The organism is Sulfolobus sp. A20 (assembly GCF_001719125.1).
GTDB lineage: Archaea > Thermoproteota > Thermoprotei_A > Sulfolobales > Sulfolobaceae > Saccharolobus.
Genome location: NZ_CP017006.1, coordinates 1,032,941 through 1,090,611, shown reverse-complemented (window position 1 = coordinate 1,090,611; position 57,671 = coordinate 1,032,941). Strand labels below are relative to the sequence as shown.

Here is a 57,671-nt window from a genome sequence, read left to right as displayed (position 1 = left end):
CTCCGGGGAAATTATAAAGTCCTTTACCGAATCCTCTCTTCTTATATATTAATAACACTTGATTTCCTTTTTGGACTATAGAGATACAAGTTAACATCCTAACTCTAACTTATTAGTTTTAAGTTAAATAAAGTAGATAGCTGAATTTGATTTATCTCTGTAATGAATATATTTAATAGGGAATATTGTAAGATACTAATTGTGAATATTAAGACTTTAATGGTAGTAAATCCCCCGATTGTGAGCAGAGAAGACAAGTTAGGTATCGTGTTTAAGAAAATAAATGAGGGAGGAATAGGCAGGATTATTGTGGCTAACGAGAAAATAGAGGGGCTCTTAACTACCAGAGATCTTTTAGGTTTATCCTTAGAATATTGTGGAAACGTTTGTACTCAAGGAGATCTTTATAAGATGTCTACTATAAACGTTGCCGATAAGATGACAAATAATCCAGTAACGGTTTACGAAGATGAAGACATTTTTACTGCTATTAATACAATGGTAACAAGAAATTTTGGCTCATTACCAGTTGTTAATATCAATCAGAAGCCTGTAGGTATAGTTACTGAGAGAGAATTTTTGCTAGTTTATAAGGACCTTGATGAAAAGTTTCCAGTAAAGGCGTTTATGACAACAAAAGTTCAAACTATATACAAAGAGGTCAGATTAGAGCAGGCGGTTAAAGTGATGATTAAAAGAGGGTTCAGAAGGCTTCCCGTGGTAGATGATGATAATAAAGTTATTGGGATAATTACTGCTGTTAACGCATTGAAACAACTAGCTAAGGCTGTAGAAAAATTAGACCCAGATTATTTTTATGGAAAACCGGTTAAGGATATCATGACAAGAAATGTATACACAATAGACGAGATGATGTCTATCAATAAGGCTGCAATGGAAATGATTGTAAGAAGAATCGGCTCACTTCTGATACTAAATAACAATAATACAGTAAGAGGTATAGTGACTGAAAGAGATCTTTTAATAGCATTACATCATATTTTATTATTAGATAGATTAAAAAAGTTATCTTAACCTTAAATATAATATTTCAAATCATAAAAATTAATAAGATGCAGAAGATTATGTTGCGACAAATAAGAATATACATAAATACTTTAACTTATTATACTAACCCGCTATGAAAGAGGTTATATATTCTGAAAAAGCTCCTAAACCAATAGGTCCTTATTCACAAGCAGTTAAAGTTGGGGATACACTTTATATATCCGGTCAAATACCAATCGACCCAAAAACTAATGAGATAGTAGGAAAGAATATAGAGGAACAAACTACTCGTGTATTGGAAAACATTAAGTCAGTGTTAGAAAAATCTGGTTATACCTTAAATGACGTTGTCATGACTTTCGTATTTTTAAAAGATATGAAAGACTTTAGTAAGTTTAACGATATATATTCAAAATATTTTACAGAAAAACCGCCAGCTAGGGTAACCGTGGAAGTTTCAAGATTACCTAGGGATGCATTAATAGAAATTGCTTTAATAGCTCAAAAGACTTAGGAAAAAATCTTTTTCAATAGCTTTTCCGCATGTGCACAATTTAAGTCAAAGAGTTCATGATTTCCATGCTCTATACAGCTTACTTGAATAGGCTTACCTTCTAAAAAAACAATAGTTGCCTCATCGTCCTCTATTATCGTGTACGCTAATCCCTCGAAAACTTTCTTGAAGGTCTCTGTACCACTCATATATCTCACCTTTTTTGCCTTTTATTTTATATAACTGTTGTTAAACATTTATAAGCTTTTCTGTTTCTTGCTTCAAATTATTTATGTCTATGTTATATTCTTCAACCAGAATTTCTTCTAATCTTTTATTTATCTCTAACATTGAGATATCTCCTCTTAAACCACTAACTATAATATCCCTAAATTCTAAAGGAACGTAATCTAACCTTGGAGAGGCGTTGTGGAAATCATCTAGAACAGATCCTCTAATTTCCTTATTTCTGACGGCTTCCTCAATTTCATTTTCTAACCATTCTGGAAAAGGAAAGTTATTTGTCAAGGTCACATAAAGAGAAACGACAAAGGAATAAACGTCAAACATGACTTCAGCTTTATTTCCAAATCTCTGCAATGGATGGGCATAATAAGGTGTATAATGCATGACAGGAGTACCTATCTTAACCGAAGAACCGAGATCAGATAGTTTTGGAATTACCTCAGAGTTGATCAAAGAGTTTAATGCATCCTCTCCATATCTAGGTAGCTTCTTGTTAAACAGTATATTTGATGGTTTTATGTCACAATGAACGTATCCCTCCTTATGTATTTCCATTACTCCCTTTGCAACTTTTGAAAAAATGTACGCTACGACTTGAGGCCATTTAATAGAGTGTCTCAATGCCGAGTACTCTGGATCAACCAATATTGATCTTAAATCCCCACCTTCCATATACTCCATAACTATTGCAGGAGGCGAACTGAAATAATCTGTCCAATTCTCGTCCAAGAAGCTAGCAAAGACTTTTACTAGATACTCCGATCTTTTAGAGATTTCTTGCATTTTAGCAACCTCATATAACATCTCGATGAACGTGTAATCCTTCTTCATGACCTTCATAGCGTACTTTCTACCGTTTCTTTCAACTAGTAGGACATACCCCATTCCTCCGTTTCCAATCACTTGCTTAACCTCATAACCATACATAACGTAGCCCAACCAAACTGACGGATCGAATGGCTCTGGTACGAATAATCTATAAGCTCTTATTTTCATGCACGCGTCAATTATTCCCTCTCTGCACGCAAAGAGAAATTCTTTTTCGGCTTGAGAAGGAGCGTTAAGACCCTCAAATGCTAAGCCTTTTATATAAGCTAAACCAGCATTTCTCTTAACCTTCTCAGCTTTCTCGATAACCTCTAACGCTTTCTTATATTCTTGGTTCTCTATTAAAGCCCAAGCATACATTAGCATGTTGTTTAACGAAGGAACTCTCTTAACTGCTTCGTCAAAATACCTTATAGCTTCACTAAACTTTCTCTTATTTGCATAATACCATCCTAGTTCAATTAATGGAGCATCGTAAGTCGGTAACATCTTAACAGCTTCTAATAAAAGTTTTAGATTGTTTTCTTTTCTATACTCATCTATTATTTTGTTAATCTTTTCCCTAATCTTACTTTCTAACTCTCTATACTTCTCCTCGGAAAAGAAAGAATAGATTTTTAAAGCCTCTAAATCATACCCTAGTTTTTCCATACATTGGGCTACAGCTAACGAAACTTCCGGATCAGAAATCTTATATTCCCTAAAATATTTAATTGCTTCATTACATTTATCAGACTTCACAAGGGAAACGATAGCATGATTGATCACATTTATATCGTTCTTAAAATTCTCAAGGCTATAAAGGGCTATTCTAAAATCTTCTCTTACTGCATCAATAAGTTCATTTTTTGATCCTAGGAAAATTGGTCTCCCATAAAGAATAATATATGGAGAATCATACTTTGGATTTCTTATATTTCCGAAGTAAACGTACACATCGTTTCCACTCTCAAATATATAAATACCCAATTTTTCTACGTTTTTTCTTAGAATAGCATTTTGAAGCAATGTATCGTCAGTTATCTTATACACTTTGAAATCATTTAGTATCTTTACTTTACCTGCGTCATATACAATCCTATAACCTATAACACTTTCCTTAGTTTTTATCTTCCCATCAAAGGTTCTCACTAGATCGTCGATAATTAAATATCTATCATCATTTATCTGTAATACTAATTGCACATTAAGTTAGTTCATTGTCATATATGTTTTAAAGGCATAATCTAGTAATACTGAGCCCGCTTTTTAATAGTTAAAATCGTTCGAAAGGTCAATATTATCTATCCCTTGGTTTTTTAACCATTTCAAAAATTCGTCTTTTCTTTCCAACGCAAACTTGTACGCTAGTCTTGTAACATCGACTTCGCCTTTACCTACAACATTACCCCTTAACATATCGTCTACCAGATCTTCAAACTTATTGTAATTAAAGGCTATATTATCAATAACCATGATCTCGTTATTTATCTTAGTCTTTATCTCTTCGCTCACTGTCACTCTACTTGCTAGCACTCCCTTATCCTTTGGTTTATAAATATTATTATATAGGTAAATAATTTCATACTCCCTTATTCTCTTACTTTTGCTGTCCTTAAAATCTGGCAAATCTTCCGGTAACTTATTTAGGACCTCAACCAATCCATTATAGAGTCCCTTTATCCATCTAGCTCTCCACTCATTGCCGGATAACGGCTTATATTCTTTTAAATACCTCCACCTTTTCCACCAATTATCTAGTTCCTTGAATTCTAGAATATATGAGGGTCTCTTAATAGGAATATCTGAGTTCTCTAAATCTAATATGTCTATTTGAAATCCCCTATATATCATCATATCTGGTCGCAAGGTAGAGTACAGTCTCCACACTCTTTCCAGATCAGAACCATCTTCCCAAGCTATTGGTCTAGGAGCTTCAAGAAAGAAGCTAAATGCACTCGACAATCTTTGTAACACGACATTAGGGGGAATTATCCCTAGCTTTTGCTTTCCGCTTCTGTCAAAGTTCAGATATTTATGTTCGGGATATACGACGTTGAATCCATAATCCCCTAAAAGAAGTATTATTGACGAGAATCCCCATATTTGATATATAGACCTCATGTTGGAACTGAATGAACTATTTATAGCTTGTTTACCCTTAGTGATGAATTCTTCGACTGTAATCCTCCCCCTTAATAAATCATGGAAATAAATAAACAGTTTTTTGACTAAATGCCTATAAGGGTCTTTTATAAAGCTGGTCATTTCTCTACTAAATATCCAACCTTTCACATTCACTTTATCTTTCAATTCTTCTAATATTTTATTCATATTATTTATCCATTCTCTGGCTTCATATATCTTATTACCTATAACTTCTTTTACAAATTCATATTTCAAATCCTCTGTCCATTCAGGTATCTTGCTACCATATTTATCTAAGCCATAAACTTGTCTTAATTTGTCTTGTATCACAGTAATACCTTGTATAAGGTATTATTTAAGTATCAGATCTATACAAAAATTAATTTATGATTAAATAAATTCAATATTGCAATATTTTTAACTATATAAGTCAAAGATTCTTAATTCTCTCATAATCTTCTTCACTTAAATCCCAACCCATAGAACCTAGTATTTCATCTACATGTTTCTTGCTAGATGCTTTAGGTATAGGAATTGAACGTCTTTTAACGTAATTTAAGGCAACTTGAACAGGTGTCTTGCCATATTTTTTGCCAATCTCTTCTAAAATCTCATTATCCTTAACACTTCCTCTAGCCAAGGGCGAGTAGGCTATAACTTTTATATTATTTTTCTCGCAAAATGGTATAACATCTTTTTCAGCACTTTTATTATTAACGTTATATTCTATCTCGTTGGCCACTATCTCGTATTTTTTAGTTAAATGTATAGCTTGTTGAAGTAAATTAACGTCAAAATTACTAACTCCTATGCATCTAACTATACCATCATCGATTAATTTCTCCATAGCCCTTATAGTCTCCTCAAGGGGAACCGAGGAATTTGGCCAATGAATTAAATATAAGTCTATATATTTACTGTTTAATCTCCTTAAACTGTTCTTTGCCGACTTTATAACATCCTCATACATCAAATGATTAGGCCAGACCTTTGTGACAATTATTAAATCGTCCCTATTAAATCGCTTGATAGCCTCTCCTACTAGTTCTTCTGCGTGACCTCCACCATACATTTCTGCAGTATCTATCAAATTTATACCTCTACTAATTGCGTACTCTATTACCTCTACACTCTCCTTATCTCTGGAGTAATCTGGCGACCAAAAGCCTCCCCCCAACTTCCAAGTACCAAAACCTATCTGTGAAACTTCCTTTTCGCATATTTTCAATTATCTCACCTTATCCACAATAACTTGGATCACAACTATTTTATTCTCTCTTCTTAACTTGTCTAACCCTCTTAACAAGGCTGGTTTAATCTCTGATGGCTCCTCCACTAATTCATAATACCCGTGAAAAGCTTCAACAGTTTTGCCAATTTCAAATCTACTGAAGTCAGCTCCAGGATAGTATTTCTTAATCCTTGCTAATCCTTCTGGGAAGACCTCATTTACAGCTTCAGCAGAGGCTAACCAGCCAGCATTATCATAAATTACTACCATGACTGGATATCTATATCCAATGTAATAAAACGCCTCAGGAACTCCAAAAATGAAAGAACCATCCCCAGTAGTAACTATTACATCTTTATTAGTTGCCATCTTATAACCTACAGCTGCTCCTAAAGAGAAACCTAGATACCCTATTGATAAGTCGGCGAAATAAGAGCCGAATTCATTTAATCTGGCATATCTGGGATCAAATTGGTATTCATTAAAGATAGCTAAATCATATTCATGCGCGATCTCACCAATTTCATGAGATAAATATTTAGGATGTATTGGCTTTCTATCCATTAAGCTTTCAATCAATCTTCTCTTTTCCTCATCCTGCTTTGCTTTTAATTCCTTAATCACCTCAGCATTCTTAGGCCTAAGAGAAATATAGTCCAAGAAGTTATCTGGCGTAGACTGAATACAAAGATCACATCTAAATCCATAATAAGGAATATAGGAATATGAAGGCTCGACGTCTACTTTAATAATAGGTATGTCAAGATCAAGTTTTTTAGGAAAGTATGGCACTTCTGCCTCAATAACGAGGAGTAAATCTGCCCTCTTTAAGTCAAACTTATCTAAAGCCATGGCCCCGTTAGACGGATAATTTAATACCTCACCGACGTAATTCAAGATAGGAATGTTATATTTTTCAGCGAATCTCTTAAGTGATTCGAACCAGCTTTTTCTTCTACCTGCCCTCCAAGTTACTATTACCGGATTTTCTGCTTTTTCCAACATCTCCTTAGCTTTATTTAATTTATCTGCTGGCGGAGCTGGTTCATAATAGTCCATAGGGATCTTCTTAATTTCCTTTATCTCATCAACACTTACTTCCCTTGGGACTACGAGATAAACTGGACCTCTAGGTTCACTAAGCATTATCTGAAAAGCCCTAGAAACTACTATTGGTATTTGCTCTACTCTTCTCACCTCAAAATCATATTTAACGTACTGCCTAACTATCTCCCCTTGATCTCTAGCTTCTTGAGTCCAGTGTATCCTTAAATTTCTGCTTGCGGTATTACCCTTCTCCAAGTACGGACTTCTTCCAGCTATAACTAGGAGAGGGATTCTGGAGGTATAAGCGTTCATTATTCCTCCTAATGCATTTGCAGTTCCTGGCGTGGTATGAACTCCAACTACGCCTATCTTTCCCCCTAAGGAATAACCTATAGCAGCTGAAACTGCAGTGATCTCATGAGGGACAACTTCTAATTCCGGCAAGTTTGGGTCTTCAACTTTGGCTTCAATAAATGCAGGATAATCGGTTCCAGAGACTAAAAATATTCTATCTACTTTAAATTCTTTCAATAAAGATAAGAAAGCTTTACCACCATTCATATAACCTAATTGCCTTTCTGATATAAAACATTGTTTTTCATATAGGTTAAATTAATAGTTTTTAATATCTAATTATGTTATTTTTAAATTTTCGATCTTTATTCTTCTGACGTATGTCTTTTACAAATTAATGGAAAAACTCTTATATGTTATGTTCGAAAATTAAACTATGAACGAAATAATAAATGGCATCATAAAAGAGGATGAAAACTATTTAATGCAATCCTTCAAAAGATGGTACCCATTCGTCATAAGTCGTGGAAGTGGTGCTTTGGTATATGACGTCCAAGGAAAAGAGTATATTGATTTTAATGCTGGTATAGGAGTATTAGCCTTAGGGCATGCAAATGAAAAGATTATTAATGCAGTCAGCCAACAAATGCACAAGTTTTTCCATTATAGTTTAACTGATTTCTACTATGAATTAGCTATAAGAGTGGCTAAGAAATTGGTCTCATTTATGCCTTATCCTGCAAAGGTGTTTTACACTAACAGCGGTACAGAAAGTGTTGAAGCTGCTATAAAAATAGCTAGGGGGAATACTGGAAGGCAGTGGATCATAGGATTTATGAATTCATTCCACGGCAGAACAATGGGTTCCTTAGCATTTACATCTAGTAAATCCGTACAAAGAAAATCGTTTTCACCATTATTATCATCAACATATTTAATTCCCTATCCCGATAAGAGAAATCCTCTATGTAAAGAAGACTGTACTGATAATCTATTATCATTTATAGAGGATTGGCTGTTCAAAAAGATCGTAGATCCTAGCGAAATAGCTGCTTTTATTGCTGAACCAATACAAGGAGAGGGAGGAGTAATCGTACCGCCATATGATTTCTTTTATAAACTTAATAGTATTCTGAAAAAATATGGTATTTTGTTAATTCTTGATGAAGTTCAAACTGGTATTGGTAGAACCGGTAAAATGTTCGCTTTCGAACACTTTAACGTAACGCCTGATATGATTTGTATTGCAAAAGCTATTGGAGGTGGTATACCATTAGGTGCCGTAGTAGGTAGAAAAGAGGTGATGAATTTACCAGCTGGATCGCACGCTAATACTTTTGGAGGTAATCCATTAGCTCTAGCTGCTGCCGAGGTAGTATTAGATGAGGTACCCAGGTTATTGGACCACGTGAGTAGCTTAGGCAAAAAGATAGTAGAGGAGTTGAAAGATACTAGATCACCATACGTTTATGAGGTTAGGGGGTTAGGATTATTGATAGGAGTTGAGCTTAGAAAGGATAATAAACCTTATGTAGAAGGACTAGAAAAAGTACTTTATAATACCTTTTTAAGAGGAGTATTAGCTATAGGCGCTGGAGAATCAGTTGTTAGAATAGAACCTCCACTTATAATTCCGGAAGATTTAGCAATAAAAGGAACTAAAATAATGAAGGAGGAAATAGAAAAACTTTAACTTTTATCTATTATTATTACTATTTTTTATCAATAACTATCAGCAATATAGATATAGCAATTAGAACTATGTCTAGGTATAGCGAGATATATACGTAAGGATTAAACGGCAATCTCTTACCCACAAATAATGCTGGCCCTAACCTGGTTTCTGCCAATAGTGCCAAATCTATGGTATAAAAGGCTGTAATTAATGGATAAGCATATCTTAATCCAATTATCATAATTATTGCTGCTAATATGGCTAGTGAGGCAGTAAATCCAAAAAAGATATCGTATATCATCGTAGCATTAGGATTAGGCAAAACAGCATGTGTTAGCACTAGATGTACTCCAGCCCATAAGGCTGATAATATGGCACCTATCCACCTAACTGACAAATTTACTGCACTAATTTTCCCTTCTGCCATGATCTCACCTTTTTACAATTTCTCAATATTTTTATAAATTATAAAAATAGTTTTACCCAAATCAACCGTGTTATTGAAAAATAATCTAACTTACCCATTTGTTAAAACTCATCAAAAGAAATTTTTAAGTCTATGAGAGCTATGTTAGAGTATGATTATTACTTACCTTGCGGGAATTGAATCTCTGCTAGCAGGAACGACAATAGTTTTTGGAGGAGTAGTTGAAGGATATGGGTATGGATTATCTTTAGGTACTAATTGGCCATACACAAAGGACATGTTACAAGTAGCAGCTAAAAGAGATCCAGAGGCAATACATAGAATACTAGCCACATTAGTTGGAATACTCTCTTTAGCTATCCTAATCATCCATCCTTCTCTTATATCAATTATCGGGTTTGTCGCAGTAGTCTTCACTGCGTTATTAGGAATGGCTACACTATATGTATTGGCTGGAAAGTTACCTTCAATATTTCAAGGGTTTCACGATATAGCTGCATACACAACCTTTGTTACATACTTCTTATTAATGTTACAAGGTTTGAATATATTCAAGTTAAGTATTCTTTCATTCTTGATTGATGCAATAATACCACCACACTTTCTGTATTTCGTAATTTTCATGGGAGGAGTGGTAACTGGGACCAGAAGAATGAGGTTAAAAATAGGGAAGGTATGGGAAAAGAGTCAAGAAAGAAATATTTGGCTTCAAATAGCCTGGGTGATTCATGGAATAGCTGCACTAATATTTATTATTGCATTGGTATTACTTCATTATTGGCTTACTTTAGCATTTACAGCAATTGAACTGGTTGTAGGATTGTGGGTGTGGGACTCAAGTAATAGAAACTCTCTTAAGCCTGGGATATCTGTAGGCTTGCATCAACTATTCTCAATTCTCGTAGTAGTTGCTATAATATTGAATAGTATCAGTTGAGGTGCATTATATCACTTTTCATAGTGTTGTGATTTCATCACTTGATCTAGGGTTAAACCAACAGTTGATTCAGCAGACAAGTTATAATATTTTTTCATTAACTTTGATATTGAATCATATATTAACTCATAAACATGCGATCTATTAGATTCTAAGAGGGAGGATACGTAATTCCAAGGTTTTCCTTGAATTACTTTGGCTATCAGCACTAGCTCCTCTTCCCTTGATAAAGCCCAGTCCCTTTTAGAGTCCCAGAAATACTTAATTGCTAACATGTGTATCCCATCTGCAGAAGACTCATAAGGACTGATTCCTTGCAAAAATGATACTACTTTATCAATTAGAATGTCATTTATGTTAACAGTTTTGTTTGCTCTAGCTCCTGTCAAAAGTAATCTAGCAACTTCCGGATTAATATTAAAGTACACATCGTGGAGTGTATTTAGAAGTTTTTCCTTTAATATGTAAGCTGATATTTCTGTTATTTTCTTTGCTATATCACTTATAGGTTTCATAACCACAACGGGATAGTCCCCGAGTTTCTCATTTTTCTTAGGAGATATGTGAACTGGAACGAAACCATTTTTGATCCAGAAATTCAAAACTTTGGGATCAGACATAAATGAAGAACCTAACCAATCTATTCCCTTTTCTTTTGCCTCGTTGAAGATAATGTTAAGCATTTCACTCCCAAAGCCCTTATCTTGTAATTCTTGTAAAACAGCTATTCTAACTATTCTCCAACCTTTTAGTTTTCCAAAATCCCTTATTCTTACATGCTTTATTATTCTATCTGGAATTAGATCACCATCAAAAGTGCCACCCTTTAACGCCATGTCAATTAAGTTATCCGGCAGTTCGCCCTCTTCGGCTATCTGACAAGCCGCTATGTAAGAGTTATTATCAGAATACAATGCCTTGATTAAGTGATGGGCACCATCTAACATAATCATTAAATCATCAGGATTATTCCTATAGTGAGCTGTAACCATTATTCCGTATAGTGATCTTAATTTCTTATCATCGTCAATTAGCTCAGCCTTATCAATGTCTTCATAGTTAATTAGATTTATCTCTGATTTAGGCTCCTCTGGCTCAGCATCCAGTAATAAGGCATCATACAACCATTTCTCTATAGGATCACCTTCAGCATAACGTAATGGTTGCTCCATATTTACCCATTTTACCTTAATTCTCCTACTTTCGATTAACCTCCTTAAATACCTTAAGAAGGCTTTGCTCGATCCTTCATATCCGTGGACTGTGGTTACCAGAACTACTTTTCTCCACATCCTTAATGCTAAGTCTATGTAATTCACTCCAAGTGATGCTGCTTCATCTATAACTAATAAATCGCCCTCATCCTCTAAAGCAGCATCATGTGGGACATATTCTACCTTGAAATCACTACCTTTTATTATTTTTACGTGCCCCGTATCACTCATCTTAACCCAGACGTTTTCACCTAATCTCTCCATCGCATTTTTTACAAAGAGCATGACTTGAGATGCACTAACTATTGAAGGAGCAGTAACTACGATTTTCGCGTTTCTCTCTCTCTTACTCTTATACTTAGCTACTAAACTAGCAATTGATAAACCGGTCACAGAACTCTTTCCCCTTCCTCTTGGCGCGGTTAATACTAGAACCCTCCTTCCACCGCTAAGCATAAAAGAAAAAGATTCGATTACTCTATTCTCGTCTTCGCTTAATGACAATTCATGAATCTCTTTAGGCATTATAGGTTTTGATGGAACCTTCTTTTCTGGCTTAGGTTTAATATCACCAGAAAAGGGTCTTACTTCAAATTGATCACCAATAATCGTAAATATACCCTCATGCTCTTGCAATTTTTTCTTAAATCTTCTTTCATATATATCATATATTTTGTTATTTCTTATTATAGAAGATCTAAATACCATCTTGTCCTTTATAAGATTATCAGTATAGATAATTACCAGACCACCACCTCTCGCTAGATCCACAAGCCTACCTATATTAATTGGTTGGAAATTATCAACTGTATCAAGAATTACTAGGTCATAAGTGTTTCCTAGCTTATATTCGGCATTAGCGTAATCAATATCATCGAACTTTTGGAAATATCCCTTTATTTCCTTCATCCTATCCTTTGAGCCCTCAGCCCAAGGAACAAAACCATAAGCAACTGAAGGATCCTTTTTAAAGCTCAAAAATAGTTCTATAATTTTTTTCACTAAATCAAAATAATTACTTTTTTCTATATATACTAAGTTACGATAATACCTTGCTTCACCATCGATTAGGGATTTCTTCAATACCTCAAAGAACTGATCTTCATTAACCATAGCTTACAATTTATATTTCTTCTTTATAGCTTCTTCCATATCAATGCCCTTTAAATTCGCAATTGATAATGTCCAGGCTAAGACATCAGCTAACTCCTCTTGAATAGACTCAGTATTATCTGATAATAATGCTTCAGCTAGTTCTCCTACTTCTTCAACCAGCCAAGTAAATGTAGCATAAATTCCTCTTTCAGAATCCTTCGCATAATACATTTCCTTCATTTTATCTTGTATTTGCTTAAGTTCCAAGTCCTATTTCCCTCTTCATTAACTTAATTTCATCTTCAGAAAATAATATTCGTATCTTCATCTCTTCTTTAAAGGTATTATTAACGAAAAACACATCGATCATTCGAGAGTTTATTACGTTATTAATGAAATTCGAATCAACCATGTATTCTACAGTTAAAGGGTTTGAGGGATCATCCATAATGATATGTCTAAAAATTATTTCCCTACCTTTTCTATCTATCTCAAATAATACATCTACATTAGATGATCTAGGATAATCATTAGTCATACAGATAACGTCATTTATACAACAAGCCATGCAAACTCCATCCTCTAACTTATCTTTCACATCCTTAGGTATTTCCATAATACTGATAAGTATTTATGTTAAAATAATCTATTAAATAATTATGCCATCTGCTTCAGGAAAAAGAGTCGTGTCGTCGCAAAATTATGTGGCAAGTTATGTTGGAGCTAAGATATTAGAGAACGGAGGTAATGCATTCGATGCATCAATAGCAGTTAGTGCAGTTCTCTCGGTTGTAATGCCACACACTAGCGGGTTAGGGGGAGACGGATTTCTACTAGCTAAAACACCAGAGGGTATTATAGCTTATAACGCATCTGGTTGGGCATCAAAGGAACTTAGTGTAGAAAAAATTCCAGATTACAGAAGCCCTTTTACAGTAATGGTACCGGGATTAGTAGATCTATGGCAGTTTATCCATGAAAATTATGCTTCTAAACCTTTACAAGAGTTATTAAATCCAGCGATTTCTATAGCATCTAATGGATTTATGGTAGGGAGAAGTTTACATCACGCTATTGTAAGTTCGTTTAAATTGTCTGAGGATTGGCAGAAAGTTTATGGAAACAAGAGATTTAGTGACGAAATTAGGTTAAATAGAATGGCTCGAATATTGAAGCATATTTCCAGAGACCCTAGAGAATTTTATGATGGAAAAATAGCTGAAGATTTAGTTAAAGGATTAAGAGAAAGGGGAGTACCAGTAAGCTATGAAGATTTTAAAGAATTTCATGGAGAAAAGGTAACTCCTTTGAAGTCAACGTATAAAGGATATACCCTTTATGAATTACCTCCAAATAGTCAAGGATTAACAACGCTAGAATTGCTGAAAATGATAGAGTTAACTGATATTAATAAAATGCCATATAACGATATAGGAAGGATAAACGAGCACGTTAGATTAAGTGCTTTAGCTTATGAAGATAGAAACAAATATGTTGCTGATCCACGTTTTGCAAGCGTTCCAGTCGAAAAACTACTCTCAGAAAGCTACATATCAAATAAATTATCAGAATACGGAATTGAGGTTAAGGTAAGCTCTCACGGTGATACAACCTTCTTTACTGTAACTGACGGGGAGAACGAAGTTGGATTTATTCAAAGTTTATTCTATCCATTCGGTTCCGGTATCGTTGTAGAAGAAATACCTTTTAATAATAGAGGAGCAGGTTTTACTGAAGGAATTAACAAACCAGAGCCTAGAAAAAGGCCTTTACACACTCTTTCGGTATTACTAGCTGAGAACGATAATGAGAGATTAATAATAGGGTGTGCAGGTGGAGATTTAAGACCACAAATTCACGCAGAAGTATTAGAGTATTATGTGGACTATAAGATGGAGATTGACGAAGCCGTATATGCACCAAGGTTTATGTACTTAGGGAATAAGGTTATAGCAGAAAAAAGGCTTGGAATAACGGCAACTCAAACTGATTACTATTCTCCAGAAGTAGGTGTTGTTCAAGCATTAAAATATAAAAAAGGTAAGTATATTGGAGTAGCTGATATTAGAAGCGAAGGAGTAGCGCTACCTATCTAAATAGAGCCTCGCCATCACATCCGCTATATTTAAACGCCAACAATAATGCTCCATATTCTGGATCACGAGAAGATATAACTCCTTTTATGTTGTTATTATCTAAATATTCTTTGAATAGATTATAATAGATTTCAGAATTAAACATCCCTCCCTTTAGATATATTCTGCTCACACCAATCTTTACGGCCATTTGAATTGAATAAGATGCTAATTCGTATGCAGCAGTCTTTAAAATATTATATGCAACTTGATCTCCCTCCTTAGCAGCTTCACTCACTGCAGTAGCTAACGAGGCAATTTCTTTTACTTTATGACCTTCATGGTATGCCCATTTAATTAAATCATCCAGAGAATTTATTTCTAGAAGGCCCATTATTTTATCAGCCAAAATAGTCTTAGGAATTCTCGCGTCTAACATTTTTCCTAAAGCCCTTAAGGCTTCTCTTCCTATCCAATAAGCTGAACCTTCATCGGCTATTAACCAACCTAATCCCCCATATCTAAATCTTTCCTTACCGTTAAACCCTACTATTACGCTACCAGTTCCTGCTATCGTAATAACGCCTGGATCACCTCTAGTCTCAGCATAAAGTGCGACAAAACCGTCATGATCCACATAAGTCGAATTAGATACATTTCTTAATGCCTCGCTCATTATATCATAATCATACTTAGAATCTATACCAGCTAATCCTATATAAGCTACATCTGGTTTCATGCCTTTAGTAGCAGACATTATAGCTTTTCTGATGTTTTTCACAGCCTCCTCCACACCTACGTTATGGAAGTTACCGGGGCCTCCTAATCCTTTGCCTATTAAATTTCCGCTGCAAGTATACGCTATAGCTGATGTTTTGGTTCCTCCTCCGTCCACTCCAACAAGTATCATACAAAATTATATTATGTCATTAGAGCAATTTAAATGAATAGTTTAAAGAATCTAAGTAACTCTTGGGATCTCCAACGTTTAACCAAGTTTCACTTTCTTTCATTTCTAACGCATAAACTTCTCTATTATCCAAAATCAAGTTTTTTATACCATAAGTCAATTCTAATTCCCTATTTTCCTCGACTTTAACTCTTTTTAAGGCGTCAAATATCGATGGTTTAAATATGTAAACAGCTACTAATCCCAGGTTAGATTTAGGAAATTGAGGTTTTTCCTCTGCATCAGTCACCTTATACATTTTATGATTATCATAATAGCCCTTGTCAACAACTTCGACTACTCCATATCTCTTAGGATTTTGAACTCGCCTTACTAGAAGTAAGGCATCTGGAGATATTTCTTCATATAAAGATTTTAAGGAATCATAGCCTTTAGTTAGAACTCCGTCATCGGCATGAACAAAAAATGGTTCGTTTCCGGAAAAGTCTTCTGCCCTTAATACGGCATCTCCAAATCCTTTTGGAGTTTCTTGAAAAACGAATGTCGGAGTCCTTTCAAATAGATATTGCATTAATAACATGCCATTCTTGCCTACTACTATACAGAATTTTTCTATTCCTATGTTCTTTAGTGAATCAAGTATTAGATCTATGATCGGTCTGGTAACTTTACCCCCATTTTCCGTCACAAAAAGCGGTAACAATGCTTTAGGAAGAAAAGTAGTAATATGCTTCATTCTGCTTCCTCTACCCGCAGAAGTAATTATTGCCTTTCTTAACATGTTATAGTTATTGAATAAAGCATGAGTAATAAATTTAATGAATAGATATTCTTAATCCTCTTCTTCATTTTCTTCCTCTATCATACTAAAGATCTCAGCTAACAAAAATCCAATAATTATCCATGTCATAAAGACATAAACCTCAATTGGCGAAGCTTGTTCCATAGAGTATATAAGGATAAAGAAGCTAAATACTGAGGCGATTAAACCTATACTAATTTGCAATTTTCTCTTATTTATCTTCTTTAAAGATATTCTGACTAGTGAAAAGTTAGAAGACAAGTGTACGAATAAGCTTGATAACACAGCTATTGCTCCAAGTATTTCAAAAGCTAGAAAAGGAGCTTTAACAATATACAGCATCAACGCAGTCAACATTATATACAGAATTGAAGATAAGGCAACAGCTCGTGTTGGACCTTTATGATTTTCAAATTTACTAAGAAACTTAGGTAAAAATCCTACTGAGGACATTGCAAAAATTGTTCTAGATGTTGCCGTTAGAAAGGCTAACGCACCTAATATACCATCATTGATTGACGCAAAGAGAACAAACACTAGTGTCACAATACCCAACCTATCTTTTATTAGGTTTAGTATATCTATCTTTGTGACATTGGATATAAGATGGAAATATACTAAATGGTCACCAATTGCGTATACGTCAAAGGCAGCTAGAAGACCACCTAATAAGATAACGGTTATGATAGCTCTACTTATAGTTTTTCTTGCATTCTTAGCCTCACCAGATATTGGAGTAATAGAACCGTAACCTGTAGGAATGGAAGAGCCGAATAGAATAGCGAAGGCTAACTTACTAAAATTTATATGCACAGAGAAAGGATTATAAAAGTAAAAGTGCGTGGATTGAATAAACAAAAAAGCTAAAGTAGTCATTACTGCAATTTCGAGAGACGCTGCAACTATTGCATATTTAGTACTTACCCTAATGCCTAATATAGCAAATATGGAGGTTATTCCTACTATACCTAATCCTACAATCCATGGACTTATTCCCAGTACATGGTAAATTACATATGTTGCACCTAAAATGTATGCCACACCATATGTCAGTGAATAAAATACGTACAACCATCCAGTCTCGAAGCCTAGCCTCTTGGTGAGTGAATAAAAGGCGTATGTATAATATCCCCCTTCTTTTGTGAATCTCTTAGAAAGCTCATATACTACGAGACCATTTATTAAGACTAATAAAGTACCTAGTATAATAGCTATAGGACCAAATAAGCCAGCATATAAGAAAGCTGCTAGACCATATGTTAATATGCTTAAAAATGGAGATTGTCCACCCATTGAGAGGAACACGATATCAAGGAAGCTTAAATGCCTCTCTGGTTCTCGCGTTTTTTGTTGCTCATTAATTGATGGTTTAGACATTCGAAGAATAGATTAATCTGTTCAGTATTTAAACTCTCTTTGAATTTACAGTAAAAAATTACTTAAGAATATTTATCTTTTGAACTAATTTAAATAATGACATCACTACATACACGTCAACTACCGGCATGAAATCTGTGACATAGAAACTAAATAATGTGTGATTTCCTAAGAAATAAACTATTACAAAGCCTATCCACTCAGTCCATGCCCACATTGTGGTGACTATTAGTTTTATGTCCTTAAAAATAAAAGCAATGGGAGTAGTAATTATCCATAATATTAATACGTATGGGTTTGTACTAGCATATAAGTTATAACCTAAATAGAATGGATGTATATCAAGAAACCAGTCCCATGGTGTAGATATCTGGGAAGTTGCAGTCAATGTAATATGTCCATTAGTTACGTCCCAAATTGCTCTATGTATTACTGTAGCATCTAACCAAGAGGTTACACCACCATAATATGCTATCAGCGGTATAGAGAATAATACATAAATAAATATGGGTAAACCCAAGCCATAAATTGCTCTTCTCTTAATACTGTTAGTCAATTCACCTAGATAAAATAAGAAGGGGAAAATTAATACATAAGCAGGTTCTTTTGATAACATAGCTAAAGCCAAAGTAATAGATGACAAGAGTATATTCCCCCTTAAAAGAAAATATAATGATAATATTCCAAAGAAAGATACATATATGTCCAAGAGACCTATACCATGAAGTACCCAAAAGTTAGGATCTAACGCTATAAGTAAAGCTGATAACAACCCTGCTATATTACCTAAATATCCATTACCAACTATCTTCTTAGACAAGAAAAACGCAACTAGTATAGTTAAATCGCCTAAAATCCAACTTGGTAATCTCCATGCTACTGGATTATAGCCCAATAGATATATAAATACAGCCATGATATATTTAGCTAAAGGCGGATGTTCCGGATTCAAATAAGTTTGAATATTTTGCTCATTAGGATACCCAATAGTCGACATAGGTGGAGGTGTAACATGAAACACATATTTTAAAAGGTTGTAAGCAGCTGTAGGATACCAAACCTCGTCTCCGATATATCCATTGATTGGTGCAAACGTAATCACTGTCTCATAAGTATAAACTATTAATAAGCTAATTAGGGCAATGTAAAAGAAATAATCAATCCACTTATTATTAAATTGCATAAAAAACGATTTATTTAAAGGTTTTTAAAACTTCTCCAACATCAGCGTTTTCATGTACAATTTTTGAAATTGCCTTTGCTAGTCTATCTGGCTCCTTGGCTTGCCATAAATTACGTCCAACGGTAACTCCTTTTGCTCCAGCTTGTAAAGCATCCCTTAGCATTTGCAAAAATTCTTCATCATTACTAGTCTTAGGTCCTCCTCTTATTAATATTGGAGCAAAGGCGACGTTAACAACCTCTTTAAACATCTCCTTATTACCAGTGTAATCAACCTTCAAAATGTCCGCACCTATTTCAGATGCTAGCCTAGTTACATATTTCACTAACTCGTTATCTTTCACGGAGTCTTGATTTCCTTTATTCACAAATAATGGTTCTATGATGAACGGAATTCCGTAATCATTAGCCTCTCTTCTCACTGACGCTAAAGCCTCTAAATTATACCCCTCAACCCTATCATCACCATATCCTACTACTAAGTAAGTTACTACGGCATCTGCCCCAACATTTATAGCGTCCTTAAGTCTGTATATTAACGAGTAATAACCAGAGTCATACTCCTTATACTTCTGTCTCCAAACATTTGCAGTATCCAGTCTAGCAATTAACATAGGTGAACTCCTTGAGAAGAAGTTCTCCTTCACCAACTTCACCATAGCTGGAGTCATTTGTAACGCATCTGGACCATTTTTGGCAATCTTACTAACTACCTCGACAGGGTTTTCTATGCCCTTTAGGGGACCCATTACTAATCCATGATCTAAGGCTACTACAAAAGCCCTACCTTTCTCGAATAGCTTATTTATGCGGATTTCTAACCCACTCACACCTATCACTTATAATATCTTTGCTTAAATTCTCTTATAATTAACGTAAATAACTGCTTACCATAAGGATTTAAAATAACATTGAAAGAAGAAAACACGATTATCCAAATTATAGAATATTCTATCATTTGCAAGAAGGTAATTGGCTTAAATCTCATGGATATAGGAAGAGAAATGAACGATAAGAGTAAGGGAATTAAGAACTCTTTTAGTGGAAATGAGAATTTGTATATCCTTGATGACAACTTAAAGGACGTAAAAAGCATTACGAGAGAGTTGATGAGTAATCCTATAGTCATTAACATAGCTACTATGTATGAAGGATAAGAAGAGAAGAGATATATCAATAATGAAGATGCTCCTAACCCAACTAGAGAGAAAACTAGGTTATTCCTAGTTAAGCTAAATACATAACCCTTAAACTCGTTTTGTGAGTTAGGGGAAAGAGTGGGATCAGCCATTGTAATTGCTTGATAAAAAATCCCATATAAACCCCTTAGATAATTAGAGAAAGTTAAAACGTATAATGCAAATATGGCTTGTATATAATCTGGTCTTAGCTTAAATAACAAACCGTAACCATCTAAATAAATTAGGGTTAAGAATAAACTACCAATTATAGAGTATAATTTAATAGAGACGGGGATAAGCGAGGGGTCCTTATCTTCTGCTAGCTTTGCCATTAACCCAGTATATGAGGCTTGTGTCCATATCTGAATATTACTTACAATTATGGCTGACTCAAAATATGCAACCACTAGATCAGAATTGGTAATCCCCAAAGCTATCCATACAATAGATGCTTCTAAAATATATTGAAGATAATTAGCTATGTAGACCAACGACTTACGAACTGCTGCTTTAGCTATATTAAAATCTAACTTAAGATTAGCCCTAATGAAAAAGATATTGAAAAGTATTTGAGCGATATAGCCTATATCGTACGCTAGTATTACAGCAAGAATTGAAAGATTAAGAACAAACATAAAAAACAAACCGAAGATAAGTCGTAAAGCTTGAAATACTACTGCAGATATCCCTACTATTTTTGGAGTTCTACCTTGAGCTATAGCGTTAGTTACTTTTAGCAGATAAGTAAGTACTATTAACGAGATCGCTGAGTAAAAATACAATGGAATGTCAAGCTTAGTTAAAGATACATAGTATGGTACTAATAAAGCAAAAATTATACCAGAGAGGGCTCCAGACAGTAAGTTTACTATAACGATTCCACCCACGTCTTTTTTCTCCGCAGAGTATCTCGAAGTTATCAAAGAAAACAGATCCGCAGGAATTGTAAAATAACCAACAGTAAAAACGTACAGAGTCTGCCAAGTAGCGAAATATGTCGTGCCGTAAGGTGGGTTAGATAGGTATCTAGCTACGAGAAACGTGAATATGAAAGATAATGGAGCGACGGAAATTCTAAATAAAACGTTATATAATCCGATCCTTGTCACTCCTTCTCTTCTCTTTCCCCTTTCCAAAATATTCACCTACAAAATAGAAAATATCGTATCTTATCTTCGATCTCAGCCTTACTATATTTATTATTTATGCTTACATTTATCTCCTTAAAAGAGGTTGAAGATACAAAGGGTAAATTAAGGCATTCCTCCTCCTTTGTCATGATCTCAATTATAATTTCACTTATACTAATTTTTCGATTTTGAGCTATCCTTCTGAGAATTTCGTACCATTCTCTGACAATCTTTATTTTGACCATATTACTTTAAATTATTTCGGTAATTAGGTATAAAGTTTAACCTTCAATCATATCATCTATGGCTCTCGCCACGTCCCTTATAGAAATTATACCTTTTAGATTCCCTTGATCATCTACCACTGGTAAATGTCTTATATTGTACGATCTCATTAAACTTAATGCTCCAGTAATAGGTGAGTCTTGCCTAACCATAATCAAATTAGTTGTCATAATTTCTTCTGCCCTAGCTGACAAATCTTTTCCATTACCTATTGCTTTTACTATATCTCTCTCAGTTATAATCCCAACAGGCTTATCTCTATCAACAACAATTACTGATCCAATATTATTTTTAGTCATTATTATAGCAATCTCTTTAAGACTTGTATTTCTATCTACTGTCAAAACTTGGGTTTTCATGTAATCACTTACTAATTCTTCTTTCATCATATTCATTATTATGTGGAAAACTAATTTAAACCCTAGCTATGAATACTATCATATGAATCTAGCTGTAGTAAAATTAAGAGTAAATATGATATTGGCTACAATTGGAATCTTATTACTTGGATTTGCCCTAGCATTAGCTGTAGCTGACTATGCGTTTGGTGCAACATTTGGCTTAGGGTTAATAATTTCAATATTGATTTTCCTTTTCTTCTTTGATATAATTCAGTGGCTTTTTGGACCTTATTTAATAAACTGGGCTTACAGAACAGTAGAAGTAAGTCCTAATGATCCAGTATATGGTTGGCTATATAATCTTGTAGCAGAAGTTGCGAGATATAATGGTTTCAAAGAAGTTCCTAAAGTTTATATAGCTGATGTGCCTTTCCCTAATGCATTTGCATATGGTAGTCCTATAGCTGGAAAGAGAATAGCATTTACTTTACCTATCTTGAAATTACTTAATAAAGAGGAGTTAAAAGCAGTAGCTGGACATGAGATTGGACATTTGAAGCATAGAGATGTTGAACTACTCATGGCTGTTGGATTAATACCTTCATTAATATATTATTTGGGATGGTGGCTGTTCTGGGGTGGATTATTTAGCGGTGGAGGAAATGGAAGAAATAACGGGGGACTTATATTCTTAGTAGGAATAGCGATGATGGCAGTCAGTTTTGTGTTCCAACTATTCGTATTATTCCTTAACAGAATGAGAGAGGCATATGCTGATGTTAATTCTGCGTTAACAGTTCCGGGAGGGAAAGAGAACTTACAGTTAGCCTTAGCTAAATTAACCTTATCCATGGATCCAGAAGCATTAGATAAATTCAAGAAAAGAAATACTACCAACCAATTAACGAGTATGCTGTTCTTCACTAATGGGATTGAAGAAGTTCCTGCATGGAATGCTAGGGAACTAGTAGAAATATGGAAAAATAGTAAAGTGCCATGGTATGCTGATATATTAATGGATCATCCTCATCCAGCTAAAAGAATTCAACTATTAGAAAAGATAAATAAGTAAATATTTTTATTGTGTAACAAAACATCTTTTTAGGAAATTTATATTATATATTATTCAAATTCTATTGTGGCTGGAGGTTTAGATGTTACATCGTATAACACTTCTTTTACTTCTGGAAACTTATTCACAATTTCCTCAGCTATTCTATCTAATATCGGAATCGGTATTTTTGCGTAGTCTGCGGTCATGAAGTCTTCAGTTAAAACTGCTCTAATTCCTATAGAATATTTTCCCACTTGTTTCTCCCTTACTCTGCATAACACGTGAGTTACGTCGTATTTTTGAAGCTTATCGATTATCTCCTTAATATTTGTTATATCCTTACAGCTAAGCTTAATTATATTACCGTAGGATCTTACATCTCCCTTTACTCCAGTAGCTTTTACGAGATATTTATAAACATTAAGTCCGTTTAACGTAGTATCAACTCCATCGCTCTCAAAAATCACCGCAAAGTATTGCGAATAGCCAAAGCTGTTTAAGTAACTCTCGACGATCTCGTTAGCTTCTCTAACAATGGATAGCTTCTCCTTAGTAAACTTCCCAACTGTTCTTACTAGTAAACCGGGACCAGGGAACGGTTGCCTTTCAGAAATTTCCCTTGGCAATTTTAAGTATCTAGCTAATTCCCTAACCTCATTTTTGTATAAGTCCGCCAATGGTTCAATTACCGTAAATCCCCAAGTTTTCTCTGTATTTATTCCTATCTGAACTAAAACATTGTGCTGAGTTTTAATTCCTCCTTGAGTTTCAACCCAATCTGCGGCTATTGTTCCTTGCATTAGGAGCTTTGCATCATATTTTCTCATAAGAGAAGAAATAGTTGAATAAAATAAATCTCTAAACTTCCTCCTCTTCTCCTCAGCATCTGAAGTGCCTTCAAGAGATGATATAAATTTATCGCTTTCATCAATTACTTCCAAATTTGGTAAAACATCTTTCAGATAATTTTTAACCCTCTTAGCTTCATCTTTTCTTAAGAACCCGGTATCTATCAAAACCGGTACTATTCTTTCTCCTAAAATTCTATAGCCTAATACTGCTGCCGTAGTGCTATCTACTCCACCACTTACAGCGGCTAGGACTTTCTCGTTACCTACTTTCTCTTTTAGTTGAGGCGATATTTCCTCGATGAATGAAGAAGGATCAAACATTTTAACTTATTTTCTATGCTATGCCTTATAAATCTCCATTATCTCATCTAAATGTAAATACTTGTTTAATAAAGTCTCTATTAAAGATACTTGACTTTGAATTTCTTGATTCATAGATGATGAATAAACTTCAATATCCGACAATTCCTTTAATAACTTCTTTCCTCCCTCCGAGAACAAGCTACCATGAATACTAAGTCCAATGAAATTATTATTATAAGCGCCATCAAATACACTTACTTTCATATTATTTCTCGAAACTATTTCTATTATCGGTTTCTCATCTTGATACCTAATTATCCCTCTCCTAATTTCATAGCCTTCTATTTCACCAAAATTAGAAATAGCTTTAGTCATAGAAACAATTTTCCTTTTATCATAATATACATTAAAATCAAATATACCTAAGCCATTATACTCCGATGGCTTGCCAGACTCTATTCCATAGGGATCAAGAATTTTTCTACCTAAAATCTGAAATCCGCCACATATACCTAAAACTCTCTTATTCTTGATATAATCAATAAATCCTTTACTAACTAACCAATTTAAAGACTCTAACGTGTTTCTACTACCGGGTAATATTACAAGATCAGCCTTTACAATTTCTTTTGGTTTCTTAGCGAAGTACACGTGAGCATTAGATTTCTTAAAAGCGTAGAATTCATTAAAGTTACTCATATAAGGATAAGCTATGATAGCAACTTCCTTATCCCCATCACCTATATCATATATATTCATAGAATCCTCTGGCATAATTGGACTTTCTTCAAGATATGGAATATAACCTAGATACTTCATTCCAGTCTTCTCCTCGAGCCACTTTATCGCATCAAAAAGAAATCTTTCATCTCCTCTGAATTTGTTAATTATGAAACCTTTTAGATTACTTCTTATAGAATCTGGCAACATCATAAATGTTCCATAAGCCGAGGAGAATGCCCCACCTCTATCAATGTCTAAAACTAATATAGCGGGAATCTTTAGCTCTTTCATAACCTTTATTGCCGTAATATCTTTATGTATGAAATTAGGTTCCCCTAACCCTCCAGCCGCTTCAATAACTAAATCATTTCTTTTTAAATATTCTGATATTTTTAACCAAAGCTTATTGTTAGCTAAGTCATAATACTCCTCGCCTTTCATTATACCCAAGGATTCTCCCATATATACTACTTCTATGCCGTTTCCCATTGGTTTCAAAAGTATTGGATTCATGAATCTTTCTGGAGTGATACGACTACCAATAGCCTGATATGCTTGAATAAATGCAATTTCTCCTCCATCATGCGTAGATATACTATTTAATGACATGTTCTGTACTTTTAATGGCTTAGAATTCAAGATTTTTACTAAACCCGCTGTAATAAAGGATTTACCAGAATCACTCATTGTCGACGCTACTATTATTGACACAAATCATATCACATATTTTAGTAAATAAACTTATGATTAGATATGAGCAAGATGGGAATCGTTGGACAGATTGCCTTCTTCTCGTCGTTACCAATAAGATCCAATGTTAGCATAGAAGACATAGCAAAATATTCATTTCTAGCTCCAATAATAGTGGGTCCCATATTAGCCATAATTGAGTTCTCATCTTACACATTACTACATTTCATACTAGGTACAATAGCTGGAATCTTACTAATAGGTATCATTGAGCTATTAAGGGGATTTAATCATCTGGATGGTCTGTTAGATTTGGGAGATGCACTAATGGTAAAGGGTGACAGAGAACGTAAGATAAAAGCGTTAAAGGACGTTCAAATCGGCTCTGGTGGTATAGGATTACTGGTAGTATATTTATCATTTCAGACCGTTGCTATGCTGAAGTTAGAAGGATACTCAATAATGACATTACTCAACATAGTCTCAGCAGATATTATATCCAGAAGTTTTAGTTTATTTGTTCTAGCTTCTATAGAGCCAATGAACGAGAGTAATCTAGGTAAACTATTTAATCAATATCTAAAAAATAAAATTGCTTTCTTGCTCATAGAAATTGTACCATTTATCTCTTTATATAACGTTATAATGTTCTTGATATTATATATTATATTCCATAAAATTTGTAAATCGTTAGGAGGATCCTCAGGAGATATCGCGGGAGCAGCAATAACTATATCTTTCTCCATTTTTCTTTTAGTTAATGAGGTTACTCATTTAAATTACTCAGTTCTGTCCATGTTATTATAAATGCTCCTAATACTGTTACTCGCGATACTATGGGATTTGCTTTTGTCAGAACCCCCTATATATATTCATCCAGTAGTATGGACGGGAAAAATATCAGAGAAATTGATAAGGCCTTATAAAGGTCATATATATGGAATTTTTATATGGATAGTATCAGTATTTCCGGTCTTATTTATTTTCAGTATATTACCTATAATGCTCAATATCAATATTTATATCAAGATAATTATACTAATTTTCTCCCTTAAAACTACTTTTTCAATACGGATGTTATATAGTATCGTAAACAAAGGCTCAAAACTAGATGAAAGCTCTAGATTTTACGCCCAACAGATAGTTAGAAGGGACTTAAGTAATAGCGATAAAAATCATATAGCCTCAGCGCTAATTGAGTCATTATTTGAGAGTATGGTAGACGGTATTACTTCCCCAATTTTTTGGTATTTATTTCTAGGTTTATCGGGTGCTATGCTACAGAGATTAGCCAACACGATGGATAGCATGGTCGGATATAAAACTAAAGAACTAATCAAGGAGGGTTGGTTCTCAGCTAAGGTTGATACAATATTAAATTATATCCCAGCTAGGCTTACTGCTTTATTTATGCTACTTGCTGGCTTCTTTTTAGGACTTAACGTTAAACAAGGAATGAAATCCTTAAAAAAAGCTAAGATGGAAAGTATCAATGCTAAATATCCCATAGCGATCGCCGCTGGACTATTAAACGTTTCCTTAGAGAAAATTGGAAGTTATAGGGTAGGATTTGGTGAATTACCAACTGAAAAAGATGTAATTATGGCATTAAAACTATTCAAACTTACACTAGTGTTATTCTTTTCGGTAATTTTAGTCGTAGATTATTACCTTTATGGACTTACCCTCTTTAGCAACCCTTACGGCCTCATTAAATTCATCTAAGGGAAAACGATGTGTTATAAGACTATTAACATCAATAGATTTAGAGGCGATTACTTTCAGCGCCTCATTAGTATCTTCCTCTACAGCAGCATTGCTAGAAATTACTGATATCTCATTATTCAGTAGGTCGCTTATATCGTAATTTAAAGTAGTTCCCTTATACGGTACTCCAAATAGTAACACCCTACCTCCCTTTCTTGTAGCATAAAGTCCAGATAATATTGCAGATGGTGAACCTGAGGCAATAATACTTATATCCGCCCCCCTTCCATCGGTCAATTTTTTTACTTCATCTACTACATTCATTTTCTTTGAATTTATAGAGTGATCTACTTGGGGAATTTTACTGGCGTATTCTACTCTGAACTCACTTATATCTGAGATAATTACAGTACCTGCCTTGTTAACTTTTGCCATCATTGCATGAAGTAATCCCATTGGTCCGGAACCTACTATGAAAACTGAATCACCCTCCATAATCTTCACTCTTTTTTGCGCTCTAATTACTGTAGCTAAGGGTTCTATAAACGAAGCTTCTTCAAAGGTTACGTTATCTGGGAGTTTAAGTACTCCACCTCTTTTCACGTTCCAACTTGGAACTCTAAAATACTCGGAAAATCCACCAGGGTCTAAGTTAGTCTTTCGATAATATGGACACATTGTTGGGCTACCTTTCTTACAATAATAGCACTCGTAACAAGGTACATGATGATGAGCGAATACTCTATCCCCTACCTTAAGCCAATCTACGGTAGATTCTTTTATAATCCCAGCCGGTTCATGTCCAATAATAGGCTGAGAAGCAGTGTATTGCCCACAAATCTTCTCTATATCCGTACCACACAAGCCACATGCCTTCATCTCTACTAAGATATCACCTTCTTGAAGTTTAGGTATAGGTAACTCTTTTATTACTGCCCTACCATTCTCCAATACGACACTTTTCACAATGAATCATTAAAGCCCAAATATTAAAGCTTAAAAGAATAGTTATATGGTAATACTTACCTTATTAATTATATGGAAATAATTATTACTTTCATTATAGTCTCTCTGGTTATTTTACTTCAACTCGTAGTAGTACCAGCAATAATACTTAAAAGAGCTAAGAAATTCTCTCAATTTTACAAATATCCAGTATATCTATTGAACTCTGATGAAATAAACGCTTTCTCTATATTTTCCATATGGGGAAAATTTATTGTAGTAACTAAGGAATTAATAGATAGAGAAGATGAGAAACATATTAATGCAGCGTTAGCTCATGAGGTAGGACATCTAGAATCTAATCACCATTTAAAGATGTTAGGAATAATTGTTTTGATAGTTATCTTATTTACTTTTTTTATAATTAGGTATCCTTTGCTTATTTTACCTTTCATAATGGTAGTTTTCATTTCACAGAGGTATTTATTGAGAAGATTTGAACTTAATGCGGATAATTTCGCCACAAAGATAATAAACAAAGATTTATTAATAGATCTAATAATGAAATATAATGACAAAACAAGTACTTTTTTATCAACACATCCAAACATTCAAGTAAGACTTAAAAATATAAATAGAATAAAATAAATTGTGTACGTAGGTCAACCCGTAAAACGGATTGAGGATATAAAGTTTATAACTGGTGGTTCATCTTACGTTGACGACATTGAATTACCGGGTACTCTGTTTGTAGCATTTCTAAGATCGACTAAGCCACATGCAAAAATCAAGATAAAAAAGTCTAGTAGCAACATATTCACCGGAATAGATATAAATCCTGGTAAAGATTTCCCTATACCTACTGATGAGGTAACATACGTTGGTCAGCCAATAGCTACTGTAGTAGCAAAAGATAGATATGAGGCCTATGACTTGGTTGAAAGTATAGAAGTAGAGTATGAGGACTTGGATTATGTTATAGATCCAGAAATTGCGTTAAATGACAAAATAAAGGTTTATTCTAAGAATAACACAAACATTTATGAACATAAAACATGGCAAGCTGGAAACGTGAATGAGAGCTTTAAAAGTGCAGATAAGATAATCGAAGGTGAACTCTACAATCAGAGAGTGATAGCAAGTCCAATAGAGACTAGGGGAACTTTAGCATATTACGACGGATATAGATTAAATATTTGGTCATCTACACAATCAGCACATTATTTGAGGAGAAACCTGATTAATTTCTTAGGGATTAATAACATTCATGTAATACAGCCCGATGTTGGTGGAGCTTTTGGTAGTAAGATCATAGCACACCCAGAGGAATATGCTTTAGCTAAGCTTGCCTTGATATTAAGGAAACCACTTAAATGGGTTCCCACCAGAACTGAAGAAATGCAGTCAGCAGGTCATGGTAGAGACAAAAAGTTAAAGTTCTCAGTAGCTGTGAAAAACGATGGTACTATTTTAGGAATTAAAGGTACTTTAATAGCTGATTTAGGAGCTCCATATCCTGATGCTAACGATGACGAAATAGGAAATGTTCACAGTACTGTAAGAATGTTACCTGGAGCATATAAGGTATCTAATATGCTAATAGACCACTACGCTGTAAATACAAATAAAGCTCCTACACAGTCATATAGGGGAGCAGGGAGACCCGAAGCTACATACTTTATAGAGAGAATAATAAATATAGTTGCTAAAGAACTAAATAGAGATGAGTTCGAAATCAGGGAAAAAAATATAGTAAGAGAGTTACCATATAAAAATGCATTTGGAATAACATATGATAGTGGAGATTATTTACAAATCTTAAGTAAAGGGAAAGAGTTGTATGATAAATTGAGGGCTGAGGCTAAACCTAATGAATGTGTTGGATCTAGTATGTACGTTGAAATTTCCGGTTTTGGTCCCTGGGAAACAGCTAGGGTATTTGCAAAAAGTGATGGGAAAGTGGTAATCGTAACCGGAAGTGGTCCACATGGTCAAGGAGACGGGACTGCTTTCGCTCAAATAGCTGCTGATATCTTAGAAATACCATTAGAGAATATTGAGGTTAGATGGGGAGACACAGATATTATAGAGGATGGTATTGGAACGTGGGGAAGCAGAACTGTGACTGTAGGCGGTTCTGCAATCTATAAGGCATCTGAGGAACTTAAAAAGAGAATAGTAGAAGTTGGAGCAAAATTATTAGAAGCAGACATAGAGGAGGTTGAGTATAAGAACGGTAATGTAAAGCACAAAAAGAATGGAAAGAGTGTTGGAATTAAAGAAATAATGGAAAAAGCATACTCGTTGGGCTATTCACTAGATGTGACTTACGTTTATAGTGTCCAAAAACCAGGTTATACTGTTCCGTATGGCGTACACTTAGCCTTGATTAGCATAGATAAGGAGACAGGGTTAGTCAAAGTAAAGAAATATGTCGCGATTGATGATGTAGGGAGAGTGATAAACCCGTTATTAGCTGAGGGTCAAATTATAGGTGGAGTTGTTCAAGGAATGGGACAAGCGATATATGAAGGGACAGTATATAGTAGCGAAGGAGTGTTGTTAAACTCGAACCTTAACGATTACGGAGTTCCTACCGCTGTAGAATCGCCAAGAGTTGAGTGGAATTATATCGAAAAGGGATTTTCTAATCATCCAACAATGAGTAAGGGAATAGGAGAGGCTGGAGCAATAGCCTCAACCCCTGCTATAGTAAACGCTATTGAGAAATGTATAGGGCGAAGAATAGTTAAAATGCCAGTTAGAGCTGAAGAGGTATTATAAATTATGCAAAGGCACATAATGTCATCTAAAGACACAAAGGCTTTTTTAAAAAGTATAAAGGAGAAGTATGGATTAGATCTATCAAATGCTAAATTAGAAATAGGAAAAGAGAAAAAGAGTGTTTGGTATTTCGTTGATAACACGTTAGCATTTTTTGATGATTTAATCCCTACGTTATGTGGAGTTATTAAACTAAAGATAAGTTTACCATATGTAGTGATTGATGAGGGTGCAGTAAAAGCCGTAAGCACTGGCGCTGACTTGTTCGTCCCTGGCATAGTAGAGTATAATTGTGAATGTAAGGAAGGAGACATTATACTTGCTAAAACTAAAACCAATCTACCAGTAGCTATATTAAAAGTGTTAATCTCTAAAGAAAAGGCTTTAGCTGAGAAGAGGGGCAAATTTGCAGAAAACTTACATCACGTAGGGGATAAACTTTGGGAGATGTGCAATGGCTAAAATTTCCATAGCAATACCTACCTACAACGAGAAAGATAATGTTGTCCCCTTAGTTTTAGAGCTAAATAGAATTTTACCATCGGCTAAGATTTTGATAGTTGATGATAATAGTCCAGATGGTACTCCTCAAGTGTTAAGGGGGTTGCAATTAGCAAATTTGTTAATCCATGTTAGAGAGAATGAAAGGGGTTTAGGTTCAGCAATTAGATTTGGTTTAAAAGAGCTTCTGGACTCTGATTACATTGCCACTATGGACGCTGATTTGAGTCATGATCCCAGATATTTGCCTAATATGATTCAGCTAGCAATTAACGGTAATTATGATCTGGTAATTGGCTCACGTTACGTTAAGGGTGGAGGAATAGAGAACTGGTCATTTAGTAGGAGGATTATAAGTAAGGGGGCTAACTATTTATTTAGAATGGTATCCCACTCTCCCCTTAAGGATAATACATCTAACTATAGAGTTTATTCTAGATTAGGTGCCATGAAGGCATTAGAGTGTGAGACGACTAATGGTTATGAATTCCAGATATGCTCAGTCTATAAAATCATAAAATCTGGGCTTAAAGTTGCAGAGTACCCAATAATATTTAGAGACAGAAAAATAGGTAAGAGTAAGTTGAACATAACTGAAATAATAAGTTGGTTTGTTTATATTCTTAAACTTTCCCTTTCTTCTTAATCCTTTGCAATTCCTCCTTTAAAGCTTCTATTTCCTTCTTAAGTGCTGATATCTCACTCTCGTGTGCTTCAAGTGTCTTTATAATCTTTTGTTGTGGATCCTCTTCATTCTTCAGCTTAATATTCCCATCTTGATCTACCTCTATCAGACCTAACCTTTGTAATTCTCTAGCATAGCCTTTAGCTGTCTTCGGTGAAACTTTTATTTCTAAAGCTAAATCCTTAATGTTTACATTACCTCTTGACTTTACAATATTTATTATATCTTGAAGCCTTGGAGTAAGTTCCATATATTATAGCTTATTAGAGAATATCTTTTAAATGTAAAGACATATGAGAGAAAGATAGATTTGACACTCTTAATCAAGGAGAGTGAAGTGACGAATTTAATAGATTACAGAGAAATATACAATTCACTAGTAAATGCATTTGAATTATTTGAGAATAAACTAGCAATTAACCTACAGAGGAGCAGAATTTCTTTCAAGGGAGCAACTCTAACATTTCAAGCTGCTGCTATGGAAGATTATATAGGTTATAAGACGTTCATTAGCGGCAACTTCCTAATATTCCTATACAACATTTCAGGGGAACTTCTTAGCATTATAGAATCAGATAGGCTAACTCAGATTAGAACAGCAATTCTATCAGTAATAGCGTCAGATTTTATTTATGGAGACTATAGCAGTATCGGAATAATAGGGTTAGGGAAACAAGGCATTGCTCATGTGGAGGTGATAAATGAGATAAAGAAAGGTATCAAGATAAACGTTTTCACGCAGTCAAAGAGCAGATTGGAAAAAGCTATTTCCGTTCTAGGAAGTGAAGGAATAAGTGTTAACGTTAGTGACTCAATCAAAAAAATTTGTGAAGATAGTGAGGTGATAGTTAGCATAACAAAAGCAAAAGATCCATTTATCAAGTTAGATTACGTTAGTTCTAAAAGAAAGCATATCAATGCCATGGGTTCAAACATTCCCGAAAAAATAGAAGTATATCCAGAAGTAGTGAAGGCCTCGAAAATAATAGTGGTCGAAGACTTTATACAGACATTACAAGAAGCTGGAGAGTTGGTTATAGCAAAGAAGATGAACATGTTAGATGAGAGCAAACTCGTCACATTGTCCAGCGTAATATCGAAGAAAGTTACGATACCGAAAGAGGGAATAACGTTGTTTAAGTCCGTTGGTATAGGACTTGAAGATCTTGCAGTTGGAAAATTAATTTATGAAAAAGCTTTAAGCAAAGGTATTGGTAATGAAATAGAGGTAAAGGGCATTTGGTATCGAGAATTGGAAAGGAAATAGAGATTTCCCCCGTAGAGTTAGCTTCACAGATTGCTAAAAAGGTAAAAATCAATTTAGCAAGTGGTACTCCAGATCCTAAGAAAATTCCGTTGAATGATATAAGAGAAGCTTATACAGAAGTTATAGAAGAATATGGGGCAAAAGTTTTGTTTTATCCTGGTGCTGGAGGGCAAGAGGAATTAATACAAGAAATTGATAAAAAATTTCTTAACTTATTAGGAATTACAAAAAGAAAAGATGAAAAAATTGTAATAACCAGTGGGGCTCAACACGCATTAGAGCTAATAGGAAAATATTTTCTAGAAAATGACGTAATAGCAGTTGAAAATCCAACGTTTATCGAGACGTTTAATTCATTAAAATTAAGAAGCTCTTCAATTGTTCCAATATCTTTAGACTACGATGGATTGAATGTTGATGAACTGGAGGACATACTAAAGATAGTTAAAATAAAACTGTTATATACTATTCCAAACTGCCATAATCCAGCTGGAGTTAATATATCAGAGTGTAGAAGAAAAAGACTTGTTGAATTAGCTGAAAAATATGACTTCTATATTATTGAAGATGATCCTTATAGACCTATAGCCGGAGAAGTTCCACCACCAATAAAGAACTTTGACACGAGTGGAAGAGTGATTTATGTTAGTAGTTTTAGTAAAATTATAGCTCCAGGATTAAGGATCGGCTTCATAATAGCTAATGAGCAAATCTCGGAAAAGATAAGCCTTTTAGAGCAATTAGATTTCTCTACTTCTACAATAAATCAATACGTAGTAGCAAGGTTAATAAGAAAAGGGATGATTGAGGAGAGATCTAAAGAGTTATTTAGATATTATGGTGAGAAGATGAAGATATTAATAGACTCTTTAAGGGAAAATGGACTTAACGAGTTTGACCCCCCAAAATGTGGCTTCTTCCTTTTACTCAATTTAAACAAAAACAGTTGGGATGTATTTTACAAGGCAGTTGAAAAAGGACTAAGCTTCGTACCAGCAAAACCTTTCTTTATTAGAGGAGGCGAAACGATGGCCAGACTGAGCATTTCGGTAGCTTCGCCGGAGCAAATAGTTGAGGGAGTAAAAATACTCAGTGATATTTTAGCTAGATGAGAGATAGATCAGTCTTCCATAGGATCTCATGATACTTGGTATCAATTCTCGACCTCATATTTTCTCCTCACGACACCTATAAGAGTTGAACTCCCTAAGATAACATTAGAAGCTTCTTGGATATCTTCCTTAACCTCTCACCAACTTCATTATGGCATCGTATAAGCCAATATGACGTTAACACTTGAAAGCTTTGATTTACTTTATTAAGGAGTTTAGAAATTATAAATGACATTTAGCAATACAAACTTTACGATTCAACAAACTAATAATAACAGTATAAATATCGATATCAATATTCTCCTACATTCTAAATCTGTGTAAAATGTTATTCTTAATTTGTACCTCAAAATATTTCACTACAATCTTTAAGTGTCAAATTTAATTATATTTACGTAAATATAAATAAATATATCAAAATAGGAAAATAATAAGCAATTGAAATATAAATTTGCTTCGTATTAGGAAAATATTAATCAAATATGACTTCTTCCACTCTAGATATGAAGTTCTTTACTTGTTTAGAGTATAATGGCAAATACTCTTCATCTACGTTTCCACCTAAATAACAATCGTAATGTAGTGATAAACCTAAATTCCAATAATCCTCTACCCAGTCTCCTAGAATGTTGGCTAGATCCCTTACGGCTTCACTTCTTGACTTATCTTGAAGCGAGAAATAATAAGATAATACTCTTAGACCAGCACTTATTGATTCATATAATTTTTCACATATATTCTGCAAAGAATTTGACGAATTACTTTCTTCGTAATAGAACTTTGATATAGATATTAAATATGAGTAAAAATTTCTTTTGCTTAAATCTAATGCCTCCACATCAGTATAATATATAAAGTATTATTTTAAAAGCTAGTTATCACACTATTACGTTCATATAACTCCTAATATTAGTTATAAACCTATAGAAGATGAAGAAGGTTTTGGATCGACACTAAATTTGAAGAATACTTAAGAAGATCATTGATAATATCGGTTAAATTTAAATTATAACTAAGAATTATCTAACGGTAGTCCATAACATATAAAATCTCTATCTGCTATCTTACATTATGAAACTTGCTCATTATTCAATAATATTATCGATAATTTCATTGATATTTGGAGGATTACTTTTACTTGGAAAAGTACCGATTATTCTATCTATAGGTACATACTCTATAGTCTTTCTACTTCTAATACTCTTAATCCTTCTTGATAGATTTGCAATCGTTAAATACATTTTATTGCTTCTAGCCTTGCTAGCTATTATTTCATCTTCAGTCTCTACCGCTCACTTGAATGCGTTAGAGGAAATTGGAAGTTCAGAGTATATTACAGTTTTGGATATTTTGATGATTTTGGGATTTTATGTGGGACCAATACTATACATTTTATCCTTTATTAGGGAAAATTTAAAAAGGAGAAGATACTAATAATATACTCTTGTGGAAGTTCTAGATCCTCATGCAAGAGTAGCTGATCTTGTAGGATTATTATACTCCCTAGAAACTACATTTAATGGAAAAACGGACTTATATATGCTAGAAAAAGAAATGGAAGTAGACCTAGATGACCTCATGCCTATTGTCCATTCAGCTAATACGCTAGGCTTCATTACGGTAGGAGAAGGAGATATAATCATTACGGATAAAGGACTTGAATTTCTTAAGTCCAACATAAAAAAGAGGAAAGAGATGATTCGAGATTCCTTAAGGAGAATAGAACCCTTCAAAACAGCTATAGAATTAAAAGAATTCACTATCGAGCAATTAAAAAATGTTTTACAAAAAAAGGGGATTCAGCTTTATAACAGTCCAGAAGGATTGTACGATTTACAAATTACTTTAGTTGAATGGGGAGTTTATTCTGGACTTCTAAAGAAGGAGGGGGAGAAATTTTTAGTAGTTACGACTTAGCGTAATGCTAGAGAGGTATTTAAGTAAAATTAAACAACTTAACAAGTATGGAAAAGGAAAAAGGTGAGGAATTAGTTCATTACATTAATGAAGCTGACAGTTTTAGAACAAGAGTATTTGGTATTCAAGATGGACTAATTGGTGTAGGCTCTATAATTTTAGGTGCAGCAGGATTTTCACATGATACTTTAGCCGTTATCGTAGCGGGATTACTCGCAACTATAGGGCAAGCTTTCTCAATGGGAATAGGAGAATATATAAGTACAAGAGTAAGGATGCAAATAATCAATAACGAAATAAAGAAGGAAAAGTACCAACTACAAAAATATCCAGAAATGGAAAAAGAAGAGTTAGTACAGTTTTATATTAAGAAGGGATTCAGTAAGGAAACCTCAGAAAAGATTGCTGATTTCTTATTAAAAAATGAAAACGTAGCGTTAGAAGAAATGCTAATGCATGAGCTAAAAGTTTTCCCCGAAGAGTTTGAGAGTCCAGTAAAATTAGGATTCTTAATGTCCTTATACCTAATAGTTGGAGGAATAATACCTATGGTTCCATTTATAATATCATATTTAATTAGGCAATTTCAATTTAGCCTTGCAGTAGCCTCAGCTATGACATTAATAATAATAACTTTGGGAATATTTGGAATAATCGGAACTAAATATACCGGACTCACAAAACATAAAGGAGCATTAGAACAAATTGGAACAGGTTTGATAGCATTAGTAGGCAGTTATATTGCAGGTATACTCTTAGCACACTTTATACCTGCGACGTTCCTACCATGATTATTTTGAATTAACCGATAAAGTCCTACCTTCTTATCCCTTAAGAGTATTTTTGTAATTTAAGAAGTTATCAAGTCTTTCTTAAAAATCCAATTAACTCTCTTATTTTAAACTAGAGGAGCTACTACGATTTAGTTGTTAAACTATATTTAAAAAAATTTAGTGAAATGGGAAAAACAATTATTTACAATAACTTAGATAAATAAACTAAGCGTTCACATTGAAATCTAGAAAATATTGCGCACGAGAGCTTAAGATCGAATATTCCAGAAATTTAATATTAAAAAATCCGGAAATCTTAATACTGAATAAATACTTGAGCCTAAATTTACTACTTAACCATCGCCGGCTCTTAATAGCTCTGATAATCCTCGTGGTATTTTAGCTGGTTTATATTCTTTTTCAAATAACTGCCTTCTATATGCTTCTAACAAGGTAGGCTCTAAATTAAGATATTCTGCGGCACTAATCACTCTAACTCCTAAATCTTTTGCAATGTCATAAACTGGTTTCAATATTTGCTTATAGTTAATATCCCTTAAAACGTGATGATCTATGATTAACGTTTCTAATCCATTTTTTACAATATTTTCTATATTTTTTAAAGATTTATCGAGATCTTCTTCACTTAAAGCTCTTCCAAGAAGATAACTTAGAGGTCCATCTATTACAATGAAATTGGGTTTGATCCGTTCGGTAAATTTTATATGTAAATCTTTAGGTGCCCCTTCAATATCTGAAGTAAAAACTATTGTTGAATCTTTATCGTTTATTGCTACTTGCACAACATATCCGAGTTTCTCATCAGCTCCATGAGGAACAGCAGGGGAAAAAGTTATAGTGGTTTCACCAAATTTAAACGATTTACCATCTGCTACTTCAATTCTCGTAGGCTTATCTTTTATAGCTCTTAGAAACCGAGGGGCCCTTCTATATTTCTGACTATTGTTTATCATATTTTGGGGATCTTTAATGAAAACTATCTTATCTTTGTATATCGTAGTTGGTATCACGTACCCTGGATCATGATGATCATAATGATAATGTGAAACAATTATTACGTCAACATCCTTAGATACTTCTACTATTTTTTTAGCCAATTCCGTTAGTTTTTCTACCTCTAACTCATGGGGAGGTAAGCCATATCTTCGAGGTGCTAAGGAAACTGCAGGATCAATTAATATTCTTAGACTACTGGTTTCTATCAGCGTAGCTTGTGACCTGACTCCTAAGCTTTCAAATGCTAGTGGTGTTATTATCATTAGATTAATCTTTAGCTTTGATATTTAAAAATGGATACCACTAATATCCAGTGTTAGCTCCCTTATATCCTTTCTAATCTTCTCCATATCTATTTTAGCCATTCTTATTCCATATCTAGTGCTTCTTTTCTCGACAAACTTTCCTATAGCATATATAGTTAGACCAGATACCGTAGTTATATGAAATGGATCATCAAGTCCAAATGCTATAAATCTTCCTACACCTTGAATTACTCTTCCCCTCGGTTCGTAATCCCCCAAAAGATCTCTTACCATATCATTTCTATTGCCTAATTTGGATTAAAAGATGTATACCCAACAAGAAGGTATGACGATAGACAAAAAATAAATTATCAATTATTCATAATATCACTAATGCTTGATCTTATAATAGTGACGTTAAGTACGCTTGTTTCTAGCTGGACTATCTATAATGGTAGTATATCGTTATTAGGGATAACGTGGAGACCTATAGAGAGAAAGGATATCAGTGGTAAGACGTTTTCCTTGATCATACCAGCAAAGAATGAGGAAAAAGTATTAGGCAGATTACTAGATAGACTCGTTAATCTGGAATATGATAAGTCTAAATATGAAGTAATAGTTATAGAAGACGGATCAACTGATAATACATTAAATATTTGCAAGGAATATGAAGAAAAGTATGTAAATACAATAAAATGCTATAGTTTACCTCCTTCGAACGTGCCCAACGGTAAAAGTAGAGCATTAAACTTCGCATTAAAAATAAGTAAAGGAGAAATTATTGGCATATTCGATGCTGACACTGTACCTCGGTTAGATATATTAGAATATGTTGAACCAAAATTTAAAGATGAGTATGTGGCTGCAGTTCAAGGTAAACTAATTCCTATAAATATAAGAGAAAGCCCAATAAGTAGATTAGCCTCAATTGAAGAATTAATATATGAGTATTCAATAGCAGGAAGAGCTCGGATAGGATTATTTGTACCCATAGAGGGTACTTGTACTTTCATCAGAAAAAGTACAATTGAGGAAGTAGGAGGTTGGAACGAGTTTTCACTTACGGAGGATCTTGATCTTAGTTTAAAGTTAACAAGCAAAGGTTATAAAATAGTTTACTCCCCTACAGTAGTGAGTTGGAGAGAAGTTCCAATAAGTCTTAAGGTATTGATTAAGCAGAGGTTAAGATGGTATAGAGGACATCTAGAAGTCTCATTAGGAAAGATAAGGAAAATAGATTGGAGATTAATAGATGGTATGTTAATAGTACTCACGCCGGTTTTCATGGTACTAAATATCGTTAATTACTTCGTAGTATTAGTATATTCTCCTTCGTTATACATGATTACAGTAGGACTCATATCCACGGCGTCACTACTATCGTTAATCCTAATCATATTCATTCAAAGAAGACATATGATCGAGTACTTCTACATGATACCTTCTTTTATGTACATGAATTTCATTGTAGCCTTAAATTTTACGGCTATTCTCTTAGAGATGCTAAGAGCACAACGGACTTGGGTAAAAACTGAAAGAAGTGGAAAAATTGCAGGAGATGTAATGGCTTGATAACAGAACTTCTTCTAAAGAAAAAACTTGAGGAATATTTAAGCCATTCAAAAGAGACAAATACATTATACGTGACAGATCTAATAAGGTGCCCAAAGAAGATTAAATATGAAGAAGAATATAAAGAACTTGCGATATCACAAGTTTATGAACCATCGACTTTATTAGGAGATCTGGTTCACGCTGGGCTAGAGAGTTTCATAAAGACTAATCTTAACGCTGAAGTTGAAGTTGAAAACGAGAAAGAATTGCAAGTATCGGGAAAGGCATATAAAATCAAGGGAAGAGCTGATGCAATAGTTAACATTAACGACCAAAAAGTAGTGATAGAAATTAAGTCAGCACGAAGTGATAGAGGGTTACCACGCTTGCATCACAAGATGCAGCTACAAATTTATTTATGGCTATTTGAAGCTAAAAAAGGTATATTAACTTACATTACTCCAGATAGAATAACTGAATATGAGGTTAATGATCCATTAGATGAATCAACAATTATTAGATTGATTGAGGATACTATTACTATGAGAGGAGTTCCTAGATTTGATTGGGAGTGTAGATATTGTATTTTTTCTATAATTTGCCCATCAAAGAAAGCTTAATTATTTTTATCTGAGTAAAAGCTTATTTGATGTATAGGAGACCAGTTGTTGCCACAATTGCTGGCAGTGATAGTGGGGGAGGGGCAGGATTACAGGCTGATTTAAAGACATTCACGTCCTTAGGGGTTTTCGGAACTACGATTGTAACTGGTTTAACTGCGCAAAACACTAAAGGGGTAATAAAAGTTCATGAGTTACCCTTAGATTTCATTGAAGCACAATTTGACGCTGTTTTTCCCGACCTAAAACCAAAGTATGCTAAAACTGGTATGTTAGGTTCGAATAAAATTATCGACTTGGTGATAAGGAAGATTAAGGAATACAGCGTAACTCTGGTTTTAGATCCGGTAATGATAGCTAAGTCAGGTTCGTTACTTGTAATAGAAGATATCTCGGAGAAATTAAGAAGTGCGATGAAAGAAGCTATAATTTCAACTCCCAATAGGTATGAGGCTGAATTACTCTCCGGCACTAAAATATCCAATCAAGAAGATGTTAAGAGAGTTGCAAAGCTTCTATATGCCAATTACGGGAATGTGGTAGTTAAAGGATTTAATGGTGAAGATTACGCAATAATAGATGGTGAGGATATTGAATTAAAGGGAAATACAATAAATACAAAAAATACTCACGGTAGTGGTGATGTATTCTCCGCAGCTATAACATCATATTTAGCTCTAGGCTATAAGTTAAGGGAAGCCGTGATAAAGGCTAAAGAATTTACTACATTTTCAATAAGATTCAATTTAGATCTTGGAGAAGGATATGGACCAATTGACCCTTTTGCATATCCAGAATCTATAGTGGAGAGAGAAGAGGGAAGAAAAGTTATAGAAGATATTATGTGGTATATTGAAAATAATGTAAATATTACGCTTCAATTACTAACTGATAGTTTCAAAGCTAACATAGCCTATAAAACTAAGTACAACGATATACTAAGCCTAGCTGGAGGTTTTATAAAATATTTGAATAAGATAAAAATTGATGGCCCTATACTGAATAATATTGATAATGATATAACTAGCCTAATGAAAAAAATAGATGGAAAGGTAGGTGTATTGATACCGCTATCTCAAAAGATTCTTAACGCGGCTGAAAAGGGAATTATTAAACTTACTACGAGCGGTTTAGATGGAGACACTCTACTACAAGCTAACGTAGTGCTGATTACTGCGAGTGATAAGAATGACTTAATTAAGAAGCTAAGTGAGGTAATCAAGAGTTGATAACAGTAGTTGGGAGTTATAACGTAGATATAATATTAAAAGTTAATAAGCTTCCAGAAGTTGGAGAAACCGTTATTGCAGAGGAAACATATACGAGTCATGGCGGTAAAGGTTCTAACCAAGCTGTCTCTGCATCAAGACTAGGAAGCAATGTAAGAATAATAGCTGCTGTAGGCAAAGACGTTTACGGATACAATGCCATAAATTTCTGGAAAAATGAAAAAATAGATGTCGACTACGTTAAGATGAAAGACATAAGTACTGGAGCTGCTTACATCCTTGTGGATAAGAAAGGGAGAAACGTAATTGCAGTTAACAGAGGTGCCAATTATTATTTAACTGAAGATGATTTAGATGATGGATTACGCGGAGATATTCTATTAACCCAGTTAGAGATAAAGGAAAGCGTTGTGAAGAAGGCTCTAAGAGAATTCCCGGGGATAAAAATATTAAACCCTGCTCCTGCAGTTCTCAGTGACCAAGAAATTATTAAGTTAACAGATATAATAACACCAAACGAGATAGAATTTAAAGAAATAGTTAATACAGATGATTTCGAATATGGATTAGAAATGCTCCTTAAAAGAGTAAGAAAAGCTGTCATAGTAACTTTAGGGGAAAGAGGTGCCTTACTAGCCACAAAAGACGGAAAAAAGGTAATAATTAGAGCACCTAAGGTTAATGTGGTAGATGAAACAGGTGCAGGTGATGTATTTAATGCTGCATTAGCAGTCTACTTGGAGAAGAATTATGACTTAGAAAGTGCAGTAGAATACGCTAATAAGGTGGCTGCACTTTCAGTTACTAAGATAGGTGCGTTAGGACCTAAATTAGATGAGGTGAATAAGTTCCTTGAGGAAATCAGTGAGGAGGAAAAAAGTTAAAATAAATCAACCATGTGTAGGTGGATTTTGTGATCTAGTCGATATAACTCAACGTGATGATATATGAGAATAACTTTCATAGGCACTGGAGCTGGTTCAAGCATAGGTACTAAAAGAGTTAAATCAAGTATTTTAGTAAACGAGTCTATATTATTCGATTTAGGTCCTGGGGCTGATCTCAAATTGGAAGATCTTAAAATTTATGATAAACCTAAGGCTTTATTTATTACCCATCTTCATGTAGATCACTTTAATGGATTATTTGACTATTTAGTTCAAAGGAAAATTAGAGGCATTAAGGATTTGGAAATTTACTCCCCGCAAGGGATAGAAAAAATTCTTGAGTCTTACGTTACTGTAGGCAATAAAATATCAACCAAAATATACGAGTCACAATTACCTAGAGGAAAAATAGACGATTTAGAAGTTTACTCTGTTAAAGCTTGCCATTCGATCTATGCCGTAAGCTATGTAGTTAGAGATAAGAGTAGAAAGGTAATTTATACTGGTGATACGTTAGAGCCTTGTGATAATATTTTAGAGGAGGCTAAAGATTCAGATTTAATAATACATGAAACTACCTGCGTTAACGATTGTAGCGCATGGGGACACACTTCGATCAATCAAATAATAAACTTGTTTGATAGGAAGAGAAAAGTGATAATAACACATATCCCAATACATGAAGAAGAAGAAATAAAAAAATTAGGTGAAGGTAAGGTGATAATAGCCTTTGATGGGTTGTCTATAGATGTGTAGATTTATTGCATTTCATACAAAAGGAGAAATAAAGAAGAAATACTTAGATGGACTTTTAAAAGCCAGCTATAATGACGTTTTTTCGAAATATAGATCTCATTCTGATGGATGGGGTTATGTAATATTTGTTAAATTAAGCCAAAAGTGGAGAGTGTGGTATTATAGATCTGAAGAACCTATTTATCAAGATGAAAATGGATTACAATTTCTAGAATCAATAAGAGGAGATGAAATAGTCGGAATTGTACACGCTAGAAGATCATCCAAGAAATTCTTAGTAGGGTTAACTCATTGTCATCCATATTTTCTAAGGGCTGGCCCTTATGACTTATACTTCGCACATAACGGTTCAGTTATGAGAAAAGCTTTCAGAGATCCCTATAGACCTTATACTGATAGCTACTTGATTTTGGAGGAAATCAAAACCTTAATTGAAAGCGATAATCAAGTACCATTAGAAGCTTACTTTTCTACAATTCAAAGACTGAAAGATTATGCAACCAGTTTAAATTCTTCATTAATTTACTTTGATAAGAATAACGGACCTACTTTATTAGTTGCGTATTATTATAATGTAAGTAGAGTAACGAGCAGTGTTTCAGAGGAGTACTATAAACTATACATAAATGAAGAGAACTATATTATTCCTTCAACTGTCAAATACTACTTAAATGAGCGGGAGAGCAAGGAACTAGAGTTGGGTAATATTGTTGAACTATGAACTATTTATTAATCTTTAGCTAGTGTTTTTAATTATTGGGTATAAACTCATAAGTCAGTTTTTCATATTATAGTTTTATGAAAGAGAGTCTTATAGAGGCGAAAATTATAGATTATGGAAAGCTGAAAGATATACATAAAGACATTATCTACTATAAATTATATATAGAGTCTTTAAGGAAAAGCGGAGTTAAAGAGAAAGTCAATCCTCCCCCCAATATTCCTAAACCCATAATATCCTCTATGATGAGCGGAGGTATACCTAGAGATGGACCCTTACAACTCGATATAATTAGAAAAAATATATTCAAGATAAAGGGCTATAACGCATTGATTGAATCTAAGGAAATAAATGAAACGCCTTTGTATGCCGTAGTGGAATATAGGGACGATGGTATAAAAGTTTACTTAGCATATAGGGAGAAACCAATAATAGCAGGAATTGATCTTGGGATAAGACACTTGATTACGATAGTAAGTTTGAAAGAAAATAAATTATGGAAAGTAAGATTTTTTGATGAGCCAAAGCTAATGGAATATTTCCTAAATTATTTAGGAGACGAGCAAGGAGTTCTAATGTTAGAGGAATTCAAAAATAAATCTAAAAAAATAGTATATGAAGCTATAAACTTCATTGAAAATCTAGAGCCAAACGTAGTTGCTCTAGAAGATCTTAACTCATTTGAGACTAAGGCAGGTAAAGGTTTGAGAGCTTTACAATCAATGTTAGAGTCTGAATTAAGGAAAAGGGGTATAAAATATAAGAAAGTGGATCCTTATAATACTTCTAAAATTTGTTCAAAATGTGGATATAAAAAGGGAGAGGTAATGGGGTCTATTTTCGTATGTCCCTCTTGCGGATACAAAGCTGATAGAGATTTTAACGCTGCATTTAATATCGCCCTAAAATGTTATTATACATGCTAATCGTTTCTCAATACCTAATCCCGTATACTATTTAACACAATTACTAATAGAAGACTTACAATTCTATAGGTATTTTGAATCAGATATATACTTAGATACTCCAGTATTTTCTCAATATACTCTTTTCATCACTCAGATAATTCAAAAATCTAGTTCTTACAGCATCAGAAGAACGAAATATAGGGTATTCCTTTTCTATATTCAAAAATCCCTCTAAAAACGACTTTAAACCTCTTTGCAAACCTACACTATATCCCCCCTCTAGTACTGCAAATCGTTTACTAAACCTCCTGCTCAACCTTCCAAAGTTATAAAAAGTACGTTCAGTGGCATTAACGTTTGCTAATCCATCATCCTTAAATGCATCAAAGCCAGCTGAAATAGCCATAATTACCGGTTCAAAATCATCTAAAATTGACTCGATTATGGGGAATAACTCCTCATAAAGATCATCACCTCCTAATGGAGGTATCAATAAGTTAACTTTAGTCCCCTCAGCTTCTCCTTCTCCAACCATATCTGGGAAGCCAGTACCAGGATATAGAGTCCTAGGATCCTGATGAATGTCAATGTGCAACACCTCTGGATTATCATAAAAGATTTCTTGAGTACCATTGCCATAATGTACGTCAAAATCAATTACAACGACTTTCCTTAAATTAAGCTTTTTCACGGGATAAGCTATATTATTAAAGATACAGAAACCTAATGTAGGGGCGTTAAAAGCTCTACCATTAATTCCTGCATGATGACCAGGTGGTCTTAATAATGCTAAACCATTTAATTCAAATGCTCTTAAGGATCCACCAAGAGCATGTAACGCCACTTCATAAGTGTTTTTATTTACGTAAGTGTCAACGTCTAAATTCTCTTCTAGGCTAGACGATTTGGAAACTAAATTAATATAGTCTTCAGAATGCACAATCTGAGGATCTTCAACTTTCACGGGTTTCTCAGACTTTACCTTGAACTCTCTTAAGATAGATAACGCTTTGGTCAACCTTTCAGGGTTCTCTACATGAAAGCTTCTCGGATAATGGGACTTATATATTTCATCATAAATTACGTGTAGTTCGTCCATATTAATTTATAGTACATACGACCAATTTATTTTTATGAATAATAGAGTTAAGAGATTGCAAGAGGAGCTTGTAAAAAACAATATTGATTACGCTATCATAGGACCTACTAGTAACATGCAATACTTAATTGATTTCATAGAGGAACAGATGGAAAGACCTCTGTTGCTGATAATTTCACAAGACGATTATTATATTCTTGCTCCAAAATTATATGAAGAACAACTATCAAAATTTCCTTTGATAGTTTATAGTGATGGAGAAAACCCGTATTCCAAACTTAATCTTAAGGAGAATTCAAGTTTACTTATAGATGACAAATTGTATTCACTATTTACGATAGAAATTCTTAGTACAATAAAATCTAGACGCGTTTATAGGGCTTCGACAATACTGGACAAATTACGTATGGTAAAAGATGAAGATGAAATTTCGAGAATGTCGGAAGGAGTAAGGATAGCAGAGGAATTGTTCCTTCGCTTTATACAGACCTTAACAGAAGGATTAACAGAATGCGAAATACAAAGAAAATTCAAGAGTTATATAATAGAGAATGCAGGTGAAATATCTTTTGAACCTATACTTACTTCTGGTCCAAATACCTCCATGCCTCACCTTAAATGCACAGAAAGAAAAGTAAAGAAGGGAGACGTTATTATCTTTGATTTTGGAATAAAGTATAAGGGATACTCTACTGATACGACGAGAGTTGTCTCTTTGGGAAATCCAAGTGATCTTGATGTCAAGAAGATATTTGAAATTGTAAAGGAGGCTAACGAAGCAGCGGAAAGGTTTGCGAGAAAGGGAGTACTTGCAAGTGAAATTGACTTAGAAGCTAGGAAAATCATAGAGATTAATGGGTACGGAAAGTTCTTTATACACAGGACAGGGCATGGAATTGGAATAGACGTTCATGAAGCCCCTTATATCTCATCAGATAACAATGAGAAGATAGAGAATGGTGAAATATTTACAATAGAACCCGGAATATACCTACCTAACAAATTTGGAATAAGAATAGAGGATGAAATACTGATACATTATGGTACAAGTAAGGTATTAAACTCATTAGATAAGGAACTGTTTATCATATAAACTATTAAACCTTAAAGAAATTCCTTTATTTTATTATATGTTATTATTATAAGATATTAAACAGTACGTACCCAAAAGGCTCCCTCTATACTTCAAAAATGCCATAAATGCACATTAGTGCCAGATAAAAGGTTTAACTGATAAAAACACTTAAATATTTAGATATATCTTTTTGTAGTGTGGTGAAGTATGAATAGGAAAGTATTTCTGACTTACTTAATGATTGTAATATTTTTATTATCACCCTTGTTTATATTAACAACCACTTCAGCTACAAACTACTTCCAAGGATATTCATCAACGCTAGAACCTATTTCGCCCGGTGAGATAGAAGTTCCTATAACATTTCATTTAACTAACTTGGGCCCATTTAATCTGACAGATGTATCAATTATTGCAACTAACACTTATCCATTCTATGTTTATAACTACTACAACTCAACAAAGATTATCCACGTACCTTTATGGAATGTAGGCCAAACGATAAATGTCACGTTCTTATTCAATATCTCTAACACTGCTAAAGATGGCGTATATTCTGAAGCTATAGCTATACAAGGGATCGGTCAGTTTGGACAAACAATTGATACGACAGTACTAGTTGCTGTACCAGTCTTGGGTTATGTTAATTTCTCAGCATCATCAGTCTGGGGAACAACTTCAAGTCCAATGGTAGTAGGACCAGGAGAAAATAACGTACCACTAACAATAATACTACAAAATCTTGGAAATAGCTTAGTTACTAATATAACATTAGATCTTAACTCACAATTCCCAGTTAGATTCTTACAAAGTAATGCCAGTATTTCAGCCATTGAACCTGGATATTATGGAGAAGTTACAGTAATGGCTTCAGTATATCCAAATGCTACAGAGGGACTTTATTATATTAAACTAAAAATAATTTATTATCACAACGATACACAATACGTTCTATTACCAGTAGATATTGGAGCATCTAATCAAGTGTCATTAGTAGACGCTTGGGGAACTCCATCTGATCCACAAATAGCAGCTCCTGGAGAAACGCTACTGCCATTAACCATATATGTCGAGAATCTTGGTGAGAATTTGTTATCTAATGTAACGCTTATGCTACAATCACACTACCCAATACAATTCCTACAAAACAACGCAACAGTAGGCTTCGTCCCAGCAGGAAGTTACAACTACGCAACAGTAATAGCAAACGTATACTCAAACGCAACACCAGGAGTATACTACATACCAATAACAGTACAAATATACAACGGATACAGGCAAGTTTTCAGAATGCCAGTATACATTCTGGGTTATGTTAATTTCTCAGCATCATCAGTCTGGGGAACAACTTCAAGTCCAATGGTAGTAGGACCAGGAGAAAATAACGTACCACTAACAATAATACTACAAGATACGGGGATAGCTACAGTGACAAATGCTACACTGATATTACAATCACAATATCCAGTTGAGTTTTTACAAAGTAATGTTAGCGTAGGAAATATACCAGTAGGACAGCCGATACCAGTAACGGTACTAGCTAACGTGTATCCTAACATAAGCACTACTGGAGTGTATTATATTCACTTGAAAATAGTATATTATAATGGAGTAAAACAAATAATTAAAGTGCCTATTTACATACAGTCTAACAATGAGATTTCGCTAGAGGGCATATGGGGCTCATTGTCCAATCCAGAAGTTGTTGCACCGGGTGAAAATAACGTACCTTTAACTTTAGTTGTTAAGAATCTTGGTGAGAATTTGTTATCTAATGTAACGCTTATGCTACAATCACACTACCCAATACAATTCCTACAAAACAACGCAACAGTAGGCTTCGTCCCAGCAGGAAGTTACAACTACGCAACAGTAATAGCAAACGTATACTCAAACGCAACACCAGGAGTATACTACATACCAATAACAGTACAAATATACAACGGATACAAAGAAACCGTGATGGCTACCGTTCAAATACTGGGATATATTACAATACAAGCGCAATCTCTGTGGGGTAGTATAAGCTCACCTATTACTGTATCTCCAGGAGAGAGCCAAGTACCTCTAACTGTTGTTTTAAGAAACACTGGAGATGTAAATATTCTGAATGCTACTTTAACCTTCCAGCCCATAGAATATCCCTTAATATTCCATCAGACTACAGCTCAAGTAGGTATAATACCAGCGGGAGAGGAGAATTACGGAACTGTTACTGTTAGTGTATTCCCCAATGCTACCCCTGGAGTTTATTATATACCAGCTACCTTGAATTACTTCAACCATATTACTACGATATCAGTACCCGTTGTTATATATTCGCCAAATATTTCGGTCAATGTAGTTACTATACCACCACAAGTCTTCCCCAGTTATTATGACGTAAGGCTTTTAGTAATATTGACAAATTACGGCAGCGGAATAGCTGAGAATACTAATGTAAGTATACAATCACCTTTTCAAGTAGTTTCCTCACCTATAGTTCACTTAGGTGCACTACCTGCAGGTATTCCAATTAATACCACTTTCCTAATAAATATTCCAAATGATACATCTCCAAAGACGTATATAATCAACTTTAGTATATCATATGATGGAGGAAAAATTGAATATCAATATGCGTTAAATATTTATCCTAAAGCAAACATTATTGTAGCTAATGTCTATTATCCAACACTAAACCCCGGTTATTCAAAGGTACCCATTACAGTAACGTTAAAGAATACTGGAAACGCTACAGCCAAGAACGTTATCGTAAGGTTAGGTACCTCGGATGTCATCTATCCTCATGTCAGCTCTTCTAACCCATTACAAGCATTGACTGCGTCTGAAGTATTCATTGGTGATATAAATCCTGGACAAGAAGTTAACGTTACTTTCGTTGTAGATATTAGTGGTGGAGCGTCCCCAGGTACATATCCGTTAGCTATAGCACTTGTTTGGAACCAAACTGGATCGTTATTCCCATTTGAGCAAGCAGATACGTTCTATGTGACCATTTCGGCTCCATTCTATGAACATCTATTTAGCTCTCCAGTTGGATATGCATTAATCGCTATAATTATCATAGTAATAATAGTAGTAGCAATAGTATTTTTGAGAGCAAGAAATAAAAGGAAATAGTCCTTTTTTAAAATGATGATAAGAGCACTTATACTTCTTCTTGTGTTTTTTAGACCAATTTACTCAGAGACCGCAATATTATTCTCGTTATCTATAATTATTGTTATTGGATTTTTAGTCATTATATCAATATTTATTAAGTTATTTGAGAATTTACTGAAAGTGAGAAAAATATGAATGACATCATAAAATTAACCTCAGAACTAATTAAAATTCCTAGCATAAGCGGAAGTAATCAAAAGGAAATATCTGAATTTATTAAAGATTGGTTAAACGATTATGCAGGGGTTAAAGCTAAAGTCAATGAGTTTGATCCCGGATGGTATACTGTAGTTGCTGAAAAGGGGGATGGAGATAATATAATTATCTTGAACGGTCATTATGATGTAGTACCGCCAGGCGATTTAAAGAAATGGGACACAGACCCATTTAGTGGATATATCAAGGACAATAAGGTGTTTGGGAGAGGTGCAACAGACATGAAAGGAGGATTAGCAGTCTTAATGAAAGTGTTTTCAGAGATAGATACCAAGAAATATAAGATAGTGTTTTCTGCAGTACCCGATGAGGAGATAGGAGGATTGCATGGATCTTTGAAACTAGCTCAAATCTATGATTCAAATTTAGTTGTGATTGGAGAACCGTCTGGCTCAACCTCAATGACTCTAGCTGAAAAGGGTCTATTCCAATTAAAGCTAAAAGGATTTGGTAGACTGGCTCATGGTAGCCTCCCCTCTTTGGGGGATAATGCTATTCTCAAAGTCATGAGAGATTTAGAAAGACTGAACACTGAAATAAATAAGATAAACATAGATCTTCCTTCCGACTTAGAGGAAATTATTAAGGACACAGAGACTATATATAATTTACCTGAGGTATTTAAGATCTCATTTAATCCCTCAGTAATTAAAGGAGGAGTTAAAACAAACGTTGTGCCAGATTATTGTGAGATAGAAATTGACATGAGAATACCCCCAGGTATAAGCTCGAATAGTCTTCTAGATTATGTAAAAAATAACGTAATTAAGGAAACAATAGTGGAACCTATCGATCTTTCTGACCCTAATTATACCTCACCTAATGACAACTATGTGAAAATATTCGACAAAGCTATTAAAGAAGTAATTGGTGTAAAGGCTAAGAAGATAATAATAACTGGGGCTACAGATGGTAGATTCTTTAGATATAAAGGTGTACCGGTAATAGTTTATGGTCCAGGTGAACTAGGTGTAGCCCATAACTATAATGAGTTTGTAAGTTTTGACGAGTTGAATAGGAGTTATAGGGTGTTGAAACATTTCTTTGAACTAATAAATGATTAATAATACTATTTCTTGATATAATAAAAGTACCTTCCTCTTCTTCCTACTTTGTTCTCTTTTATCAATTCAGATAAAGCCGAGTACACTTCGGGAGCTGGATATGGCACATATTTAAGTATATCATTAAATGTAGCCCATTCTCTATCTTTTAATATTCTTTCTACTGAATGTTTTATGTCTTCCATTAGTATATTATAGTACAAATATAAAAATAAGTTTTGTGTTAAAAAAGTTCTAATGAATAACAAGGTTTATAAATGCGACCTAACCATATATAAGCCCTAAATTATTTAAATGCTTATTAACAGATATTTATTATGAACCGTTAGATTCTTTTCAAATAAATAAATTTTACATAGTTAGTTATACTCCTTATGAATAATTTTAGTAAATATTAATCTTGGAAAAAGACATAAATCTTATATATACTTATATTTAATACTATGATAGAATTATTTAAATCATTAGATCAGAATTTTCCAAAAAAACTCTTAGATATTTATTTTAGTATACATTAGAGTAAACGATTCATATTCATCTACAGAGAGAAAATAATATAATAAGACCAAAATCTAAATATAACTTTAAATTCGCATACTATCCTTCTCTAAACGCATTGCTAGTATACTTTAAACCTGTTAAGAACGAAAAAAACATCCATATAGCGTTAGAGATCGTGTCCGAATTATTTGCATCAAAGATAGCAAAAATTCTCAATCTACCTATACTTGATGTAACTCTAACTAAGTTCAAGAATTCAATGGGATTACTCATGGACTACTTACCAGAGAAAGCTGACCAAAGAATAAGCAACATTGCAGAAATTAGGAAGAGTTTGGCATTTGAAGAGTGGATACTAAATATAGACTTAAAAGAGGAGCACGTGTTAGCTAAGGAAAATAAGGGATATATTATTGATCATGGACATGCAATCTCAGCGTGGAAACCGTTATACTATATCGCTCAAATTATAGATAAAAGAGTCACTAGGTTTAATTTATGGGCTGAAGAAGAAGATTTTTCTGAAGGAATAGAATTAGTTAAATCTATAGATAATAAGACAATTAAGGAACTACTAAGGGAAAGTTTCTCCGAAGTTCAAGAGGCTAATTTTTGTAAACTTTTCACTGGGCAAGTTGCTGAAGAATATTTTGATCTATCACTAAGATTATTGGAAAAACGAGCAAGTATATTGGAAAGTATAAAAAATACTATTTACCAATAATTATTGGTAATATAAATATAGCAAACATTAGATTGAAGAATACTATGGCTGTTATTATAGTATACAATTTGTTTCTCTCGCTAGCAAACTGTACAATACCTAACAATACTCTGATCACAGGAGTAGCTATTAGAACCATCAATCCTAAATATATGAAGTCTAAAGCATCTAGCTTAGGTATACCGCTGAACACTTCATTTGGCTTAAATAATGAACTATTAACTATAGAATTAGGAGCAGCTATCTGGGAGATAGTAAATCCATTAGATGAATCATGGAGAAACAGTATTCCTACTCCTAATAATATTATTATTGCGCTAATTATTACCCCTATTCTGAGCGCATAACCAATTATATCGTTAAAATCCATACCCCAGTCCCCTCATAATCATCTGTATACCTAAAAATACTAAAATTGCCGTAAAGATATATCTTATTGTTTTGTTAGTTATCCTAACTAGTATTTTGGTGCCAATGTAAGCTCCAATTAGTACACCTATAGCCGTTCCCGCAGCTAAGAATGGCTCAATGTAGCCAAAAAGCCAGTATATTGAGCTTCCTGTGGCTGCAGTAACTCCTATCATAAAATTACTAGTTGTCGTGCTTACCTTCATTGGTAAATTCATTGCCCAATCCATGCCTAACACCTTTAAAGCTCCAGAACCTATGCCTAATAACCCGGAGATATAACCCGCAAAAAACATTATTATTTCACCTAACCACCACCTTATTCCGTAATATTCAACCTCTTGGTTTAATGCTGCATCATAATATTTGCCATAAAGCTGAAATATCTTAGTAGTCCAATCAGGTTTTATAGGTTTTGGAAGCTCAAACCTAGATCTAGTTAATTGAACGTATACTTGAGACAGTAAAACAATTCCAAAAACAATGTAAACTATAAATTGTAAATGATGAGAATAAATATAGGCTACAGTTAATGCGCCAGCTATAGAGCCAGTTGTAGTGGCTATCTCTAAGCCCATTCCTATTCTAACGTTTGTAATTCTATCCTTGATATATGCACTAGCAGCACCACTAGACGTAGCTATTGTTGATATTAGACTAGCCCCTGACGCGTACACTATTGGAATTCCTAAATACAGTGTATAGATTGGAACTAGAAAGGTTGCTCCTCCTAACCCTGTTAATGAGCCTAATATACCACTTAATGCACTTATTAGAACGATTGCTATAAAAAATTCTAATGGAGGTAACATACATAGATATAAATTCTGTCATTTTTAAAACTACTCATTCTCATATTCGACAGGGTCCTTAACACCATTTATTTTGAAGGCAGTTTTCCTCATATAACAAGGTCCGCATTTTCCACAATGCTTATCTCCACCTTCATAACAGCTCCACGTTAAATGCAATGGAGCTCCCATTTTCAAACCAAGCTTTACTATTTCATGCTTTACCAAATTACCTACTGGCATTAATACATCGATCTTTTTGTTAGGTCCAGTAGCATATGGGCTTAGTTTTTGTAACATTCTAATGAATTCCATTTCATTATCAGGGTAAGCTCCAGCTTCTTCCAGATTTATACCAGATGCAATTGCATCATAGTTATAAGCCTCAGCTATTGCTAAGGCAACTGACATGAATATTAAATTCCTAGCCGGAACCCACTCATGTGCGAATTCAGCTCCCTCTTCTCCTTTTCTATCTTTAACTATTTCACCCCCTCCTTTCAATAAGGTGGTATGTCCTATCATTTTGAATAAATCAGTACTTATTTCTATCAACGGAACATTCAGATATTCTGAGATTTTCTTAATGGCTTCTCTTTCCTTTTCTTCTGCCTTATGATGATAATTGAAGTGAAGTAATGCTACCTCATAACCTTCTCTTATTAATTTAGTAGCTGCTACGGTAGAGTCTAGACCACCGCTTGCTATAACCAAAACCCTCTTGTTATTCTTTTTTTCAATTAAAGGTACACTATAGATCTCCTTCTTTAGATTTACCATAGTTATTGAATATGGCTCCAGCTTAGTTACGTTCACGGGATCAAAAGGCTTAACTTCAAAATAATCGTCAAGAGATGAGAAAAACACTGCATCCAAGTGGTAATCGTAAGCCATATAGAGAGGTTTAAAGTTATTTACTAGAAATATTCTATCAGGATATAATTTATCTCCTATCACTAAAGCATAACTTCCCCTGATCTGATTAATTATATCTCTTAAATCTTCTATACTGCCATTCCACATTTTATCTAGCATGGGAGGAAGTATCGCGCTATCGATTCTAGTTTTTCTAGATAACTCATATTTCTTTTCTAATTCTATATCATTCGCAATTATACCGTTATGTGTAATAATATATCTTTCCCCTACAAACGGTTGAATGTCATCTAGAGTCTTCTGTCTAACGTATTCAGTTGTAGGTTCGGCTCTGTTATTGGCTATCACTACTCTAGAGTCTTCGTCAAGGATACCATACAATAATTCTTCCTTCTCAGAGGGTCTTCCTAGAGATTTTCTCACTTTTAAACTCCCGTCCTTTTGAATAACAACGATACCAAAACTGTCCCTTCCTCTATCTTCAGCCTTCTTAAGAATATTGGCAAATTTCCTTTCTACTTTATCATAATTTTTTGGATTTAGTATAAGGATACCGGATACACTGCACATTATTTCATAGTGAAAATCTTGGCATTAAAAAAGCTGTCTAAACTCAAGTACAATTCTGACTAGTCTTGCCTCTATATTATCTCCATCAACTATCGAAAAGCCATATTTATTTACAATTGAAGGTAATTTTTCTAATAAATCTTCAGCTACTATAATATCTATAATATCTCCTTTTTTACTCTTATTCTTTTGTATATTTAAATATCGTTCTACTTCCTTTTCATTTACTAGCACGTCCGCCATACTTTTAATCCCAGTAACATAGTTAATAAAATTGTGGAAATTCTAGATGAGATTAATGAAAGGCTAAAACTTTTTAACGCCGAGATAGCTCACGTATACACTGAAACAGCGTTAGACCCAGAATTAGGACCTGATATTAATGAACTAGACATCGATGAGAAATTAAAGAGAGCCATTTTACAATATGGGATAAAAAAATTGTATAAATATCAATACGATGCATATAAGAAAATAAAAAATAGAGAGAACGTCCTAATAATATCTGGAACCGGAACTGGTAAAACTGAAGCTTTTCTCATACCTATTATTGATTTAGCGATTAAAGGAGAAAGAACTGTTTTGGTTTACCCAACTAAAGCCTTAGCAAGAGATCAACTTAACAGAATATACTCTTTAGTGAAAGAACTTGGATTAAATGTAGGAATATTTGATGGCGATACTCCAGAGAAAGAAAGAGAGAGACTATATCGTGATCCTCCTCATATCTTAATTACTAATCCAGATATGATACATATTGGTTTAGCGTTAAGTGAAAGATTTAAGTTCCTACTTAGAACGGCTGATCATTTTGTATTCGATGAAATCCATGTTTATGAGGGAGTCTTAGGTTCACACCTAAGGAATCTAGTTGATAGGATAAGAGAGTTTAATAAAGAGATCCATATAGTTGGATCCAGTGCCACGATTAAGGCTACAAAATATTTATTAGAAGAATTATTTGGAGTGGAAGGAGATATAATAGAAGGTAGTAAACGAAGAAGGGGTGTAGCAATACACTCACTAATAAATAGTAAAGGGGCTAGTAGGTGGACATTGTCTGCTTTCCTATCTGCTATTTTAATTAAAAAGGGGCTAAAGGTGCTCATATTTACAGATTCTCAGCAGATGTCTGAGCTGGTCGCTAAAATAGCTGATAAATTTGGGATAAATCTAGAGGTTCATAGAGCTGGACTAAATGTTGAGGAGAGAATAAGCACTGAGGAGAAATTGAGATCTGGAAAAATAGATGGTGTGGTAGCCACTCCTACGCTGGAATTAGGCTTAGATATAGGTGCAATTGATGCAGTAATAATGGCTGAGAATCCGCCCAACTTCACTAAATATCTTCAAAGAGCGGGTAGAGCAGGGAGGAGAAATAAAGTAGCGTTGATATTTACAATACTAGGGGAAGATCCTATAGATAGTTATTATTTAAGACATCCGAAAGAATTCTTTGAAAGACAAATAAACTCTCTTACTTTTGACCGTACTAATTTGGAAGTGCTAAAGATTCATGCTGCTGCTTATCTGGCTGAAAAATTCAGAGTGAATTTGGATAAGTTACCGGAACTATGGAGAAGGGCTTATAAGGTACTTAATGAAGAAGGTATGGCTAAAATAATAAATTCTTACGTTTACGCTACTCATAATACGAGAAAATTCGTATCATCAACGTCATTAAGAAGTATTGGTCCTATAATTAGAATCTATGAAAAAGATAAGAAAATAGGTGAGAGAGAGTTACCTCAAGCTTTACATGATCTATATCCTAATGCAATATATTTAATATCTAAGAAAACTTATCTTGTAGAAGAATTAAATTTAAATTCGTTAATTGCTAAAGTAAAGAGAATGAATAACGATTTGCCCTATTATACTAAGCCACTTTACACTATGGATTTGTTAGAATTTCATAAAAAAGACGAAAGAGAAGTCTATGGTGTCAAGGTGGAATACGGTGATATGAAACTCCTCATGTCAGTTTTAGGCTATTTGACTTATGATATCTATTCTACAAGAAAG

60 protein-coding genes (2 of these 60 running past the window's edge) are annotated in these 57,671 nt (G+C 34.0%); 29 read left to right on the top strand and 31 right to left on the bottom strand.

Annotated features, from left to right (window positions below; translation table 11 throughout):
• Positions 1-97, bottom strand: partial view of an 8-oxo-dGTP diphosphatase gene (locus tag BFU36_RS06055; RefSeq protein WP_069282714.1) — the 5' end (the start) only. The gene continues 356 nt to the left of window position 1, outside the view; only the first 97 of its 453 coding nucleotides appear in the window; its start codon is at positions 95-97; its stop codon lies off the left edge, out of view.
• A gap of 104 nt (positions 98-201) precedes the next feature.
• Between BFU36_RS06055 and BFU36_RS06050 the strand changes: the two genes are divergently transcribed.
• Both BFU36_RS06050 and BFU36_RS06045 read left to right on the top strand, forming a co-directional pair.
• Positions 202-1,035: a CBS domain-containing protein gene (locus BFU36_RS06050; protein ID WP_069284627.1), complete on the top strand. Its 834-nt coding sequence runs from the start codon at positions 202-204 to the stop codon at positions 1,033-1,035.
• Between the two features lie 106 nt (positions 1,036-1,141).
• The gene (locus tag BFU36_RS06045; RefSeq protein WP_069282713.1) at positions 1,142-1,522 is read left to right on the top strand and encodes a RidA family protein; all 381 of its coding nucleotides are present in this window, start codon (positions 1,142-1,144) and stop codon (positions 1,520-1,522) included.
• Here BFU36_RS06045 and BFU36_RS06040 read toward each other — a convergent pair.
• The 5 genes from BFU36_RS06040 to BFU36_RS06020 all read right to left on the bottom strand — a co-directional run bounded on the left by BFU36_RS06040 (position 1,519) and on the right by BFU36_RS06020 (position 7,541).
• A complete protein-coding gene (locus BFU36_RS06040; protein WP_069282712.1) occupies positions 1,519-1,710 on the bottom strand; it encodes a hypothetical protein in 192 nt (63 codons plus the stop codon). The two genes, BFU36_RS06045 and BFU36_RS06040, sit on opposite strands and share 4 nt — an antisense overlap.
• Positions 1,711-1,750: 40 nt before the next feature.
• On the bottom strand, positions 1,751-3,760 hold the full coding sequence (locus tag BFU36_RS06035; RefSeq protein ID WP_069282711.1) for a protein kinase domain-containing protein: 2,010 nt from the start codon (positions 3,758-3,760) through the stop codon (positions 1,751-1,753).
• Positions 3,761-3,823: 63 nt separating this feature from the next.
• Entirely contained in the window at positions 3,824-5,032 is a 1,209-nt protein-coding gene (locus BFU36_RS06030; RefSeq protein ID WP_069282710.1) for a hypothetical protein, read from the bottom strand.
• A gap of 100 nt (positions 5,033-5,132) precedes the next feature.
• Entirely contained in the window at positions 5,133-5,930 is a 798-nt protein-coding gene (locus BFU36_RS06025) for an aldo/keto reductase (RefSeq protein ID WP_069282709.1), read from the bottom strand.
• Positions 5,931-7,541, bottom strand: coding sequence for a thiamine pyrophosphate-requiring protein (locus BFU36_RS06020; RefSeq protein ID WP_069282708.1), 1,611 nt, complete (start codon positions 7,539-7,541; stop codon positions 5,931-5,933).
• Between the two features lie 169 nt (positions 7,542-7,710).
• Here BFU36_RS06020 and BFU36_RS06015 point away from each other — a divergent pair, with 169 nt between their 5' ends.
• Positions 7,711-8,967, top strand: a complete 1,257-nt coding sequence (locus tag BFU36_RS06015; RefSeq protein WP_069282707.1) for an acetyl ornithine aminotransferase family protein — start codon at positions 7,711-7,713, stop codon at positions 8,965-8,967.
• Positions 8,968-8,986: 19 nt separating this feature from the next.
• Here the strand turns inward: BFU36_RS06015 and BFU36_RS06010 are convergent, their stop codons facing one another.
• Complete coding sequence (locus tag BFU36_RS06010) at positions 8,987-9,376, bottom strand: hypothetical protein (protein ID WP_069282706.1); 390 nt, start codon at positions 9,374-9,376, stop codon at positions 8,987-8,989.
• Between the two features lie 151 nt (positions 9,377-9,527).
• On the opposite strand from BFU36_RS06010, the gene BFU36_RS06005 reads away from it, so the two are divergent.
• On the top strand, positions 9,528-10,313 hold the full coding sequence (locus BFU36_RS06005) for a cytochrome C oxidase assembly protein (protein WP_069282705.1): 786 nt from the start codon (positions 9,528-9,530) through the stop codon (positions 10,311-10,313).
• A gap of 11 nt (positions 10,314-10,324) precedes the next feature.
• On the opposite strand, the gene BFU36_RS06000 is transcribed toward BFU36_RS06005, so the two are convergent.
• The 3 genes from BFU36_RS06000 to BFU36_RS05990 are packed head-to-tail and all read right to left on the bottom strand — an operon-like array spanning position 10,325 to position 13,238.
• Positions 10,325-12,640 (bottom strand): tRNA(Met) cytidine acetyltransferase TmcA, encoded by a 2,316-nt coding sequence (locus BFU36_RS06000; protein ID WP_069282704.1) that lies wholly within the window; start codon positions 12,638-12,640, stop codon positions 10,325-10,327.
• A gap of 3 nt (positions 12,641-12,643) precedes the next feature.
• Positions 12,644-12,889: a MazG nucleotide pyrophosphohydrolase domain-containing protein gene (locus BFU36_RS05995; RefSeq protein WP_069282703.1), complete on the bottom strand. Its 246-nt coding sequence runs from the start codon at positions 12,887-12,889 to the stop codon at positions 12,644-12,646.
• Entirely contained in the window at positions 12,879-13,238 is a 360-nt protein-coding gene (locus tag BFU36_RS05990; RefSeq protein ID WP_069282702.1) for a hypothetical protein, read from the bottom strand. Before BFU36_RS05990 ends, BFU36_RS05995 begins: the two co-directional genes overlap by 11 nt.
• Positions 13,239-13,281: 43 nt before the next feature.
• Here BFU36_RS05990 and BFU36_RS05985 point away from each other — a divergent pair, with 43 nt between their 5' ends.
• The gene (locus BFU36_RS05985) at positions 13,282-14,718 is read left to right on the top strand and encodes a gamma-glutamyltransferase family protein (RefSeq protein ID WP_069282701.1); all 1,437 of its coding nucleotides are present in this window, start codon (positions 13,282-13,284) and stop codon (positions 14,716-14,718) included.
• On the opposite strand, the gene BFU36_RS05980 is transcribed toward BFU36_RS05985, so the two are convergent.
• From BFU36_RS05980 to BFU36_RS05945, 8 genes are read right to left on the bottom strand one after another with little or no spacing between them, the layout of a single operon-like run.
• Positions 14,711-15,607, bottom strand: a complete 897-nt coding sequence (locus tag BFU36_RS05980) for an N-acetylglucosamine kinase (RefSeq protein WP_069282700.1) — start codon at positions 15,605-15,607, stop codon at positions 14,711-14,713. The two genes, BFU36_RS05985 and BFU36_RS05980, sit on opposite strands and share 8 nt — an antisense overlap.
• Before the next feature lie 19 nt (positions 15,608-15,626).
• Positions 15,627-16,388, bottom strand: coding sequence for a nucleotidyltransferase family protein (locus BFU36_RS05975; protein WP_069282699.1), 762 nt, complete (start codon positions 16,386-16,388; stop codon positions 15,627-15,629).
• Positions 16,389-16,439: 51 nt separating this feature from the next.
• Complete coding sequence (locus tag BFU36_RS05970) at positions 16,440-17,786, bottom strand: APC family permease (RefSeq protein WP_069282698.1); 1,347 nt, start codon at positions 17,784-17,786, stop codon at positions 16,440-16,442.
• Between the two features lie 58 nt (positions 17,787-17,844).
• On the bottom strand, positions 17,845-18,969 hold the full coding sequence (locus BFU36_RS05965) for a glycosyltransferase family 39 protein (protein WP_069282697.1): 1,125 nt from the start codon (positions 18,967-18,969) through the stop codon (positions 17,845-17,847).
• A 10-nt stretch (positions 18,970-18,979) separates the two neighbouring features.
• Entirely contained in the window at positions 18,980-19,798 is an 819-nt protein-coding gene (locus BFU36_RS05960) for a class I fructose-bisphosphate aldolase (protein ID WP_069284626.1), read from the bottom strand.
• A gap of 5 nt (positions 19,799-19,803) precedes the next feature.
• Entirely contained in the window at positions 19,804-21,285 is a 1,482-nt protein-coding gene (locus BFU36_RS05955; RefSeq protein ID WP_069284625.1) for a teichoic acid transporter, read from the bottom strand.
• 5 nt (positions 21,286-21,290) lie between these two features.
• Positions 21,291-21,524, bottom strand: a complete 234-nt coding sequence (locus BFU36_RS05950) for a hypothetical protein (RefSeq protein WP_069282696.1) — start codon at positions 21,522-21,524, stop codon at positions 21,291-21,293.
• 36 nt (positions 21,525-21,560) lie between these two features.
• Positions 21,561-21,950 carry a CBS domain-containing protein gene (locus tag BFU36_RS05945; RefSeq protein ID WP_069284624.1) on the bottom strand — a complete coding sequence of 130 codons (390 nt, stop codon included), beginning with the start codon at positions 21,948-21,950 and terminating at the stop codon, positions 21,561-21,563.
• Positions 21,951-22,005: 55 nt separating this feature from the next.
• Between BFU36_RS05945 and htpX the strand changes: the two genes are divergently transcribed.
• Complete coding sequence (gene htpX, locus BFU36_RS05940) at positions 22,006-22,977, top strand: zinc metalloprotease HtpX (RefSeq protein ID WP_069282695.1); 972 nt, start codon at positions 22,006-22,008, stop codon at positions 22,975-22,977.
• A 50-nt stretch (positions 22,978-23,027) separates the two neighbouring features.
• Here the strand turns inward: htpX and BFU36_RS05935 are convergent, their stop codons facing one another.
• Together BFU36_RS05935 and BFU36_RS05930 are read right to left on the bottom strand one after the other, a co-directional pair.
• Complete coding sequence (locus tag BFU36_RS05935) at positions 23,028-24,131, bottom strand: ATP-binding protein (RefSeq protein ID WP_069282694.1); 1,104 nt, start codon at positions 24,129-24,131, stop codon at positions 23,028-23,030.
• Between the two features lie 18 nt (positions 24,132-24,149).
• Positions 24,150-25,547, bottom strand: a complete 1,398-nt coding sequence (locus tag BFU36_RS05930; protein WP_069282693.1) for a cobyric acid synthase — start codon at positions 25,545-25,547, stop codon at positions 24,150-24,152.
• A gap of 42 nt (positions 25,548-25,589) precedes the next feature.
• Between BFU36_RS05930 and cobS the strand changes: the two genes are divergently transcribed.
• Complete coding sequence (cobS, locus tag BFU36_RS05925) at positions 25,590-26,333, top strand: adenosylcobinamide-GDP ribazoletransferase (protein ID WP_069282692.1); 744 nt, start codon at positions 25,590-25,592, stop codon at positions 26,331-26,333.
• Positions 26,334-27,251, top strand: coding sequence for a cobalamin biosynthesis protein (locus BFU36_RS05920; protein ID WP_069282691.1), 918 nt, complete (start codon positions 26,334-26,336; stop codon positions 27,249-27,251).
• On the opposite strand, the gene BFU36_RS05915 is transcribed toward BFU36_RS05920, so the two are convergent.
• Positions 27,180-28,199, bottom strand: coding sequence for a zinc-dependent dehydrogenase (locus BFU36_RS05915; protein ID WP_069282690.1), 1,020 nt, complete (start codon positions 28,197-28,199; stop codon positions 27,180-27,182). The two genes, BFU36_RS05920 and BFU36_RS05915, sit on opposite strands and share 72 nt — an antisense overlap.
• A gap of 72 nt (positions 28,200-28,271) precedes the next feature.
• On the opposite strand from BFU36_RS05915, the gene BFU36_RS05910 reads away from it, so the two are divergent.
• From BFU36_RS05910 to BFU36_RS05895, 4 genes are read left to right on the top strand one after another with little or no spacing between them, the layout of a single operon-like run.
• The gene (locus BFU36_RS05910; RefSeq protein ID WP_069282689.1) at positions 28,272-28,826 is read left to right on the top strand and encodes a M48 family metalloprotease; all 555 of its coding nucleotides are present in this window, start codon (positions 28,272-28,274) and stop codon (positions 28,824-28,826) included.
• 3 nt (positions 28,827-28,829) lie between these two features.
• The gene (gene cutA, locus BFU36_RS05905) at positions 28,830-30,962 is read left to right on the top strand and encodes a glyceraldehyde dehydrogenase subunit alpha (protein ID WP_069282688.1); all 2,133 of its coding nucleotides are present in this window, start codon (positions 28,830-28,832) and stop codon (positions 30,960-30,962) included.
• A gap of 3 nt (positions 30,963-30,965) precedes the next feature.
• Entirely contained in the window at positions 30,966-31,424 is a 459-nt protein-coding gene (locus tag BFU36_RS05900) for an RNA-binding protein (RefSeq protein ID WP_069282687.1), read from the top strand.
• Positions 31,417-32,109 carry a polyprenol monophosphomannose synthase gene (locus BFU36_RS05895; protein ID WP_069282686.1) on the top strand — a complete coding sequence of 231 codons (693 nt, stop codon included), beginning with the start codon at positions 31,417-31,419 and terminating at the stop codon, positions 32,107-32,109. The genes BFU36_RS05900 and BFU36_RS05895 overlap by 8 nt, the downstream gene beginning before the upstream one ends.
• Here BFU36_RS05895 and BFU36_RS05890 read toward each other — a convergent pair.
• Complete coding sequence (locus BFU36_RS05890) at positions 32,087-32,398, bottom strand: winged helix-turn-helix transcriptional regulator (protein ID WP_069282685.1); 312 nt, start codon at positions 32,396-32,398, stop codon at positions 32,087-32,089. The genes BFU36_RS05895 and BFU36_RS05890 overlap by 23 nt on opposite strands.
• Positions 32,399-32,458: 60 nt before the next feature.
• On the opposite strand from BFU36_RS05890, the gene BFU36_RS05885 reads away from it, so the two are divergent.
• Positions 32,459-33,415: an ornithine cyclodeaminase family protein gene (locus BFU36_RS05885; protein WP_069282684.1), complete on the top strand. Its 957-nt coding sequence runs from the start codon at positions 32,459-32,461 to the stop codon at positions 33,413-33,415.
• A complete protein-coding gene (locus tag BFU36_RS05880; protein ID WP_069282683.1) occupies positions 33,388-34,527 on the top strand; it encodes a PLP-dependent aminotransferase family protein in 1,140 nt (379 codons plus the stop codon). Before BFU36_RS05885 ends, BFU36_RS05880 begins: the two co-directional genes overlap by 28 nt.
• A gap of 472 nt (positions 34,528-34,999) precedes the next feature.
• Here the strand turns inward: BFU36_RS05880 and BFU36_RS05875 are convergent, their stop codons facing one another.
• Complete coding sequence (locus tag BFU36_RS05875; protein ID WP_069282682.1) at positions 35,000-35,365, bottom strand: hypothetical protein; 366 nt, start codon at positions 35,363-35,365, stop codon at positions 35,000-35,002.
• 233 nt (positions 35,366-35,598) lie between these two features.
• Here BFU36_RS05875 and BFU36_RS05870 point away from each other — a divergent pair, with 233 nt between their 5' ends.
• The 3 genes from BFU36_RS05870 to BFU36_RS05860 are packed head-to-tail and all read left to right on the top strand — an operon-like array spanning position 35,599 to position 37,235.
• The gene (locus tag BFU36_RS05870) at positions 35,599-35,961 is read left to right on the top strand and encodes a hypothetical protein (protein ID WP_069282681.1); all 363 of its coding nucleotides are present in this window, start codon (positions 35,599-35,601) and stop codon (positions 35,959-35,961) included.
• 12 nt (positions 35,962-35,973) lie between these two features.
• Entirely contained in the window at positions 35,974-36,444 is a 471-nt protein-coding gene (locus BFU36_RS05865) for an AAA-associated domain-containing protein (protein WP_069282680.1), read from the top strand.
• A 47-nt stretch (positions 36,445-36,491) separates the two neighbouring features.
• Positions 36,492-37,235: a VIT1/CCC1 transporter family protein gene (locus tag BFU36_RS05860; RefSeq protein WP_069282679.1), complete on the top strand. Its 744-nt coding sequence runs from the start codon at positions 36,492-36,494 to the stop codon at positions 37,233-37,235.
• A 335-nt stretch (positions 37,236-37,570) separates the two neighbouring features.
• On the opposite strand, the gene BFU36_RS05855 is transcribed toward BFU36_RS05860, so the two are convergent.
• Entirely contained in the window at positions 37,571-38,497 is a 927-nt protein-coding gene (locus tag BFU36_RS05855) for an MBL fold metallo-hydrolase (protein ID WP_069282678.1), read from the bottom strand.
• A gap of 24 nt (positions 38,498-38,521) precedes the next feature.
• Positions 38,522-38,773 carry a hypothetical protein gene (locus BFU36_RS05850; protein ID WP_069282677.1) on the bottom strand — a complete coding sequence of 84 codons (252 nt, stop codon included), beginning with the start codon at positions 38,771-38,773 and terminating at the stop codon, positions 38,522-38,524.
• Between the two features lie 99 nt (positions 38,774-38,872).
• Between BFU36_RS05850 and BFU36_RS05845 the strand changes: the two genes are divergently transcribed.
• The 7 genes from BFU36_RS05845 (at position 38,873) to BFU36_RS05815 (ending at position 45,175) form a co-directional block, all read left to right on the top strand.
• Complete coding sequence (locus BFU36_RS05845; protein WP_069282676.1) at positions 38,873-40,054, top strand: glycosyltransferase family 2 protein; 1,182 nt, start codon at positions 38,873-38,875, stop codon at positions 40,052-40,054.
• A complete protein-coding gene (gene cas4, locus BFU36_RS05840) occupies positions 40,051-40,656 on the top strand; it encodes a CRISPR-associated protein Cas4 (protein WP_069282675.1) in 606 nt (201 codons plus the stop codon). The genes BFU36_RS05845 and cas4 overlap by 4 nt, the downstream gene beginning before the upstream one ends.
• 29 nt (positions 40,657-40,685) lie before the next feature.
• Positions 40,686-41,885, top strand: coding sequence for a bifunctional hydroxymethylpyrimidine kinase/phosphomethylpyrimidine kinase (thiD, locus tag BFU36_RS05835; protein WP_069282674.1), 1,200 nt, complete (start codon positions 40,686-40,688; stop codon positions 41,883-41,885).
• Entirely contained in the window at positions 41,882-42,769 is an 888-nt protein-coding gene (gene rbsK, locus BFU36_RS05830; protein ID WP_069282673.1) for a ribokinase, read from the top strand. The genes thiD and rbsK overlap by 4 nt, the downstream gene beginning before the upstream one ends.
• Before the next feature lie 63 nt (positions 42,770-42,832).
• On the top strand, positions 42,833-43,528 hold the full coding sequence (locus BFU36_RS05825; RefSeq protein WP_069282672.1) for an MBL fold metallo-hydrolase: 696 nt from the start codon (positions 42,833-42,835) through the stop codon (positions 43,526-43,528).
• On the top strand, positions 43,521-44,249 hold the full coding sequence (locus tag BFU36_RS05820; RefSeq protein ID WP_069282671.1) for a class II glutamine amidotransferase: 729 nt from the start codon (positions 43,521-43,523) through the stop codon (positions 44,247-44,249). The genes BFU36_RS05825 and BFU36_RS05820 overlap by 8 nt, the downstream gene beginning before the upstream one ends.
• Positions 44,250-44,326: 77 nt before the next feature.
• Positions 44,327-45,175 (top strand): zinc ribbon domain-containing protein, encoded by an 849-nt coding sequence (locus BFU36_RS05815; RefSeq protein ID WP_069282670.1) that lies wholly within the window; start codon positions 44,327-44,329, stop codon positions 45,173-45,175.
• A gap of 91 nt (positions 45,176-45,266) precedes the next feature.
• Here the strand turns inward: BFU36_RS05815 and BFU36_RS05810 are convergent, their stop codons facing one another.
• Entirely contained in the window at positions 45,267-46,256 is a 990-nt protein-coding gene (locus tag BFU36_RS05810) for a histone deacetylase family protein (protein WP_069282669.1), read from the bottom strand.
• 34 nt (positions 46,257-46,290) lie between these two features.
• Between BFU36_RS05810 and BFU36_RS05805 the strand changes: the two genes are divergently transcribed.
• From BFU36_RS05805 to BFU36_RS05795, 3 genes are all read left to right on the top strand, one after another.
• Positions 46,291-47,349, top strand: coding sequence for a Xaa-Pro peptidase family protein (locus tag BFU36_RS05805; protein ID WP_069282668.1), 1,059 nt, complete (start codon positions 46,291-46,293; stop codon positions 47,347-47,349).
• Between the two features lie 189 nt (positions 47,350-47,538).
• Complete coding sequence (locus BFU36_RS05800; RefSeq protein WP_069282667.1) at positions 47,539-50,454, top strand: COG1361 S-layer family protein; 2,916 nt, start codon at positions 47,539-47,541, stop codon at positions 50,452-50,454.
• A gap of 173 nt (positions 50,455-50,627) precedes the next feature.
• On the top strand, positions 50,628-51,776 hold the full coding sequence (locus BFU36_RS05795) for a M20 family metallopeptidase (protein ID WP_069282666.1): 1,149 nt from the start codon (positions 50,628-50,630) through the stop codon (positions 51,774-51,776).
• Positions 51,777-51,781: 5 nt separating this feature from the next.
• On the opposite strand, the gene sul7s is transcribed toward BFU36_RS05795, so the two are convergent.
• Positions 51,782-51,961, bottom strand: a complete 180-nt coding sequence (gene sul7s / locus BFU36_RS05790) for a winged-helix single-stranded DNA-binding protein Sul7s (RefSeq protein WP_069282665.1) — start codon at positions 51,959-51,961, stop codon at positions 51,782-51,784.
• A 431-nt stretch (positions 51,962-52,392) separates the two neighbouring features.
• Between sul7s and BFU36_RS05785 the strand changes: the two genes are divergently transcribed.
• Positions 52,393-53,001, top strand: coding sequence for a hypothetical protein (locus BFU36_RS05785; RefSeq protein ID WP_069282664.1), 609 nt, complete (start codon positions 52,393-52,395; stop codon positions 52,999-53,001).
• Here BFU36_RS05785 and BFU36_RS05780 read toward each other — a convergent pair.
• Genes BFU36_RS05780 through BFU36_RS05765 form a run of 4 tightly spaced genes read right to left on the bottom strand, consistent with a single transcriptional unit; the run spans position 52,988 to position 55,889 of the window.
• The gene (locus BFU36_RS05780) at positions 52,988-53,371 is read right to left on the bottom strand and encodes a DUF1634 domain-containing protein (protein WP_069282663.1); all 384 of its coding nucleotides are present in this window, start codon (positions 53,369-53,371) and stop codon (positions 52,988-52,990) included. The genes BFU36_RS05785 and BFU36_RS05780 overlap by 14 nt on opposite strands.
• The gene (locus BFU36_RS05775; protein ID WP_069282662.1) at positions 53,361-54,221 is read right to left on the bottom strand and encodes a sulfite exporter TauE/SafE family protein; all 861 of its coding nucleotides are present in this window, start codon (positions 54,219-54,221) and stop codon (positions 53,361-53,363) included. The genes BFU36_RS05780 and BFU36_RS05775 overlap by 11 nt, the downstream gene beginning before the upstream one ends.
• A 30-nt stretch (positions 54,222-54,251) precedes the next feature.
• On the bottom strand, positions 54,252-55,646 hold the full coding sequence (queC, locus tag BFU36_RS05770) for a 7-cyano-7-deazaguanine synthase QueC (protein ID WP_069282661.1): 1,395 nt from the start codon (positions 55,644-55,646) through the stop codon (positions 54,252-54,254).
• A 24-nt stretch (positions 55,647-55,670) separates the two neighbouring features.
• On the bottom strand, positions 55,671-55,889 hold the full coding sequence (locus BFU36_RS05765) for a hypothetical protein (RefSeq protein WP_069282660.1): 219 nt from the start codon (positions 55,887-55,889) through the stop codon (positions 55,671-55,673).
• Positions 55,890-55,922: 33 nt separating this feature from the next.
• On the opposite strand from BFU36_RS05765, the gene BFU36_RS05760 reads away from it, so the two are divergent.
• On the top strand, positions 55,923-57,671 hold the 5' portion of the coding sequence (locus BFU36_RS05760) for a DEAD/DEAH box helicase (RefSeq protein WP_069282659.1). The gene runs 480 nt beyond the window's last position; the window shows 1,749 of its 2,229 coding nt (coding positions 1-1,749); its start codon is at positions 55,923-55,925; the stop codon falls past the right edge of the window.

What these genes read in the sequence shown, in the direction of transcription:
- BFU36_RS05970 (WP_069282698.1), bottom strand. Translation starts at nt 17,786, where the DNA reads ATGTCTAAACCATCAATTAATGAGCAACAAAAAACGCGAGAACCAGAG.
- BFU36_RS05965 (WP_069282697.1), bottom strand. Translation starts at nt 18,969, where the DNA reads ATGCAATTTAATAATAAGTGGATTGATTATTTCTTTTACATTGCCCTA.
- BFU36_RS05935 (WP_069282694.1), bottom strand. Translation starts at nt 24,131, where the DNA reads ATGTTTGATCCTTCTTCATTCATCGAGGAAATATCGCCTCAACTAAAA.
- BFU36_RS05950 (WP_069282696.1), bottom strand. Translation starts at nt 21,524, where the DNA reads ATGGTCAAAATAAAGATTGTCAGAGAATGGTACGAAATTCTCAGAAGG.
- BFU36_RS05975 (WP_069282699.1), bottom strand. Translation starts at nt 16,388, where the DNA reads ATGTTAAGAAAGGCAATAATTACTTCTGCGGGTAGAGGAAGCAGAATG.
- BFU36_RS05820 (WP_069282671.1), top strand. Translation starts at nt 43,521, where the DNA reads ATGTGTAGATTTATTGCATTTCATACAAAAGGAGAAATAAAGAAGAAA.
- BFU36_RS06015 (WP_069282707.1), top strand. Translation starts at nt 7,711, where the DNA reads ATGAACGAAATAATAAATGGCATCATAAAAGAGGATGAAAACTATTTA.
- BFU36_RS05870 (WP_069282681.1), top strand. Translation starts at nt 35,599, where the DNA reads ATGAAACTTGCTCATTATTCAATAATATTATCGATAATTTCATTGATA.
- BFU36_RS05900 (WP_069282687.1), top strand. Translation starts at nt 30,966, where the DNA reads ATGCAAAGGCACATAATGTCATCTAAAGACACAAAGGCTTTTTTAAAA.
- BFU36_RS05780 (WP_069282663.1), bottom strand. Translation starts at nt 53,371, where the DNA reads ATGGATTTTAACGATATAATTGGTTATGCGCTCAGAATAGGGGTAATA.
- BFU36_RS05980 (WP_069282700.1), bottom strand. Translation starts at nt 15,607, where the DNA reads ATGATACTTGTTGGAGTGGACGGAGGAGGAACCAAAACATCAGCTATA.
- BFU36_RS06020 (WP_069282708.1), bottom strand. Translation starts at nt 7,541, where the DNA reads ATGAATGGTGGTAAAGCTTTCTTATCTTTATTGAAAGAATTTAAAGTA.
- BFU36_RS05850 (WP_069282677.1), bottom strand. Translation starts at nt 38,773, where the DNA reads ATGGTAAGAGATCTTTTGGGGGATTACGAACCGAGGGGAAGAGTAATT.
- BFU36_RS05985 (WP_069282701.1), top strand. Translation starts at nt 13,282, where the DNA reads ATGCCATCTGCTTCAGGAAAAAGAGTCGTGTCGTCGCAAAATTATGTG.
- BFU36_RS05805 (WP_069282668.1), top strand. Translation starts at nt 46,291, where the DNA reads ATGAATAATAGAGTTAAGAGATTGCAAGAGGAGCTTGTAAAAAACAAT.
- BFU36_RS05825 (WP_069282672.1), top strand. Translation starts at nt 42,833, where the DNA reads ATGAGAATAACTTTCATAGGCACTGGAGCTGGTTCAAGCATAGGTACT.
- BFU36_RS05945 (WP_069284624.1), bottom strand. Translation starts at nt 21,950, where the DNA reads ATGAAAGAAGAATTAGTAAGTGATTACATGAAAACCCAAGTTTTGACA.
- BFU36_RS05860 (WP_069282679.1), top strand. Translation starts at nt 36,492, where the DNA reads ATGGAAAAGGAAAAAGGTGAGGAATTAGTTCATTACATTAATGAAGCT.
- BFU36_RS05990 (WP_069282702.1), bottom strand. Translation starts at nt 13,238, where the DNA reads ATGGAAATACCTAAGGATGTGAAAGATAAGTTAGAGGATGGAGTTTGC.
- queC (WP_069282661.1), bottom strand. Translation starts at nt 55,646, where the DNA reads ATGTGCAGTGTATCCGGTATCCTTATACTAAATCCAAAAAATTATGAT.
- BFU36_RS05765 (WP_069282660.1), bottom strand. Translation starts at nt 55,889, where the DNA reads ATGGCGGACGTGCTAGTAAATGAAAAGGAAGTAGAACGATATTTAAAT.
- BFU36_RS06040 (WP_069282712.1), bottom strand. Translation starts at nt 1,710, where the DNA reads ATGAGTGGTACAGAGACCTTCAAGAAAGTTTTCGAGGGATTAGCGTAC.
- BFU36_RS05895 (WP_069282686.1), top strand. Translation starts at nt 31,417, where the DNA reads ATGGCTAAAATTTCCATAGCAATACCTACCTACAACGAGAAAGATAAT.
- BFU36_RS05810 (WP_069282669.1), bottom strand. Translation starts at nt 46,256, where the DNA reads ATGGACGAACTACACGTAATTTATGATGAAATATATAAGTCCCATTAT.
- BFU36_RS06010 (WP_069282706.1), bottom strand. Translation starts at nt 9,376, where the DNA reads ATGGCAGAAGGGAAAATTAGTGCAGTAAATTTGTCAGTTAGGTGGATA.
- BFU36_RS05845 (WP_069282676.1), top strand. Translation starts at nt 38,873, where the DNA reads ATGCTTGATCTTATAATAGTGACGTTAAGTACGCTTGTTTCTAGCTGG.
- BFU36_RS05890 (WP_069282685.1), bottom strand. Translation starts at nt 32,398, where the DNA reads ATGGAACTTACTCCAAGGCTTCAAGATATAATAAATATTGTAAAGTCA.
- BFU36_RS05910 (WP_069282689.1), top strand. Translation starts at nt 28,272, where the DNA reads ATGGAAATAATTATTACTTTCATTATAGTCTCTCTGGTTATTTTACTT.
- thiD (WP_069282674.1), top strand. Translation starts at nt 40,686, where the DNA reads ATGTATAGGAGACCAGTTGTTGCCACAATTGCTGGCAGTGATAGTGGG.
- cobS (WP_069282692.1), top strand. Translation starts at nt 25,590, where the DNA reads ATGAGCAAGATGGGAATCGTTGGACAGATTGCCTTCTTCTCGTCGTTA.
- BFU36_RS06005 (WP_069282705.1), top strand. Translation starts at nt 9,528, where the DNA reads ATGATTATTACTTACCTTGCGGGAATTGAATCTCTGCTAGCAGGAACG.
- BFU36_RS05855 (WP_069282678.1), bottom strand. Translation starts at nt 38,497, where the DNA reads ATGATAATAACACCACTAGCATTTGAAAGCTTAGGAGTCAGGTCACAA.
- BFU36_RS05795 (WP_069282666.1), top strand. Translation starts at nt 50,628, where the DNA reads ATGAATGACATCATAAAATTAACCTCAGAACTAATTAAAATTCCTAGC.
- BFU36_RS06045 (WP_069282713.1), top strand. Translation starts at nt 1,142, where the DNA reads ATGAAAGAGGTTATATATTCTGAAAAAGCTCCTAAACCAATAGGTCCT.
- BFU36_RS06000 (WP_069282704.1), bottom strand. Translation starts at nt 12,640, where the DNA reads ATGGTTAATGAAGATCAGTTCTTTGAGGTATTGAAGAAATCCCTAATC.
- BFU36_RS05920 (WP_069282691.1), top strand. Translation starts at nt 26,334, where the DNA reads ATGCTCCTAATACTGTTACTCGCGATACTATGGGATTTGCTTTTGTCA.
- BFU36_RS05800 (WP_069282667.1), top strand. Translation starts at nt 47,539, where the DNA reads ATGAATAGGAAAGTATTTCTGACTTACTTAATGATTGTAATATTTTTA.
- BFU36_RS05775 (WP_069282662.1), bottom strand. Translation starts at nt 54,221, where the DNA reads ATGTTACCTCCATTAGAATTTTTTATAGCAATCGTTCTAATAAGTGCA.
- htpX (WP_069282695.1), top strand. Translation starts at nt 22,006, where the DNA reads ATGAATCTAGCTGTAGTAAAATTAAGAGTAAATATGATATTGGCTACA.
- sul7s (WP_069282665.1), bottom strand. Translation starts at nt 51,961, where the DNA reads ATGGAAGACATAAAACATTCAGTAGAAAGAATATTAAAAGATAGAGAA.
- BFU36_RS05815 (WP_069282670.1), top strand. Translation starts at nt 44,327, where the DNA reads ATGAAAGAGAGTCTTATAGAGGCGAAAATTATAGATTATGGAAAGCTG.